Source organism: Catenulispora sp. GAS73 (assembly GCF_041262085.1).
Classification (GTDB): domain Bacteria; phylum Actinomycetota; class Actinomycetes; order Streptomycetales; family Catenulisporaceae; genus Catenulispora.
This window is the reverse complement of sequence record NZ_JBGCCM010000008.1, coordinates 57534-115204: the sequence shown is the minus strand read 5'-3', so window position 1 is coordinate 115204 and position 57671 is coordinate 57534. Positions and strand designations below refer to the sequence as shown.

45 protein-coding genes and 2 tRNA genes (2 of these 47 cut by a window edge) are annotated in these 57671 nt (G+C 70.2%); 10 read left to right on the top strand and 37 right to left on the bottom strand.

Going from position 1 to position 57671, the window contains the following annotated elements; genetic code table 11:
• The 3 genes from ABH935_RS14075 to eccB all read right to left on the bottom strand — a co-directional run.
• A protein-coding gene (locus tag ABH935_RS14075; RefSeq protein ID WP_370378312.1) for a hypothetical protein crosses the window boundary here: on the bottom strand, positions 1-892 show its 5' portion. Its footprint begins 158 nt before the window's first position; 892 of the gene's 1050 nt are visible here — the first part of the coding sequence; its start codon is at positions 890-892; the stop codon falls past the left edge of the window.
• The gene (locus tag ABH935_RS14070) at positions 889-1245 is read right to left on the bottom strand and encodes a PadR family transcriptional regulator (RefSeq protein WP_370378311.1); all 357 of its coding nucleotides are present in this window, start codon (positions 1243-1245) and stop codon (positions 889-891) included. The genes ABH935_RS14075 and ABH935_RS14070 overlap by 4 nt, the downstream gene beginning before the upstream one ends.
• A gap of 81 nt (positions 1246-1326) precedes the next feature.
• On the bottom strand, positions 1327-2724 hold the full coding sequence (gene eccB / locus ABH935_RS14065) for a type VII secretion protein EccB (protein ID WP_370378310.1): 1398 nt from the start codon (positions 2722-2724) through the stop codon (positions 1327-1329).
• Positions 2725-2744: 20 nt separating this feature from the next.
• On the opposite strand from eccB, the gene ABH935_RS14060 reads away from it, so the two are divergent.
• Positions 2745-4163: a hypothetical protein gene (locus ABH935_RS14060; RefSeq protein WP_370378309.1), complete on the top strand. Its 1419-nt coding sequence runs from the start codon at positions 2745-2747 to the stop codon at positions 4161-4163.
• Between the two features lie 55 nt (positions 4164-4218).
• On the top strand, positions 4219-5553 hold the full coding sequence (locus ABH935_RS14055) for a M20/M25/M40 family metallo-hydrolase (RefSeq protein WP_370378308.1): 1335 nt from the start codon (positions 4219-4221) through the stop codon (positions 5551-5553).
• Between the two features lie 91 nt (positions 5554-5644).
• Here the strand turns inward: ABH935_RS14055 and ABH935_RS14050 are convergent, their stop codons facing one another.
• Positions 5645-7210, bottom strand: a complete 1566-nt coding sequence (locus tag ABH935_RS14050; RefSeq protein WP_370378307.1) for a hypothetical protein — start codon at positions 7208-7210, stop codon at positions 5645-5647.
• A gap of 134 nt (positions 7211-7344) precedes the next feature.
• Positions 7345-8106: an SOS response-associated peptidase gene (locus ABH935_RS14045; protein WP_370378306.1), complete on the bottom strand. Its 762-nt coding sequence runs from the start codon at positions 8104-8106 to the stop codon at positions 7345-7347.
• 138 nt (positions 8107-8244) lie between these two features.
• Here ABH935_RS14045 and aroA point away from each other — a divergent pair, with 138 nt between their 5' ends.
• From aroA to ABH935_RS14025, 4 genes are all read left to right on the top strand, one after another.
• Positions 8245-9603, top strand: coding sequence for a 3-phosphoshikimate 1-carboxyvinyltransferase (gene aroA / locus ABH935_RS14040; RefSeq protein ID WP_370378305.1), 1359 nt, complete (start codon positions 8245-8247; stop codon positions 9601-9603).
• Complete coding sequence (rsgA, locus tag ABH935_RS14035) at positions 9603-10670, top strand: ribosome small subunit-dependent GTPase A (RefSeq protein ID WP_370378304.1); 1068 nt, start codon at positions 9603-9605, stop codon at positions 10668-10670. The genes aroA and rsgA overlap by 1 nt, the downstream gene beginning before the upstream one ends.
• Before the next feature lie 255 nt (positions 10671-10925).
• Positions 10926-12350, top strand: a complete 1425-nt coding sequence (locus ABH935_RS14030; RefSeq protein WP_370378303.1) for a hypothetical protein — start codon at positions 10926-10928, stop codon at positions 12348-12350.
• A complete protein-coding gene (locus ABH935_RS14025) occupies positions 12340-13488 on the top strand; it encodes a hypothetical protein (RefSeq protein ID WP_370378302.1) in 1149 nt (382 codons plus the stop codon). Before ABH935_RS14030 ends, ABH935_RS14025 begins: the two co-directional genes overlap by 11 nt.
• Before the next feature lie 491 nt (positions 13489-13979).
• On the opposite strand, the gene ABH935_RS14020 is transcribed toward ABH935_RS14025, so the two are convergent.
• The 4 genes from ABH935_RS14020 to ABH935_RS14005 form a co-directional block, all read right to left on the bottom strand.
• Positions 13980-18950 (bottom strand): NAD-glutamate dehydrogenase, encoded by a 4971-nt coding sequence (locus ABH935_RS14020; protein ID WP_370378301.1) that lies wholly within the window; start codon positions 18948-18950, stop codon positions 13980-13982.
• A 155-nt stretch (positions 18951-19105) separates the two neighbouring features.
• Entirely contained in the window at positions 19106-19966 is an 861-nt protein-coding gene (locus ABH935_RS14015; RefSeq protein ID WP_370378300.1) for a tryptophan 2,3-dioxygenase, read from the bottom strand.
• Positions 19967-20333: 367 nt separating this feature from the next.
• The gene (locus ABH935_RS14010) at positions 20334-22907 is read right to left on the bottom strand and encodes an ABC transporter permease (RefSeq protein WP_370378299.1); all 2574 of its coding nucleotides are present in this window, start codon (positions 22905-22907) and stop codon (positions 20334-20336) included.
• A gap of 22 nt (positions 22908-22929) precedes the next feature.
• A complete protein-coding gene (locus ABH935_RS14005; RefSeq protein WP_370378298.1) occupies positions 22930-23763 on the bottom strand; it encodes an ABC transporter ATP-binding protein in 834 nt (277 codons plus the stop codon).
• Between the two features lie 298 nt (positions 23764-24061).
• Here ABH935_RS14005 and ABH935_RS14000 point away from each other — a divergent pair, with 298 nt between their 5' ends.
• Entirely contained in the window at positions 24062-25147 is a 1086-nt protein-coding gene (locus tag ABH935_RS14000) for an NAD(P)/FAD-dependent oxidoreductase (RefSeq protein WP_370378297.1), read from the top strand.
• A gap of 62 nt (positions 25148-25209) precedes the next feature.
• Here the strand turns inward: ABH935_RS14000 and ABH935_RS13995 are convergent, their stop codons facing one another.
• Complete coding sequence (locus tag ABH935_RS13995; RefSeq protein WP_370378296.1) at positions 25210-25674, bottom strand: MarR family winged helix-turn-helix transcriptional regulator; 465 nt, start codon at positions 25672-25674, stop codon at positions 25210-25212.
• A gap of 78 nt (positions 25675-25752) precedes the next feature.
• A tRNA-Met gene (locus tag ABH935_RS13990) sits at positions 25753-25829 on the bottom strand.
• Between the two features lie 190 nt (positions 25830-26019).
• On the opposite strand from ABH935_RS13990, the gene ABH935_RS13985 reads away from it, so the two are divergent.
• A complete protein-coding gene (locus ABH935_RS13985) occupies positions 26020-26856 on the top strand; it encodes an alpha/beta fold hydrolase (RefSeq protein ID WP_370378295.1) in 837 nt (278 codons plus the stop codon).
• A gap of 66 nt (positions 26857-26922) precedes the next feature.
• Here ABH935_RS13985 and ABH935_RS13980 read toward each other — a convergent pair whose 3' ends face one another.
• The 4 genes from ABH935_RS13980 to ABH935_RS13965 are packed head-to-tail and all read right to left on the bottom strand — an operon-like array spanning position 26923 to position 31188.
• The gene (locus ABH935_RS13980) at positions 26923-28095 is read right to left on the bottom strand and encodes a Gfo/Idh/MocA family protein (RefSeq protein WP_370378294.1); all 1173 of its coding nucleotides are present in this window, start codon (positions 28093-28095) and stop codon (positions 26923-26925) included.
• A gap of 26 nt (positions 28096-28121) precedes the next feature.
• Positions 28122-28940 carry a carbohydrate ABC transporter permease gene (locus tag ABH935_RS13975; protein ID WP_370378293.1) on the bottom strand — a complete coding sequence of 273 codons (819 nt, stop codon included), beginning with the start codon at positions 28938-28940 and terminating at the stop codon, positions 28122-28124.
• Positions 28933-29922, bottom strand: coding sequence for a carbohydrate ABC transporter permease (locus ABH935_RS13970; protein ID WP_370378292.1), 990 nt, complete (start codon positions 29920-29922; stop codon positions 28933-28935). The genes ABH935_RS13975 and ABH935_RS13970 overlap by 8 nt, the downstream gene beginning before the upstream one ends.
• 3 nt (positions 29923-29925) lie before the next feature.
• Entirely contained in the window at positions 29926-31188 is a 1263-nt protein-coding gene (locus ABH935_RS13965; protein WP_370378291.1) for a sugar ABC transporter substrate-binding protein, read from the bottom strand.
• A 282-nt stretch (positions 31189-31470) separates the two neighbouring features.
• Here ABH935_RS13965 and ABH935_RS13960 point away from each other — a divergent pair, with 282 nt between their 5' ends.
• Positions 31471-32640 (top strand): ROK family protein, encoded by a 1170-nt coding sequence (locus tag ABH935_RS13960; protein ID WP_370378290.1) that lies wholly within the window; start codon positions 31471-31473, stop codon positions 32638-32640.
• Here ABH935_RS13960 and ABH935_RS13955 read toward each other — a convergent pair.
• The 21 genes from ABH935_RS13955 to ABH935_RS13855 form a co-directional block, all read right to left on the bottom strand.
• Positions 32521-33654 carry a branched-chain amino acid ABC transporter permease gene (locus tag ABH935_RS13955; protein WP_370378289.1) on the bottom strand — a complete coding sequence of 378 codons (1134 nt, stop codon included), beginning with the start codon at positions 33652-33654 and terminating at the stop codon, positions 32521-32523. The two genes, ABH935_RS13960 and ABH935_RS13955, sit on opposite strands and share 120 nt — an antisense overlap.
• Entirely contained in the window at positions 33651-34526 is an 876-nt protein-coding gene (locus ABH935_RS13950) for a branched-chain amino acid ABC transporter permease (protein ID WP_370378288.1), read from the bottom strand. The genes ABH935_RS13955 and ABH935_RS13950 overlap by 4 nt, the downstream gene beginning before the upstream one ends.
• A complete protein-coding gene (locus ABH935_RS13945; RefSeq protein WP_370378287.1) occupies positions 34523-35221 on the bottom strand; it encodes an ABC transporter ATP-binding protein in 699 nt (232 codons plus the stop codon). The genes ABH935_RS13950 and ABH935_RS13945 overlap by 4 nt, the downstream gene beginning before the upstream one ends.
• On the bottom strand, positions 35218-35985 hold the full coding sequence (locus tag ABH935_RS13940; RefSeq protein WP_370378286.1) for an ABC transporter ATP-binding protein: 768 nt from the start codon (positions 35983-35985) through the stop codon (positions 35218-35220). Before ABH935_RS13940 ends, ABH935_RS13945 begins: the two co-directional genes overlap by 4 nt.
• Before the next feature lie 2 nt (positions 35986-35987).
• The gene (locus ABH935_RS13935) at positions 35988-37226 is read right to left on the bottom strand and encodes a substrate-binding domain-containing protein (RefSeq protein ID WP_370378285.1); all 1239 of its coding nucleotides are present in this window, start codon (positions 37224-37226) and stop codon (positions 35988-35990) included.
• Between the two features lie 10 nt (positions 37227-37236).
• Positions 37237-37902: a CoA transferase subunit B gene (locus ABH935_RS13930; RefSeq protein WP_370378284.1), complete on the bottom strand. Its 666-nt coding sequence runs from the start codon at positions 37900-37902 to the stop codon at positions 37237-37239.
• Position 37903: 1 nt separating this feature from the next.
• Positions 37904-38626 (bottom strand): CoA transferase subunit A, encoded by a 723-nt coding sequence (locus ABH935_RS13925; protein WP_370378283.1) that lies wholly within the window; start codon positions 38624-38626, stop codon positions 37904-37906.
• 74 nt (positions 38627-38700) lie between these two features.
• Positions 38701-40707: a helix-turn-helix domain-containing protein gene (locus ABH935_RS13920; protein ID WP_370378282.1), complete on the bottom strand. Its 2007-nt coding sequence runs from the start codon at positions 40705-40707 to the stop codon at positions 38701-38703.
• 22 nt (positions 40708-40729) lie between these two features.
• Positions 40730-41539 (bottom strand): 3-hydroxybutyrate dehydrogenase, encoded by an 810-nt coding sequence (locus tag ABH935_RS13915; protein ID WP_370378281.1) that lies wholly within the window; start codon positions 41537-41539, stop codon positions 40730-40732.
• Between the two features lie 79 nt (positions 41540-41618).
• On the bottom strand, positions 41619-41981 hold the full coding sequence (locus tag ABH935_RS13910; RefSeq protein WP_370378280.1) for a nuclear transport factor 2 family protein: 363 nt from the start codon (positions 41979-41981) through the stop codon (positions 41619-41621).
• A 92-nt stretch (positions 41982-42073) separates the two neighbouring features.
• Positions 42074-43681: an RICIN domain-containing protein gene (locus tag ABH935_RS13905; RefSeq protein WP_370378279.1), complete on the bottom strand. Its 1608-nt coding sequence runs from the start codon at positions 43679-43681 to the stop codon at positions 42074-42076.
• 9 nt (positions 43682-43690) lie between these two features.
• On the bottom strand, positions 43691-44494 hold the full coding sequence (locus tag ABH935_RS13900) for a DeoR/GlpR family DNA-binding transcription regulator (protein WP_370378278.1): 804 nt from the start codon (positions 44492-44494) through the stop codon (positions 43691-43693).
• A gap of 67 nt (positions 44495-44561) precedes the next feature.
• Complete coding sequence (locus ABH935_RS13895) at positions 44562-45476, bottom strand: carbohydrate ABC transporter permease (protein WP_370378277.1); 915 nt, start codon at positions 45474-45476, stop codon at positions 44562-44564.
• Positions 45473-46477, bottom strand: coding sequence for a carbohydrate ABC transporter permease (locus tag ABH935_RS13890; RefSeq protein WP_370378276.1), 1005 nt, complete (start codon positions 46475-46477; stop codon positions 45473-45475). Before ABH935_RS13890 ends, ABH935_RS13895 begins: the two co-directional genes overlap by 4 nt.
• A complete protein-coding gene (locus ABH935_RS13885) occupies positions 46474-47817 on the bottom strand; it encodes an ABC transporter substrate-binding protein (protein WP_370378275.1) in 1344 nt (447 codons plus the stop codon). The genes ABH935_RS13890 and ABH935_RS13885 overlap by 4 nt, the downstream gene beginning before the upstream one ends.
• 411 nt (positions 47818-48228) lie before the next feature.
• A complete protein-coding gene (locus tag ABH935_RS13880) occupies positions 48229-49035 on the bottom strand; it encodes a sensor domain-containing protein (RefSeq protein WP_370378274.1) in 807 nt (268 codons plus the stop codon).
• Between the two features lie 85 nt (positions 49036-49120).
• Positions 49121-51511, bottom strand: coding sequence for an FtsX-like permease family protein (locus ABH935_RS13875; RefSeq protein ID WP_370378273.1), 2391 nt, complete (start codon positions 51509-51511; stop codon positions 49121-49123).
• 11 nt (positions 51512-51522) lie between these two features.
• Positions 51523-52209, bottom strand: a complete 687-nt coding sequence (locus tag ABH935_RS13870; RefSeq protein WP_370378272.1) for an ABC transporter ATP-binding protein — start codon at positions 52207-52209, stop codon at positions 51523-51525.
• Positions 52206-52769: a PadR family transcriptional regulator gene (locus ABH935_RS13865; RefSeq protein WP_370378271.1), complete on the bottom strand. Its 564-nt coding sequence runs from the start codon at positions 52767-52769 to the stop codon at positions 52206-52208. The genes ABH935_RS13870 and ABH935_RS13865 overlap by 4 nt, the downstream gene beginning before the upstream one ends.
• A gap of 202 nt (positions 52770-52971) precedes the next feature.
• Positions 52972-53045 (bottom strand) — tRNA-Met (locus ABH935_RS13860).
• Positions 53046-53130: 85 nt separating this feature from the next.
• The gene (locus tag ABH935_RS13855) at positions 53131-56106 is read right to left on the bottom strand and encodes a UPF0182 family protein (RefSeq protein ID WP_370378270.1); all 2976 of its coding nucleotides are present in this window, start codon (positions 56104-56106) and stop codon (positions 53131-53133) included.
• A 179-nt stretch (positions 56107-56285) separates the two neighbouring features.
• Here ABH935_RS13855 and ABH935_RS13850 point away from each other — a divergent pair, with 179 nt between their 5' ends.
• Positions 56286-56834 (top strand): PPA1309 family protein, encoded by a 549-nt coding sequence (locus ABH935_RS13850; protein WP_370378269.1) that lies wholly within the window; start codon positions 56286-56288, stop codon positions 56832-56834.
• 171 nt (positions 56835-57005) lie between these two features.
• Here ABH935_RS13850 and ABH935_RS13845 read toward each other — a convergent pair whose 3' ends face one another.
• Positions 57006-57671: the 3' portion of a PDZ domain-containing protein gene (locus ABH935_RS13845; RefSeq protein ID WP_370378268.1), read on the bottom strand. Its footprint extends 405 nt past the window's final position; 666 of the gene's 1071 nt are visible here — the last part of the coding sequence; its start codon lies beyond the right edge, outside the window — the gene reads right to left on this strand; it ends in the stop codon at positions 57006-57008.

Genomic DNA, 57671 nt, shown 5'->3' with positions numbered 1-57671 from the left:
CCAGCAGGCCGGCGGCACCGACGCCGGCGATGATGGCCAGGGATGCGCGGGATGCCGAGGGTCCGGGGCGCAGGCGTGCGCGGTTGACTAGGTACACGCTGGTCGCGGCCGGAGCGGCGAGGATGAGGGCGACGGTGGTCGCGGTCAGCCAGCCGGGCGGGTCCCAGCCGGTGTGGCTGGTGACGCAGTGGCCCAGGCCGTCGCAGTTGGTGTAGGCACTGGAGTGCGCGGCGGCGAAGGTGAGGAGGCCGCCGGCGATGCCGCCGGGGAGGATGAGGGTGCCGATCAGCTTCTCAAGGCGGGACCAGCGCGGGGAGGTCCAGAGAAGGACGGCGCCGATGAACCAGCCGATGCCTGCGAGGAAGCCGCCAAGTAGGAGGAGGGCGACTGCGCAGACGTCGAGGGTGCCGAGGGGATAGGGCGGGCCTTGGAGCGCTGGTTGCGCCGCGAGAGCGGGGAGCGCGGGCGCCTGCGATGGGTAGTCCGCGAGGGCTGCGGCGACGATTTCGCTGGGGTCGCCGAGCGCGGCGAGGATCGCGCGGACTTGGGTGAGCTCGTCGGCGGGCGCAGCAGCGCCGCTGGGAGCCACAACATCGCTGGCAGAACCTGCTTCGCCAGCGGAACCGCTGACGTCCAGACCAGCATCGCCAGCGCTCAAACCAGCCGCGCCGCCGTCGGGACCAACGCTGTCCGCCCCGTAACCCGCACCAACCCCCTCGCTCCCCCGAGCTTCGCCGCCGCGCGCCTCCTCCCGTAGCTCGGCGAGTGCGACCTCGATGTGGCTGCGCACGTCCTCCAGGAGTTCGGTGCGGGCGTGCCAGGGGAGGCGGGCCGCCTCGCGTTCGAGGTCGGTCAGGTAGGCGGTGATCAGTTCGTCTGTGGCCGTGCTCATTCCCCCACGCTCCCGTCTTGGGAAAGGAAGTACTCGACGCCGTCGCGGAAGCGGCTCCACTCGGCGGTGAACTCGTTCAGGGCCTTCACGCCGTCCGGGGTCAGGCGGTAGTAGCGGCGGGGTGGGCCGGTGGGTGATTCCTGCCAGGCGGTTTCGACCAGGTGGTCTTTGCGGAGGCGGGACAGCAGGGGGTAGATCGTGCCTTCGCTGGTGACCAGGGCGTCGACTTCGCCGAGTTCGCGCAGGAGTTCCACGCCGTAGCGTTCGCCGTCGCGGAGGAGGGCCATGACGCAGAATTCGAGGACGCCCCGCCGCATCTGGCTCACCGCCTTCGCTGCACTGCCAGGTTCCATGCGTCACAAGGTACTCGGTGTCGCAGGGGTCGACAACCCGTTCGGGGACGAGTGAAGAGCAGAGGGAGGCGACAGGGGAGGTCAGGGTGCGGGTTCGGCGGGCTGACCGGCCTTGACCGGGTCCAGCGGCGGCCCCAGAGGCACCAGCCGCAGCCACTCCGGCGGCACCTCCGACGAGGCGATCCCGTCGTACCCCAGCCGCTGCGCCGCCGCACCGACCAGCTCGTACCGCAGGCCGCTGTCCGTCACCAGGTAGTCGGGCGCCGTCGCGGGATCGCTGCCGGACTCGCGCACGATCGTCCCGTGCCCGGACCGCACCACCACCATCTCCCCGCCCGCGCCCAGGGACTGCGGCAGCGAAGACCGCACCGCCACCGCCATGTGCGCACGTCCCTGCTGGTCGAAGACCCCGGAGAAGGTCGCGCACACGACCGCGGCCGCGCCGACGGCACTCTGCGAAACCACCGAGAAGTGCGGCGGCACGGCCGGCCACGACAGTGTCTGCGAGGCCGCCGTCGTCACCATCATGTCCGGCGTCACCTTGTCCGACGTCAGCGTCGTCTCGGTGAACTTGTACTCCGCCAGCCGCGGGTCGCGCCGGTAGAGGTCGTACATCGTCGGCGTCACCGCCGCGATGCCGTCGCCGGTCACCAGGTAGTACGCCGACACCGCGCCGCCGGGGCCGAGAATCCGGCCGAACATGCCGATCCGGTTGAAGTTCGGGGGTGCGGGGCGCGGGTCGGGGCCGCCGTAGCGGCCGGAGATGGTCGGGATGCCCAGGACGTCGCCCGCCGACAGGCCACCCAGCCAGGCCGACGGGACCCGCCGCGGCTTCACCGAGGAGGTGCCGAAGGCCGCCGCGACCGACGCCCGGTCGCCGACCCGGTACTTCAGACCGTCCTCGATCACCCACTGCTCGCCGGACTCGTCCTGGACCAGTAGTGCCTCAGGGTCCGCCATCACGCCCGGCGCGGTCGGGCCGCCGACCGGGAAGCCGATCTCGACCGCCGTCTTGCCGGCCGGCGTCACGCAGGCCGTCCAGTCCTTCAGGTCCAGGTCGCCGACGGCCGGCACGGAGCTCGGCGCCTTCGGCAGCCCGACCGCCGGTCCGACGTGCTGCAGGTAGGGCGCCAACTGCGACGGCTTCGGCTGCGAGACCTTCGGCTGCGGGCCCAGCACCAGCTGCGCCGAGGTGGAGTTCAGCACCGGATGCAGCCGGCCGTTGAGCATCACGTACTGCGTGCCGGTCCCGTCGGCGATCAGGTCCTTCTGCCACGCGACCTTCGCCCGGGGATGCAGATACCCGACGACGCCGGCCGTCCCCAGCGCGACCACGACCACGATCGCCGCGACGAACAGCGTCCGGAACGGCCGCGGCACCCCCTCGCCGACCCCGCCCGCGCTCGGCCGCAACAGCGCCCCGACAACCCGGCGCCGCGAGAACTCGGCGGCGGTCAGCTGCTCCTTTCGCGTCGCCATTCCCCGTACGATACGTCCTCATGCGGACCTTCGCAGGCATGGGTCTGGTGCTGGCGGCCGAAGTCGCGGCGGCGGGCGGCCTGGCCGCCGCCCGGCGCCTGCGGACCCGCCGTAAGCAGCCGGTTGCCGCGGCCGCCGACACCACCGCGGTGGCGTTGAGACTCGGCCGCGCGAGCGTCGCAGAGCAAGAAGATCAAGACCCGGATAAAGGGCGGGACACGGGCTCCAAGACGCCCATCCCCGATCACGTCAGCGCGGTCCTGGAGATCGAGCCGCTGGACGCCGTCCTGCCCTCGGCCGACCCGCCGAGCCCGATCCCGTCGCACATCCTGACCGGCCTGCGCGCCGACCCGCTGCTCGGACTGGCCGACGTCCGCCTGGTCCAGCACGTCCAGCCGACCGGCGCCGGACTCCCGGAGCGCTCGCAGGCCGGCGCGTCGTACCAGAACCTCAACCAGGACATCGCCCGCCGCCTGGGCATCGACCCGATCCCGGCCGCGTGCCTGACCTGGCTGGCCTTCCGCCTGGAGCTGCCCGGCAGCCGCCGCCACACGCTCGCCGCACGCGCCGCGGGTCCCATCCTGGCGCGCGGCGGCGGCATCATCGGAGCGCAGCGGACGCTCGACAAGGCGGCCCGCGCCGCGTCGGCGAAGCTGGCCCTCGCCGGCTACCGCACCATCACGCTCGCGGACGACGACTACCAGCCCGGCTTCCGCAGCGACCTGGCCGAGACACACGAACACGAGACACCCGAAAAGGTGAACGAGGACACCGACCGAGACGCCAAGAACGCTAAGAACACCAAGAAGGCCACAGCGACCCCCGGCGGCGTTCTGATCGGCGTCGACCCGGCGCACCGCCCGGTGACCCTAGGCCTCTTCCGCCGCACGACCCTGAGCGCCGCAGTCGTCGGCAGCCTGCACCTGGCCCAGATACTGGCTCTCCGCTGTGCCGCGGTCGGTGCCCGGGTGATCGTCGAAACCGCCCGCCAGGACGAGTGGGACCCGGTCCTCCTCCATTCCGGGCTCGACGCGGCGCGCCTGACCGTGCGACCGGTGGGTCGCCCGGTCGGCAATCCCGGATGGCCCGCGCCGAGCATGGCCAACCCGCTGCTCGTCCTGCGCGACTGCGGCGCCCGGCCGCCCTACGCGACGGTGCCGCGCGGGCCGTGGACCGCGATCGTCACCCTGCTCCCCTACTTCGATCCGCGCACCGCCGGCTATCTGCGTGACGCCGATCTGGTGGGCCTGCAACGGATGCCCCGCGAGGAGGCGGCGATAGCGCGGCACCTGTTGGCCCTGCCCGACAAGGACACCGCCGCGCTGCCGGACCTGCCCGATCCGATGGTCCTGTGGCGTTCCCGGAAGCGGACCGTGCGCTTCTGCGAGCTGGCCTCGACGGCGTGGGAGGAAGCTTTCCTCGGCGAGCCGGTGCGCTGAAAGCAGCCCTCTCCGGCCCGGCCCCAGCGAAGATCCGGCAGCGTAGGGTTGGAGCATGACGAGCACCGCGGACCCCGAAGAAGTCCCCTACGGCGAGGTCGTCGGCTTCCTGCGCGACCTCATCCGGATCGACACGTCGAACCCGGTCAAGCCCGAGCGCCCGGCGGCCGAATACGTGGCCGAGAAGCTCGCCGAGGCCGGCCTGGAACCCCAGATCTTCGAGTCCGAGCCGGGCCGGGCCAGTGTGGTGGCCCGGATCGAGGGCTCCGACCCGAGCGCCGACGCGCTGCTGCTGCACGGGCACCTGGACGTGGTGCCCGCCGACCCCGCCGACTGGACCTTCGACCCGTTCGCCGCCGAGGTGCGCGACGGCATGGTGTGGGGCCGTGGCGCGGTCGACATGAAGGACATGGACGCGATGATGCTCGCCGTCACGCGCCGCATGCTCCGCGAGGGCCGCAAGCCGCGCCGCGACGTCGTGCTGGCCTTCCTGGCCGACGAGGAGGCCGGCGGCAACTACGGCGCCAAGTTCCTGGCCAAGGAACACCCCGACCTGTTCGACGGCGTCTCCGAGGCGGTCAGCGAGGTCGGCGGCTACTCCTACGAGGTCTCCCCGGAGCTGCGCTTCTACCTCATCGAGACCGCGCAGAAGGGCCTGGCGTGGATGCGCCTGCAGGCCCGCGGGCAGGCCGGCCACGGCTCGATGATCAACGACGACAACGCGGTCACCGCGCTGGCCGAGGCCGTGGCCCGGATCGGCCGCCACGACTGGCCGGTGACCCTGACCCCGACCGTCACCACCTTCCTCACCGAGGTCACCGAGGCGCTCGGCGTCGACTTCGACCCGAAGGACCCGGCCTCGGCACGGGCCGCGGTGGCGAAGATCGGCCCGCTGGCCCGGTTCATCGGCGCCACCCTCCAGCACACCGCGAACCCGACCAAGCTGGAGGCCGGGTACAAGGTGAACGTGATCCCGGAGCGGGCCTTCGCCGAGATCGACGGCCGGTTCCTGCCGGGGCTGGAGCAGGAGTACTTCGCCGAGATCGACAAGCTGCTCGGCCCGGACGTCACCCGCGAGTTCTCGCACTACGACATCGCGCTGGAGGCACCGTTCGAAGTGCCGCTGGTGGAAAAGATGATGGCCTCGCTGCAGGCCGAGGACCCGGCGGCACGGATCGTCCCCTACTGCCTGTCGGCCGGCACCGACAACAAGACGTTCGGCGTGATGGACATGGGCCGGGGCGTGATCCGCGGCTACGGGTTCGTGCCGCTGAAGCTGGACCCGAGCCTGGACTTCGCGGCCATGTTTCACGGCGTGGACGAGCGGGTGCCGCTGGACGCCCTGGAGTTCGGCAGCAAAGTGCTCGACCGGTTCCTGACAGTAGCCTGATTCCCGTGAAACATTGACCGATGACCGACCGAAGGCCCGGCCCCGTAACGCGATTCGGGGCCGGGCCTTCGCTGTGGTCTGAAGCGCGGTCTCAGTCGTGATCGTGCTCGGGGGAGAACAATCCGTCGGTCTTCTGCGACCGGCGACGCACCGGCTCGTCGGGTTCGGGATCGGTCAGCGCCAGATAACCGCTGCCCGGCTGGAACGAGCTGAGCAACTGGGTCCGCATGTTCGGATCAGCGACCAGGGACGGCACCTGGACCGTGCGCCGGTGCTCCTCGTCCAGCGCCTTCGGGTCGATGCCCGACTCGCCCAGCGCACGGCGGCTGGCCTTCTCGTAGAGGTTCACATAGCCGCAGCGGACCGTCAGGCACTTGGCGAGCCGGCCGGTGATGCTCTCGAAGAAGTCCTTGCGGTAGGCCTCGTCGGTGACCGCCGAGACCGCGAAGAAGAACGCGGAGAAGGTGGTCAGCAGGATCGCGGTCCGCAGCAGCGGCTCGGAGAAGTAGAGGTTGGTGCCCGGGATCCGCGCATAGAAGCCGAAGAGCTTGCCGGGACCGATGATGTTATGCCAGGCCGTCGCCTGCTCCTCGGTGAAGTGGCACATCGCTTGGATGTTTTTCAGGGTGTGATCGCCGTGAAGGTCGGCCTTGCACTCCGGCGTCTTCAGCCAGTCCGCGACCTGCCCGTTGGTCACCGCGAGCTTGCCCAGGGTCACGAAGTAGATGAACACGACCACCGACAGCAGCAGGATCTGGATCACCTGCGTGAAGGCCAGCACGAACAGCATGTTGACCCGCTGCCGCCGGTCGGTCCGCAGCTGCGGCAGCTCGTCGTCGAGCTCGCCGACGTGCTCGTGCAGCGGCGTGTCGGCCGACGCCGCGACCACGGCCTCCAGGTAGTAGTCGCCCTGCAGGTTCTTGACCTCGCCGGGCAGCCGCACCATCAGGAACAGGAACGTGATCGCGGCGAAGAACAGCGTCGTGAACCAGAGCTGGCTGCGCTGCTCGAAGGAGGAGGCGATGTGCCACATGTCCACGTTCAGGAACAGGAACGTCCCGAACAGCGCGAGCATCGGCAGCGCCTTGCTCGCCAGGTTGCCCAGGTTCCCGAGTTCCTCGAACGAGTGCCGCAGCGCCCACTTGAGCACCGGCAGGATCGCGTACGCGACCAGCAGGTACGCCAGGCCCAGCACCGCGATGCCGCCGACGAAGTCGGCGACCACCGCGCCCCAGCTCGCCCCGGACAGCTTCCCGTCCACCGGTCCGAGCAGCACCAGCAGCGCGATCTCCACCGCCCCGATCTTGCGCGGCCAGCGGTACCAGCGCCGGGGCTGCCGGATCAGGTTGGCGACCAGCAGGATGACCATCACCACCCCGAGGCCGATGGCCCCGCCGATCAGCCGGTCCTTCCAGGTCACCGTCTTGCTGGTGAGCTCCAGCCCCATCTGGAGGACGACCAGGACGACGAACAGCGGCAGCGCGCGGGTGAAGACGTCGTCGGTGGCCTTGTAGTTCTCGATGAAGTGCGGCAGGCCGCGTTTGATGAACCATTTCTCGACGTCGTCGAGGTGCAGGTGCGCGTCGGCCAGCGCGCGGCGTTCGTCGCGCTTGGCCGCCATGGCACGCGCGCCACGGGACATGGTGGGCGTACTCACGGTCCCCCCGGAGAGTGAGGCTGTTGAGACGGGTGCTGAATGAAGACTCGCCGATCCTAGAGCACGCCAACCCCCTGTCACACCGACGCAGACCCCTGCCTCAACGTTCCAGGACGCACACCGCTCGGCCTCTGTTACTCGGCCTCCAGCGGTACCACCAGTTCAGGGCCGTTGTTCCGCACGGAGTTCACCGCCGAGGAGACCGGATAGGTGTCCAGGTGCGGATCGCGGCCGGCGTCCAACAGGCCGAGCAGGGCGTCGGTGTCGCCCTCGCCGGAGCCGTAGTCGGGGTCCAACCACGCGTCGAAGTGCGCTCGCGGAACGATCACCGGCATCCGGTCGTGAATGCGGTGCAGTCCGCCGACCGAGGCGGTGGTGAGGATCGTCGCCGACCAGAGCCAGGCCGCCGGGTCCTCCTTGTCCTCGATCTCCGGATCGCGCCAGAGCTCGTACAGACCGGCGAAGGCCAGGGCGTCGCCGGACGCGTCGTGGATGAAGAACGGCTGTTTGACCGGCTTCTCACCGGCCGGTTTGTACCACTCGTAGTAGCCGTCGGCCGGGATGATGCAGCGGCGCTTCATGAAGGCGCGCTTGAACGACGCCTTCTCGGTGATGGTCTCGATGCGCGCGTTGAACATCTTCTGGCCGATCTTGCGGTCCTTGGCCCAGGACGGCACCAGGCCCCAGCGGACCTCCTTGAGCTTGCGCACGGCTTCGGCACCGGGCTCGGCGTCCCGCGGGCGCCGCTCGATCGCGGCCACGACCGGATCGGTCGGGGCCACGTTGTAGTTCGGCTCGAAGCTCTCCTCGACCTGCTCGAACATCTCCGGCTGCCCGATGCCGAGCTGGTCGGCCAGCTGCGAGGGATCGGTCTTCAGCACGTAGCGTCCACACATGTACCGAGCTAATCACGGGATGCCCACAGGAACCTCCTCCTCCGGCTCGGAACCGGCGGCGAAAATGCCCGCCCCGCGCGGGGCAACCGGCATCCGACACCGCCAGCGGTGATCCGGCGCACCGACTAGCCTTGACCCATGACCTCCGCCGAGAAGCCCCTGTGGTCCGCGCCGTCCGCCAGCCGTCCCGTGACGGCGAACGTCCGGGTCCCGGGGTCGAAGTCGGCGACCAACCGGGCGCTGGTGCTGGCCGCCCTGGCCGACTCGCCCTCGACGATCACCGGCGGGCTGCGGGCCCGGGACTCGGTGCTGATGGTCGGCGGGTTGCGCGCGCTCGGCGTCGAGGTCGACGCCGGCGAGAACCTCGACGCCCCGGTGTGGCGGATCACCCCGCCGAAGCAGCTGCGCGGCGGGGACGTCGGCGACGTGGCCCGGGTGGACGTCGGCCTGGCCGGCACCGTCATGCGCTTCCTGCCCCCGGTCGCGGCCCTGGCTGACGGCCCGATCTACTTCGACGGCGACCTCTACGCGCGCTCCCGTCCGATGGGCACGCTACTGCAGTCGCTGCGCGACCTCGGCGTGCGGATCGACGACGGCGACCGCGGCACCTTCCCGTTCCTGGTCGAGGGCACCGGCACGGTGCCCGGCGGGCTCGTGGAGCTGGACGCGACCGCCTCCTCGCAGTTCATCTCAGCGCTGCTGCTGGCCGGCTCCCGGTACGAACACGGGGTCGAGGTGCGCCACGTCGGCGGCCCGATCCCGTCGCAGCCGCACATCGACATGTCGGTGGAGTTCGTCCGCGCGGCCGGCGGCACCGTGGACGCCTCCGAGCCGGGGCGCTGGGTCGTCACCCCTTCGGTCCTGCGGGGCCGCGAGTGGAGCATCGAGCCGGACCTGTCCAACTCCGCTCCGTTCCTGGCCGCGGCCCTGGTGACCGGCGGAACGGTGACCGTCGCCGACTGGCCGGCCGCGACCACCCAGGCCGGGGACGCTTTGCGGCACCTGTTGCGGGAGATGGGTGCCCGTGTGGAACTCACGACGGCGGGGCTGACCGTCTCCGGCGGGGCCGGCGTGCACGGCCTGGAGGCCGACCTGCGCGACGTCGGCGAACTGACGCCGACCCTGGCCGCGATCGCGGCGCTGGCCGACTCGCCGTCCCGGTTCACCGGCATCGGCCACCTGCGCGGCCACGAGACCGACCGGCTGGCCGCGCTGGCCCGGGAGATCAACGGCCTCGGCGGCGACGTCGTGGAGGAGCCGGACGGGCTGCTGGTCCGCCCCGCGAAGCTGCACGCCGGTGTGTTCGCCACCTACGACGACCACCGGATGGCCACCTCCGGCGCGGTGCTGGGCCTGGCGGTGCCCGGTGTGGAGGTCGAGGACATCGCCACCACCGGCAAGACGCTGCCGGACTTCCCCGCGATGTGGGCCGCCATGCTGGACGCCGACGGCGACAGCGCCCGGGAAACGCCGGCCCCGACGGGAGCCCACAGCTGATGGCCGGCGGCGGCCGGAAGCTCGACAGCTACGACGAGAGCGACGTTCGGGTTCGGGCGAACCCGAAGGGCAGCCGGCCGAGGACCAAGAGCCGCCCGGCACACGAGGACGCGGCGACCGGCATGGTGGTCACCGTCGACCGCGGCCGCTACACCTGTCTGGTGCCGGACAAGAAGAAGAACCGCGCCGTGACCGCGATGACGGCGCGCGAGCTGGGCCGGCAGCGGATAGTGGTCGGGGACCGGGTGGGCCTGGTCGGGGACCTGTCCGGCTCGCCTGACGCGCTGGCCCGCATCGTGCGGGTCGAGGAGCGCCGGACCGTGCTGCGCCGGACGGCCGACGACACCGACCCGGTGGAGCGCGTGCTGGTGGCCAACGCCGACCAGCTGGTGATCGTCACCTCCTTCGCCGACCCGGAGCCGCAGCCCCGGATGATCGACCGCTGCCTGGTCGCCGCCTACGACGCCGGAATGCAGCCGCTGCTCTGCCTGACGAAGGCGGACCTGGTCATAGCGTGGGAAGAGGACGCGGTCCTGGACATGTACCGGCCGCTGGACATCCCGATAGTGGTGTCGGCGAACGCCTCGGGGGCCAAGGATCTCGCGGCGCGGCTGGCCGGCCGGACCTCGGTGCTGGTCGGCTCCTCGGGCGTGGGGAAGTCGACGATCTTCAACAAGCTGGTACCGACCGCGTTCCGGGCCACCGGCCGGGTGAACGCGGTGACCGGGCGCGGCCGGCACACCTCGTCCTCGGCGCTGGCGCTGGAGCTGCCCGGCAAGGCCGGCGGCTGGGTGATCGACACGCCCGGCGTGCGCTCCTTCGGGCTGGCGCACGTGGACGTCAACCGCCTGATCGACCACTTCCCGGACCTGGCCGAGGGTACGGAGAACTGCCCGCGCGGCTGCCAGCACGACTCGCTGGCGCCGGAGTGCGCGCTGGACGCGTGGGTCGCCGAGGGGCACGCCGACCCGGCGCGGCTGAACTCGCTGCGGCGGCTGCTGGACGCGCGGCTCGGCGGGGAGGCGTGGGGTGCGTCGACCGGGTTGTCCGAGTCGGCCGAGAGCTGAGAGCGGTAGCTGGTCGCCAGTCGCCAGTCGCCAGTCGCCATCGAGGGCTGAGGCAGCCGCGATCGCGAGCTGATCGCGGCAGGGCGCAGTAACGGGCGCGGAGAAAATACCGACGCGCTCCGCACTCCCGTTCACGTATCGTGAACCGCGCCGGTCGCGGGACTTGTGACGCGACTTCCGGAACCTGCCTTTGGAGCAACGATTCGCAGCTCGCGCCTTCCTTCCCCGACCGGCATCAAGGCGTATGGGCGCGATGTGGTGGCGGCGGAGGACGTGCTGCTCTTCGTCAACGCGGCGACCGCGTCGACCGGGCAGCGGGAGTTCTCCGAGAACGCAGAGCAGCAGTCGATATCCCTGTCGTTCCTGCACGAGTACATGCGCGTCAACTACCGCGAGCTGTACGCGGCGACACTCGCGCTTGGTATCAACGACCACAATGCGATGCTCGCCGTCCGGGGTCTCCTGGGGAACGCACGCGATGTCTCTGCGGAGCAGAAGGCTATAGAGGGGCGCCTTATAGCGGCGACTCTTATGCGGCTGTCTCCGCCGCGTGTGTTCCGGCTCTTTAAGGCGCTCCAGCGTGACGGCGTCAACAACCGGCGGACGCGCGCCATCATCCGCGACTGGATGACAGCTCTCGACAATCCTGCGTACCACGCGGTCAAGTACCGCAGCGGGTTCAAGGCCGGGCTGAAGCACGCGCACGTCGACTTCGGCGACGGAGAACTCCGCGACTTCCTGTTCGGGCCACTTCAGCGCAAGCCGTATACGACGCCGATCCTGGAGACGTGGCGGCAGGCGCACTACGACCGGAACGTCCTCTACAAACTTCCCTATACGGTCGCCGAGGGCTTCGCGGCTAAGCACGGCGTCAAGCGTGAGGTCTTCATAGAGCGCATCGGCACGCAGATGACGCCGCTGGAGAAGCTGCGGACCGACAGGGAGCCAGTCGATCCGCTCGCGGTACTGGAAGGCAGCGCCAAGTACTGCGGACCGCAGCAGATACCGTGGCTGACCCGGCTCGCCGTCCGCATCCTCGCTCTGCCGTTGGACGAGCGGGCCGCGCGGCGTGCCGAGCTCACCGACGGAATGCGCCGCTTCGCCCGAAGCGAGGCCGGGGACCTGGCCGGGACCTGGGGCCGCGTCACGGCCGTGCTCGACGACAGCTTCTCGTCCTTCGGGTCGCCGGTGAAGCGTCGGCGGCCGCTGGCGGTGGCGCTGGCGACGCACTTCCTGCTGGAGGCGCTGGCCGCGCCGGGGCAGTACACGCCGCTGTGGATGTCCGGGCGCGACGATCCGCTGCTGTCGTACCCGAGCGGCGCGACGCCCCTGGGAACCCGCCTGCTGGACGCGTTGGAGACCGCCCCGACCCGGATCGTCGTGGTCTCCGACGGCTGGGACAACAGCCCGCCGGGACTGGCCGGGGAGGTGCTGCGGGTGTGGCGGACGCGGCTGGATCCGGCGCGGCGGGTGGACATCGTGCACGTCAACCCGGTGTTCAACGCGGAGGGACTGGATGTGCGGGCGCTGAGCCCGCTGGTGCCCTCGGTCGGCATCCGCGACGCCGAGGACCTGGTGCTGCTGGTCGAGCTGGCGCAGTTCGCGCAGGGCCGGGTCGGGCTGCCGGAGCTGCTGGCGTATCTCGACGACCGGGTGCGGAGGTTCCTCGGTGCGGATTGATCTCGACGGGCTGCGGACCGGGCCCGCGCAGACCTGGGGTGCGATCCGGCTGGTGCCGCTGCTGCGGGACCGGCCGGTCGAGGGCCTGCGGCTGCACCGGATCGCGTACTCCGAGGAGCCGCGCTGGAGCGCGGTGCGGCTGAGCTCGAAGCTCTCGTACTACTCGTACGTCCCGCACGGGTTCGTCGCCGACTGGGACCGGGACGGCGGCGACCGCGGTGAGTCCGCGGCGTTCGGGACGCAGATCCTGGACGAGACCAAGGACAAGCGCGGCAGCGTGCTCGGCATGCCGATGCAGGTCCATCGGCGGATGACGCAGAAGCTGGGCAAGCGGCGGGCGCGGTTCCTGCCGCTGCACTTCGCGATCGAGGGCTACCTCGCGCTGCACTTCGGCGGGCCGGACATCGCCTGGCGCGAGTGGTCGGACCGGGTGCTGCGGCACGGGCTGTCGCCGCGCATGGAGGCGTCGTACCGCGGCACGGCGGTGGCGGACCTGCAGGACGCGTTGAAGGTGTTCGAGATCCACGAGGGACAGTGCGGCGTGCTGCTGTACGCGGCCGACGCGCTGGCGGCGGCGTTCGTCGTGCCGCATCCGGACGACTACCGCGAGCTGCATCCGACGCTGATGTTGGACCACTACGGCGAGCTGATCTACCAGTACGCGCTCATGATGCCGCCGGTAAAGGAGTTCCGGGCGGGCATCACAGAGGACGTGGACACCCTCGCGGAGCTGCGGGCCGCCGCCGAGGAGCAGGGCGCGCAGTGGGCCGAGTTCCACGACCGCGTGATGGCGAACGCGCTGCTGGACCGCGACTACACCGCAGAGCTCGGCTACGTGATGGGCGACTTCGAGCTGGTGCGGTTCCGGCCGGCGTTCAAGCCGGGCGAGGAGAACCACATCGGGGAGGCGATCACCGACCGGGAAGGCGCGATCGCGTACCTGAAGACCTACCGGCTCTCCGAGGCGCAGGTCCGACGCGGGTACCTGCTGGAGACGTTGGCGACGAACGGCTGGCGCCTGTCGGCAGCGGCGAAGGCGATCGGGACGACGGCCGAGGACCTGCGGGGGCGTATCCGGGCTGCCGGGTTCGAGATGATCTTGCGGCAGAAGGAGACGGCGGCGGGGAGCACGAAATGAGGCGGTGAGACGCGACTGCTCATGCCCCCGACAACAGCAGCCTGACAGCACGACGAGCACCAGCCACTACAGCACGAGCACCGCCGCGCTGGCCTGGCAGACTTAGCTTGGCCGCTCAGCCACCGCCAGCGCCACAGCACCAGCACCAGCACCAGCACCAGCACCAGCCTGGCAATCCCAGCCCACTCGCCCGCCCGCGGCACAGCAGCAGCCTGCCAGTCCCAGCTTGGCCGCTGGGCTCCGCCGCCAGCGCCACAGCACCAGCCAGACACGCTCGCCTTCGCAGCTCGCCCGCCGCCAGCGGCCAGGACCGGCCCGGCAGTTCCAGCCGGGCAGCTCGGCCACCCGCTCGACACCCGCCCGCCGCCAGCACCGCAGCGCCGGCCGGACTCGGCCACCGGCCCGCCGCCAGCGCTCCGCCGCCGGCACCGCAGCACAACAGCCGGGACACGCCACCGCGCATCCCGGCCGCCGGCTGCGGAAAGCCGCCGCTACATCGACGTCGCGCGCAGTATGGCGCTGATCGTCCGCATCGCGACCGACAGCGTCGCGAGGTCGTACGTCTCCGTCGCCATGATCTCCTCCAGTACCGTGCGCGAGCGCTCGACGGCGGCGCGGTCCTTGTCGAGCCAGGCCTCGTAGCGCTGCTCCGGGGTGTCGTCCTCGGCGCCGGAGGCCAGGAGGGCCGCGGTGAGGCCGGCGTGGGAGGCGTAGAGCTCGTCGCGCAGGGCGGCTCGGGCCATGGTCTGCCAGCGGTCGCGGCGGGGGAGGTCGACGATCTTCTGCTGGATGGTCGCGATGCCCATGCGGTCGGCCAGGTCGAAGTAGACGTCGGCGACGTCCAGGACCGGCTTGTCGGTGGCGCGCGCCGTCTCCACGATGTCCAGGGCGCCGAAGATGGACGACATGCCGGCCACCGCCGAGGCCAGCTCGCCCGGGACGCCGGCGATGATGAGGTCCTCGCGGTGCTCGGAGTAGCGGCTCAGGTGCGGGCCCTTGAGCAGCTTCGGCAGGTGCGCGGCGATGTCGCGGACGCCTTCGCGCAGCTGCTCGATCTGCGCCGGGATGTCCAGCGGGTGCCGGCGGTTCTGCAGGAACCAGCGGGACGCGCGCTGCGTGAGCCGGCGCACCTCCATCCGCATCGCCGTCTGCACCGCGGCCGAGACCTTGTTGTCCAGGTCTTCGATGGCGGTCAGGTAGCCGCCCATGTCGAAGACCTCGTTCGCGGCGCTGTAGGCGCGGGCGATCTGGTCGGCCGCGGCCCCCGACTCCTCCCGCATGCGGAAGGCGAAGCTGATGCCGGCGGCGTTCACCAGGTCGTTCACCACCTGGGTGGTGATGATCTCGCGGCGCAGCGGGTGCGAGTCCATCAGGCCCCGATAGGTCTCGCGTAGCGGGGTCGGGAAGTAGTTCGCCAGGCGCGTGACGTAGTACGGGTCGTCCGGGAGCGAGGAGGCGAACAGCTCGTCGGCCAGGACGATCTTCACGTACGCCAGCAGCACCGACAGCTCCGGCTGGGTCAGGCCCCGGCCGGCGGCACGGCGCTCGGCCAGCTGCTTGTCGTTCGGCAGGAACTCCAGCTCGCGGTCCAGCAGGCCGTCCTTGACCAGCCGGCGCATCAGCCGACCGTGCGCCTCGATCAGCTCCGGGGCCTGCCACTGGGCGTTGGCCAGGGCGATGTTCTGGTCGATGTTGTCCCGCAGGACCAGGCGCGCGACCTCGTCGGTCTGCTCGGCCAGGACCTTGTTGCGCTGCTTGACCGTCAGGTCGCCGGCGTGGACCGCCTGGTCCAGCAGGATCTTGATGTTCACCTCGTGGTCGGAGGTGTCCACGCCCGCGGAGTTGTCGATGGCGTCGGTGTTGATCTTGCCGCCGGAGTTGCCGGGCCCGCCGGACACCGCGTACTCGATGCGGCCCAGCTGGGTGAAGCCCAGGTTGCCGCCCTCGCCGACGACCCGGGCGCGCAGCTCGGAGCCGTTGATCCGGATCGCGTCGTTGGCCTTGTCGCCGACCTCGGCGTGGCTCTGCGAGGAGGCCTTGACGTAGGTCCCGATGCCGCCGTTCCAGAACAGGTCGACCGGCGCCTTCAGGATCGCGTTCAGCAGGTCGTTCGGCGCCATCCGCAGCACCGAGGACTCCAGCCCCAGCGCCTGGCGCACCTGCGGGGAGACCGGGATCGACTTCGCGCTGCGCGGGTACACGCCGCCGCCGGCGCTGATCTTGCCGGTGTCGTAGTCGGCCCAGGACGAGCGCGGCAGGTTGAACATCCGCTGCCGCTCGGCGAACGAGGCCGCCGCGTCGGGCTCCGGGTCCAGGAAGATGTGCCGGTGGTCGAAGGCCGCGACCAGCCGGATGTGCTCGGACAGCAGCATGCCGTTGCCGAACACGTCGCCGGACATGTCGCCGACGCCGACCGCGGTGAACTCCTCGCTCTGGGAGTCCACGCCGAGTTCGCGGAAGTGCCGCTTCACCGACTCCCACGCGCCGCGCGCGGTGATGCCCATGCCCTTGTGGTCGTAGCCGACCGAGCCGCCGGAGGCGAAGGCGTCGCCGAGCCAGAACCCGTAGTCGATGGCCAGGCCGTTGGCGATGTCGGAGAACGTCGCCGTGCCCTTGTCCGCGGCCACCACCAGGTAGGTGTCGTCGCCGTCGTGGCGCACCACGCCGGCCGGCGGCACGACCTCGCCGGAGACCAGGTTGTCGGTGATGTCCAGCAGACCGCTGATGAAGGTCTTGTAGCTGGACACGCCCTCGGCCAGCCACGCGTCGCGGTCCACCGACGGGTCCGGCAGGTTCTTGGCGTAGAACCCGCCCTTGGAGCCGACCGGCACGATCACCGAGTTCTTCACCATCTGCGCCTTGACCAGGCCCAGGATCTCGGTGCGGAAGTCCTCGCGGCGGTCGGACCAGCGCAGGCCGCCGCGCGCCACCTTGCCGAAGCGCAGGTGCACGCCCTCGACCTGCGGGGAGTAGACCCAGATCTCGAACTTGGGCAGCGGGGCCGGCAGGTCCGGGACCGCGTGCGGGTCCAGCTTGAAGGACACGTACGGCTTGGGCTCGCCGTCGGCGCCGGTCTGGAAGTAGTTCGTGCGCAGCGTGGCCTGGATGACCTTGAGCAGCGAGCGCAGGATGCGGTCCTCGTCCAGGGACTGCACGTTGTCCAGCGCGCCCTCGATCTCCTCGACGATGCTCTCCCACAGCTCCGGCGTCTCGTGCGAGTACGCCGGGGAGAACTTCGCCTCGAACAGCTTCACCAGCAGGCGGGCCACCCGGCGGTTGTTCGCGACCACGGTCTCCACCAGCTCCTGGCTGGAGGTCATGCCGCCCTGGCGCAGGTACTTCACGTAGGCGCGCAGGATCACCACCTGCCGCCAGGTCAGACCGGCCAGCGGGACCAGGGTGTTGAAGCGGTCGTTCTCGGCCCGGCCGGTCCAGATCGCGGTGAACGCCTCCTGGAAGCGCGTGCGCGCGGCCTCGTCCATGCCGTACTCGGCGATCGAGCCCGGGTCGCAGCGCAGCCCGAAGTCGTAGATGCGCGAGTCCGGCTGGTTCGCGGTGTCGATCTCCAGGTCGTACGGGAACTCGTCGACGACCTCGACGCCCATGCGCTGGAACACCGGCAGCACCTCGGCCAGCGACACCGAGGACCCGACGCGGTAGATGCGGAAGCGGCGGTCACCCGGAGCCGAGTCGACCTCCTCGTACAGCCGCACCGCGCTGCTCTCGCCGGAAGCCTTGAGCCCTTCCAGGACCTTGACGTCGGCGACGGCCATCTCGGGCCGCTCCTCGGCCTTGTACGACTCCGGCAGCGCCGCGCCGTAGGCCTCGCGCAGCTCCCGCGCCTGCGCCTCGCCGAAGTCGCCGAGCAGGGCGTCGGCGAAGTCGTCGTCCCAGGTGCGGGTGGCGGCGGACAGCTTGGCCTCGATGGCGTCGGCGTCCGCGTCGACCAGCGTGGTGCCGGGGGCGACGCGCACCACGAAGTGCAGACGGGTCAGCACCGACTCGGTGTTGCGCACCGTGTAGTCGATGACCGCGCCGTTCAGCTCGCGCATCAGGATTTCCTGCATGTGCAGGCGGGTCGAGGTGTCGTAGCGGTCGCGCGGCAGGTAGACCAGCGCCGAGTAGAACCGGCCGTAGGCCTCCTTGCGCAGGAACAGCCGCAGCCGGCGGCGCTCCTGCAGCTGCGAGACCGCGATCGAGATCTCGGCCAGCTCCGGGGTCGGGATCTGGAACAGCTCGTCGCGCGGGTAGGTCTCCAGGATCTGGAGCAGTTCCTTGCCGGAGAAGGAGTTCTGGTCGAACCCGGACTCGGCGATCACGGCGCGCACCTTGCGCTGCACGACCGGGATGCGCAGAACCGACTCGGTGTAGGCGGGGGCCGCGAACAGGCCGAGGAAGCGGCGCTCGCCGACCACGTTGCCGTCGGCGTCGAACTTCTTCACGCCGACGTAGTCCAGGTAGGCCGGGCGGTGCACGGTGGAGCGGGTGTTGGCCTTGGTCAGCACCAGCAGCCGGGGCTCGCGGGCCTTGGCGCGGGCGTCCGGGCCGAGCTTGGAGAAGCTCTGCGACATCGGCTGGTCGGCGCGCAGGATGCCCAGGCCCGTGCCGGGCACGGCGCGCAGAGTCTCCTCGCCGCTGTCGTCGGTCGTGAGGTCGTACTCGCGGTAGCCCAGGAAGGCGAAGTGGTCCTCGGCCAGCCAGCGCAGCAGGTCCGAAGCGTCGGAGAGCTCCTCGGTGCGCACCGGCGGCTTCTGCTGGTCCGAGGCGGGGTGCAGGTCCTCGGCCAGGGACAGCGCGGTGGCCCGCATCTTCGGCCAGTCCTCGACCGCCTCGCGCACGTCGCGCAGCACCCGCTGCAGATCGGCCTCGATCTCGGTGTACCGCGTGCCGTCGGCGTCCTCGCGCGGGGACAGCCGGTCGATCTCGATGTGGATCCAGGACTCCACGGTCACGTCCGGACCGGACTTGTCCTGGTCCGGGGCCATGATCTCCAGCAGGTCGCCACTCAGGTCGCGGCGGACGTACATGACCGGGTGGATGATCACGTGGATCCCGCGGTCCTGCCGGGAGAGCTCGGAGGTCACCGAGTCCACCAGGAACGGCATGTCGTCGGTGATGATCTCGACCACGGTGTGCCCGCTGGACCAGCCGGTGGTCTCCACGGTCGGGGTGTGCGCCCGCACCTTCGCCGTGCCCTGCGGCCGGGACGCGGCCAGCGCGGCGTGCGACAGCGCCGCCGAGCGGATGTCCTTGGCCGCGGTGCCGATCAGATCCTCGGGGGCCGCGTGGCGGTAGTACTCGTCGAGGTACGCCTCCATGGCGCCGTCGCCGCGAGCCGGCATCAGGACCGCCGCGGACGCGCCGCCCCCGGCGTCGGTGGCGGGTTTGGCCGCCTGGCTCAGCAGGTCGGCTTTCGCCTGATCGAGCTTGCCCAGTTTCGCACCCGTATACGTGCTCTGCATGGCCGTGTGAACTCTATTCTGTCGCGCGCCTTTGCGTGACTAAGTGGCTTCCGAGGGGACTCGCGGTACTACGTGTGAAGTTGTCGGGCTGAACCGGCGTGCGAGTGGTCACACACTGAGTGACGACAGCCACGCCGAAAAGTCACCGTCGCCGTCTAAAGGAAACTTCTGAGCTCCCACAGGAGCGGGAAGTAGTGCAGGCCCAGACGGGAGCGGAGGTAGGGGGCGCCGGTCGAGCCGCCGGTGCCGGACTTGGTGCCGATCTGGCGCTCGACCATGGTCACGTGCCGAGCCCGCCACAGCGCGGCGGCCTCGTCGTGGTCCAGCAGCGCCTCGGACAGCTCCCACAGCTCGCCGTAACCGTCGCGGTCGCGGGCCACCTTGACCAGCGAGTCGCGCAGTTCGTCCTCCGAGGAGGCAGGCAGGCCCGTGGCGGCGACGGCGTGCACGAAGCCGTCCCACAGGCTCGGCGCCTCCAGCCGGGCGGCCAGCCGCTTCTGCTCGGCCTCGGTCAGGCCGCGGAAGCGCTTGAGATAGGTCGGGTCCTTGGCCCCGGAGGCGAACTCCAGCTCGCGGAACTGCGCGGACTGGAAGCCGGAGGCCGGGGACAGCAGCTCGCGGAAGACCAGGAAGTCCTGCGGAGTCATGGTCTCCAGGACCGCGATCTGCTGGATCAGCACACCCTCGATGGTCGCGACGCGCTTCAGGAGATGTTTGGCCCACCACAGCCGCCCCGCCATCATCGCCTCGGTGGCGGCGTCGACTTCGTGCAGGAGCTGTTTGAACCACAGCTCGTACACCTGGTGGATGGTGATGAACAAGAGTTCGTCGTGTGCCGGCGGATCGGACTCCAGGACTTGGGCGGACAGCAGCTGCTCCAGCCGGAGGTACGAGCCGTAGGTCAGCTTCGCCCCCTCCTCGCCGAAGTGATGGCTGGTGACCGTCTCGTCACCGAAATCGGAGGATGCGCCCACAGGACAGCCGACGACGCTGTCGGCTGACGGTTCTTTCGTCACGCCTGCCAGGCTACCGCCGCTCGGGCGGGGCTCACGGCCGGTTTGAGATGACAGAAAGGCAGCTGTTCGGCAATCTGCTGTACACCTTGGCCAGACCTGCCGGGTCTCCACACCAAAGCGGCGGGACTTGCCACGCGGCGGTGGTTCGGCCCGATGGTGTCAAGTCCGGGGAAGTCCGGACGGCCGGGAGAATCCGGACGGCGCGGAGGTCCGGACGGCGGCGCACGGCGACGCACGCGACGACACACCGCGGCGCGGCCCCGCCGAAGCGAAGCCGCGCCACCCCCCGATCCCCGTGCTCCCCCGATCCCCTCCCGATCCCCCGGTCCCCGTGCCCCCCGGCTGCGAGCGCCGTGACCGTCAGCCGTCAGCCGTCGGCCGCGATCGCCCGCAACACGTTCATCCGCGAGGCGCGGAAGGCCGGAGCCAGGGCCGCCAGCAGACCGACCACCGCGGCTCCCAGGAACACCGCGACAATGGTGCCGACCGGGATCGCCAGGGTGCTGATTCCGATCCCGGACAGCACCTGCTGGGCGGCCACACCCCAGGCCAGTCCCAGGCCGACGCCCAGGGCCGCGCCGAACAGCGCTATCACCACCGACTCCAGCCGGATCATGCGGCGGGTCTTGCGCCGGCCCATGCCGATCGCCCGGATCAGGCCGATCTCGCGGGTGCGCTCCACCACCGACAGCGCCAGGGTGTTGACCACACCGAGGATCGCGACCACGATCGCCAGGCCGAGCAGCCCGTAGACCATGTTCAGCACGCCGCCGACCTGGTCGTGGATCAGCTGCTTGTAGTCGGTCTGGCTCTTCACCGTCACCTGCGGGAAGGGCGCCAGGTCGGCCTTGAGCGCCGCGTAGGCCTGGTCCTGCCGGCCCTTGTCGGCCTTGGCGAACAGCAGCTCGGAGGCCGGCTGCGCGGACGCAGGCAGCGACTTGCCCAGCGTGTCCAGGGAGACGTAGCCGTCGCCGTGGTTGAACACCGTCTTGTCGCTCATGATGGCCAGGACGGGCAGCTTGAGCGGTGTTCCGCCGTGGAAGGTGACGTTCAGGACCGAGCCGACGGTCGCGTTCCGGGTCTTGGCCTCGGCCGCCGGGATCGCGATTCCCTCCTTGGTGAACACGTCGGACAGCGAGCCGGCGGTGGTGGCCGCGTCGAAGTCCTGGGTCAGGGTCGGCGAGGAGGCCGAGATCACGATCGTGCCGCCGGCCTTGCCGCCGCCGGAGGCGTCCGACACCGCGGCGTTCACGAACTTGTTCTCGGTGACGTGCGCCAGGCCCGGTGTCGCCTGGGCCTTGGCCAGCACCTCGGGGGTGATCTCCAGGCCGCCGTTGGTGGTGATGATGTAGTCCGCGCCGACGCTCTTGTCCATCTCCGAGGTCGCCGAGGTGACCAGCGAGGAGCCGACCACGGCCATCCCGGACACCAGCGACAGCCCGATCATCAGGGCCGCGGCGGTGGCGCCGGTCCGGCGCGGGTTCCGCAGGGCGTTGCGCTGCGCCATGGTGCCGACCGAGCCGTAGGCCGCCGGCATCCAGACCCCGAGCACCCGGATCACCACGCCGGCCAGCAGCGGGCCGAGCAGGATCGCGCCGATCAGGGTGACCAGCACACCCAGGCCCAGCAGCAGTCCGCCGGTCGCGGTGGCGCCGTTGACCGCGCCGCCGATCAGGGCCGCCGCGCCGCCGCCGGCGATCGCCAGGCCGATGCCGTTGCGCAGCCACGAGGCCCGGCGATCGCCCGGGGTTCCGGCCTCGCGCAGCGCCGCCATCGGCGTGACGCGGGCCGCGCGGCGGGCCGGGACCCAGGCCGCGAGCAGGGTGACCAGCACGCCGACCGCGTAGCCGGCGATCACCGAGGAGGCCGTCACCGACATGTCCGAGGCCTGCAGGTTCATGCCGACGCCGTTCATGATGGCGATCAGGCCGTAGGCCAGGCCGGCGCCGGCGGCGATGCCGACGGTGGCGCCGATGACGCCGAGCATCAGCGCCTCGAAGCGGACCGAGCGGTTGATCTGCCGGCGGCTGGCGCCGAGGGCCCGCAGCAGGCCCAACTCCCGGGTGCGCTGTGCGACGAGCATCTGGAAGGTGTTGATGATCAGGAAGGCGCCGACCATCAGCGAGATCCCGGCGAAGCCGAGCATCACGTACTTCATGAAGCCGATGAAGCCCACGCTGTTGCGGCCGTCGGCCTCCTGTTCGGCCCGGGTCTTCACGTCGTAGCCGGCGCCGAGCTTGGCGGACACCTCGGCCTTGAGCACGTCGTCGGAGGTGCCGGGCTTGGCGTCCAGGTCCACTCCGGTGAACGCGCCGGTCTTGCCCAGGAGCTTGGTCTGCGCGGTGTTCGTGTCGAAGTAGAACAGCGTCTCGCCGGGGTTGGTGGTACGGAAGGTCGCGATGCCGCTGACCGTGACCTGGAAGGTGCCGGCGCCGGTGCCGGTCACGATGCGCAGCGGCGAGCCGAGCGCCAGGTGCTTCTTGGCCGCGGTGTCGGCGTCGACGACCACGTCGGTGGGACCGGCCGGCGGACGGCCGGAGGTCAGGTTCACCGCCGGGTGCGGCGTGACGTACCAGTTGGCCCCGATGGTCGGACCGCCGGAGGAGTTGGAGATGGCCTTGTTGTCCGCGCCGACCACGGCCAGCCGTTCGGTGGTGATGTCACCGTAGACGGCCTGCACTCCGGGCAGCGCCTTCACGGTGTCGAGCACCGAAGTGGACACGGTCTGCTCCGGAGCGCCGGGCAGCGCGTCCTTGTCCGCCTTGGCCGAGACCGCGACGTCGGAGGCGGTGGTCGCGAACAGCCGGTCGAAGGTGGTGGTGATGGTCGAGGTGAACATCAGGGTGCCGGTGACGAACGCCACGCTCAGCACGACGGCGATCAAGGACAGCGAGAGCCGGCCCTTGTGCGCGAAGAAGTTGCGGCGGGATGCCTTCCACATGATCGATACCCCCCGGCCCGGCTCAGCGCTGACCGGCGGCGTCGCCGCGTTGGTTCTGGTCGTGCACAGCGTGGCCGTGGCTGTCGAACTGCCGCATCCGGTCCAGGACCTTGTCGGCGGTCGGCGCGGCCATGTCGTCGACGATCCGGCCGTCGGCCAGGAACAGCACCCGGTCGGCGTAGGCGGCGGCGGACGGGTCGTGGGTGACCATCACGAAGGTCTGGCCCAGCTCGTCGACCGAGCGGCGCAGGAAGCCGAGGACCTCGGCGCCGCTGCGGGAGTCCAGGTTGCCGGTCGGCTCGTCGCCGAAGATGATCTCCGGCTGGCCGGCCAGGGCGCGGGCCACGGCCACGCGCTGCTGCTGGCCGCCGGACAGCTCGCTGGGGCGGTGCTTGAGCCGGTCGGCGAGCCCGACGGTGCCGATCACCCGGTCCAGCCAGGCCTTGTTCGGCTTGCGGCCGGCGATGTCCATCGGCAGCGTGATGTTCTCCGCCGCGTTCAGCGTGGGCAGCAGGTTGAACGACTGGAAGATGAACCCGATCCGGTCCCGGCGCAGGTTCGTCAGCTCCTTGTCCTTCATCGCGGTGAGCTCGCTGGCCACGCCGTCCCGGCCGTAGATCCAGATCTTGCCCGAGCTGACCGCGTCCAGGCCGGCCAGGCAGTGCATGAGCGTGGACTTGCCGGAGCCGGAGGGCCCCATGATCGCGGTGAACCGGCCCCGCTCGATGTCGACGTCGACCTGGTCCAGGGCGGTGACCGCGGTCTCCCCTTGGCCGTAGCGCTTGGACACGGCCTGGGCTCGGGCGGCGGTGCCGACGGTGCGGTGGGTGACCGCGGCCTGTGCTGCCGTTGTCATGATCTTCCCCTCAGGTGGCTTTCAGCGGAGCTGGGTCGGTGTCGATCGACGTCACTAAGGCTGCCAGCCGCCCCCGTGGCCTCGCCACGGAGCCAACAGGTGTCCGGCGGTAGGGCTAACCCCACCGCTGCGCTACCGGCCTGCTCTTAGGGTACGGAAGCCCACGCTGGCCAGGCACTTGGTTCGCATTGCGAACAACATGGTGGACGAGCTATGGTTCGTGACGCGAACGATTCTGTTCGCATCACGAACAACTGTGTGCGGCGGCCCGGCCTGCCGCCGCGAGGGGACGGCTCCCATGCGTAAGAAGGTTGCGATAGTCGGCGGCGGCTACGGCGGAGTGAAGGCCGCCAAAGCCCTGGACGCCGACCTCGACGTGGTGCTCATCGACCCGAAGGACACCTTCGTGCACAGCGCGGCGGCTCTGCGCGCACTGGTCCGCCCGGACTGGGCCGAGAACATCTTCTTCCCGTACGACACGCTGATGGAGAACGGCACCGTGGTCCGCGATCGCGCGGTGGGAGTGGACTCGCGAGGTGTGACCCTGGCTTCCGGCGGCCGCGTGGACGCCGACTATGTGGTGCTGGCCTCAGGCTCGACCTACGCGTTCCCGGCGAAGATGCACACCGATGTCGCCGACGACGCCCTGGCCGCGTTGCGCCGCGCGCACAAGGAACTGGCCAACGCCGACCGAGTACTGATCCTCGGCGCCGGGCCGGTCGGCCTGGAGCTGGCCGGGGAGATCGCGACGACCTGGCCCGACAAGCGGGTGACGATCGTCGACCCCGCCCCCGAACTGCTGCCCGGCTTCCTTCCAGAGCTGGTCGCCGACCTGCGGCAGCAGCTCGACGAACTGGGGATCGAGCTGCGGCTGGGCTCCGGCCTCGCAGCCGGACCGGCGGTCGCGCCGGGCGTCGCCACGGAGTTCACCGTCACCGATCGCGCCGGCGAGCGCATCACCGCGGACATCTGGTTCCGCGCCCACGGCTCCCGCATCCACACCGAGTTCCTGGCCGGCGCCGTGCCCCGCAACGAGGCGGGCCAGGTGAAGGTCACGGAGCGGCTGACCGTCGAGGGCCACGACACGATCTACGCCCTCGGCGACATCACCGACCTGCCCGAGACCAAGATGGCCGGCTGGGCCATGCAGCACGCCGAGGTCGTCGCGGCGAACATCGTCGCGCACGCCAAGGACGCGGAGCCGGCCGCCGTCTACAAGACGCTGCCGGTCAAGGTGGGGCTGATCCCGCTGGGCCCGGCCGGCGGCGTCGGGCAGTTCCCGAACGAGCAGGGGGCGGCGTTCCAGGTGCCGAGGGAGACCGTGGTGCAGATGAAGGGCGCGGAGATGATGCTCGGACACTTCCGAGAGCTGTTCAACCTCTGAGAGGGATCTCAGAGGGAGTGGAACAGGCCCGGTCGGCACCAGCCGGCCGGGCCTACTCGCGCCTACTCGTGTTCGGGCTTCTCGCAGCTGAAGTCGTCCCCGAACACGACCGGCACCTGGTTCGCCAGCACCAGCCGGCCCAACAGCCCCGCGAGCTGCGCCTGTTCCTCCTCGGACAGCATGACGGGGAGCTCGGCGACGCGTTGCACGGTCTCGTTGTAGAACTCTTCGGCGAGCTTGTCGCCTTCTTCGGTGAGGAACACGCGGACCGCGCGGCCGTCGGTGCTGTCCGCCTCGCGCCGGACCAGGCCGCGGCGCAGCGAGCGGTCCACCAGACCGGTGAGGCTGGACTTGGCCAGCCCCAGGGTCCGGACCAGTTCGCCCATGCCGAAGCCTTCTTCGGGCTTGCCCATCAGGACGCAGAGCAACTGGCCCTGCTGGGAGGTGAGCTGGTGTTTACGAGCCACGTTCTCATAGGTGGCATCAACCAAGAACGCTGACCGGACGAGAGCAGTGACCACGCTCATATCGGGTTCTGGTTCGCGACCCATATAAAGGCTCCCGCATAAAGAACGCGAGGCCCCTCAGAATCTGAGGGGCCTCGTTGGTAGCGGGGACAGGATTTGAACCTGCGACCTCTGGGTTATGAGCCCAGCGAGCTACCGAGCTGCTCCACCCCGCGCCGTTTTCCTTCTCCGTAACTATAACACCTCTTCGCTACCACCAGTCGCCGTTATTTGCTGCGGCGCCCCATACCCGCCGGAACGAATATGGTGCCGCGCCCCATTGCCGACCCGATCGGCAGCCGAGAGCCTGGCGGGATGCGACAGAGCGCGGAGATCGATTTTCCCTCGGGTGCGGGTTCGTACGCTGTGACTCGCTGGTCAGGACCTGTAGTAGCCGAGTCGGCACCGACGGTGATCGCCGCGCACGGCATCACCGCCAACGGGCTGGCCTGGGCCCCGGTGGTCGAGGCGCTTCCGGAGGTCGACTTCATCGCCCCGGACTTGCGCGGCCGTGGGCGCTCGCGCGACGTCGGCGGTCCCTACTCGATCGGCGCGCACGCGGACGACCTGATCCGCACCCTCGATCACCTCGGGGTGGAGCGCGCGACGCTGATGGGCCATTCGATGGGCGGCTGGGTCGCCGCGGTGGCGGCGGCGCGGTACCCGGAGCGGTTCGGCGGCGTGGTGCTGGTCGACGGCGGTCTGGGGTTCCCGCTACCGGAAGACACCGACCTGGACCAGCTGCTCGACGGACTGCTCGGACCGGCGATGGCCAAGCTGCGCACCGTCTTCGCCAGCCGGGAGGAGTTCCTCAAGCCATGGCGCACGCATCCGTCGTTCCAGGGCGGCGGATACACGGCCGAGGTCGAGGCCTACCAGCTGCGCGACATCATCGGCACCGAGCCTGAGCTGCGTTCGTCGTGCGTTCTGGACGCGGTCCGGGGCGACGCGGCCGACCAGCTGCAAAACCCTGAGGTCGTCGGCTCGATCCACCGGCTGCCGATACCCGCAGCGTTCCTGTACGCCGAGCGCGGCCTGCTGAACGAGCCCGTCGGGCTCTACTCCCCCGAGGTCGTGGCCGCGGCGAAGCTCGCCGACGCTGGGGTGGACGTGCGCTTCGTCCCCGGCACCAACCACTACTCGATCCTGCTCGGCGACCGCGGGATCGCCGCGGTCGCCGAGGCGGTCAGGGCTCTGCTGTAGCGCAGTGCCCCGCTCCCGATCGGAAGGCCGGGTGCGGGTTCGAACCCGCACCCGGTGCGGACGCCCTCAGCGCACCTGCCCCCGATCGAAGTACTCGGCCAGCTCCGGATCCAGCGGCGGGACCTGGAACGGCGTGCCGCCGTCGCGCAGCGAGAGCGTGGCCATGTAGCCGGCGGCCACGCTCATCCGCGCCGCGACCGGCGAGGTGTCGGTGGCGCCGCCGTCGCGGACGAAGCGCGCGAACTCGGCCATGATCGCGCCGTCCGCGCCGCCGTGGCTGCCGGAGGCGTCCGGCACCCGGTAGGCGATGTCGGCGTCGCCGCGGTAGCCGGTCGGGCCGGTGTTCCAGACCTTCACCAGGTCGCCGGGCGAGTCGCCGAAGTTCTCCAGCCGACCCTCGGTGCCGATCACCGTGTAGTTGCGGAAGTAGTCCGGCGCGAAGTGGCACTGCTGGTAGGCGGCGATGACGCCGTTGTCCAGCGTCATGTTCATCACCGAGACGTCCTCGACCTCGATCTTGTGGTTGAGGTCGCGGCGCGCCGTCGGCGGCCAGTCGAACTCCTTGAGCCAGCCGGCCGGCCGTGGCGTCCCCTCCGCGCGCCGCGGCAGGTCGCCGTAGACCATCAGGTCGCCGAAGGCGCTGACCCGCTGGGTGAAGCCGCCAGCCAGCCAGTGCACGACGTCCAGGTCGTGCGCCGCCTTCTGGAGCAGCAGGCCGGTGGTGCGGTCCCGCTCGGCGTGCCAGTCCTTGAAGTAGTAGTCGCCGCCGTAGGACACGAAGTGCCGGACCCAGACCGTCTTCGGCTCGCCGATGTCGCCGCGCGCGATGATGTCGCGCATCGTGCGGACCACGCCCATGTGCCGCATGTTGTGACCGACGTAGAGCCGGGTCCCGGTCTCGTGGGCGGCGCGCAGGATCGCGTCGGAGCTCTCGATGGTGATGGCCATCGGCTTCTCCAGGTAGACGGCCTTGCCCGCGCGCAGGCAGTCGACGGCGATCTCCTCGTGGGTGTCGTCCGGCGTCATGATGATGACGGCGTCGATGTCGGGGCGGGTCAGCAGCTTGCGGTAGTCGTCAAGAGTGTCGGTGACCCCGACGCGCTCAACGGCTCTGGCGAGCGCGGCCGAATCGGTGTCGCACAGCGCGCCGACCTCGAAACCGCGGTCCGGCTGATGCGCGGCGACGGCGAGAGAGGTGCGCAGGCCCAGGCCGATCACACCGAAGCGCAGGTTGCTCACAGGAGAGGGTGCCTTTCTGAAAAGTCTTACTTGGTGCCGGTGAGGGCGATGCCCTCGGTGATGCGGCGCTGCGCGGCCAGGAACAGCAGGATCATCGGCAGGCTGGCCAACAGCGAGCCGGCCATCAGCAGCGGGTACTCGGTGAGGTGCTCGCCCTGCAGCATGGACAGGCCCACGGTGAGCGGCATCTTGGAGTCGTCGTTCACCACGACCAGCGGCCACAGCAGGTCGTTCCACGACCACAGCACCGTGAGCACGCCCATCGAGATCAGTCCGGGCTTGGCCAGCGGCAGCATCACGGACCAGAAGATCCGGAAGGTGCCGGCGCCGTCGAGCCGCGCGGCCTCCTCGACCTCGTTCGGCAGCGACATGAAGAACTGCCGCAGCATGAACGTGCCGAAGGCGCTGAACAGTCCGGGCAGGACCACGCCGGCCAGGGTGTTGAGCAGGCCCATGTTCTGCACCAGCTGGTACTGCGGCAGCAGGTACACCTGGCTGGGCACCATCAGGACCGCGAGCATGAGCAGGAACAGGGCGTTGCGCCCCGGGAACCGCAGCCGCGCGAAGGCGTAGGCGGCCATCGAGCAGAACAGCACCTGCGCCAGGACCCTGACGGCGGTCTGCAGCACCGAGTTCAGGAACTGCTGGGCGAACTTGGTGTCGTGGAAGACCTGGCTGTAGTTCGACCACTGCCACGAGGGCAGGAAGTGCGGCGGGACGCTGGTGGTCTCGCCGGTGGTCTGCAGCGAGGTGATGAGCTGCCACAGGAACGGGGCCACCATCGCCGCCGCGCCGATCGCCAGGATCACGTGGACCGGCCACAACCGCTGCCTGCCGCTACCCATAGTGGACCCACCTCTTCTGCAGCCGGAACTGGAGCGCGGTCAGCACCAGCAGCACCAGCGTGAGCACCACCGCGATCGCCGCGGCCAGCCCCTGGTTGCCGGTGACGAAGGCGTCCTCGTAAAAGAGGTACGCGATCGTCTTGCTGCCGGCCAGCGCCGGATTGGTCTTGCCGAGCATCATCAGGACCATGTCGAACATCTGCAGGCCGCCGATCACCGACAGCACCGAGACGAAGAAGATGCTGGGGCTCAACAGGGGCAGCGTGATCGAGAAGAACTGCCGGATCCGTCCCGCGCCGTCCAGCGAGGAGGCCTCGTAGTACTGGCGCGGGATGTTCTTCAGGCCGGCGGCGAAGATGATCATGTTGTAGCCCAGCGAGCTCCAGATGCCCACCAGGCCCATGGCCCAGACCGTGTACCGGTCGTCGGACACCCAGTGCGGGCCGTGGATCCCGACCAGCGACAGCAGATAGTTGATCAGGCCGTAGTCGCCGTTGTAGAGCCAGCGCCAGATCATCGCGACCGCGGCCGGCATGGTGACCACGGGAATGAAGTACAGGACCCGGTAAAGGCTCGCGTACTTGCCGCTGACCTGGTTCATCAGCGCGGCGAAGACGATCGACAGCGGGATGCCGGCCAGGATGATCAGCGAGTACTTGACGGTGTTCCAGGCCGCGCGCGGCAGCTGCGGATCCGACATGAACGAGCTGTAGTTCTGGAAGCCGACCCACTGCTGGCCGCCGAAGACGCCCCACGAGGTGAAGCTGAAGTAGGCGGACTGGACGATCGGCCACAGGTAGAAGATCACCAGGCCGGCGAACAGGGGCGCGATCATCGCATAGCCCCAGGCCCATTCCTTCAGGTGCGCCTTCGAGAAGCGGGGTCGGCGGTCGGCGACCGGCCGGGGCGCCGGCCCGCGCTTCGGGCCGGCCCCCGCCGCCGCCTTTCCGGCGGCGACGGAGGGGGATTCGATGGCTGACACCCGCTACTCCTTGGCCAGTTCGGCGTTCATCTGGTCCGCGATCTGCTTGACGCCGGTCTGCAGGTCGAGCTTTCCGCCCCAGATCTGGTCCAGCGTGGTCTGCATGGGCGTGGTCCAGGCCGCCGTGTTCTTCGACACCGGATACGGCACGGCGTCGTTGAGCTGGTCGATGAAGGACTGCAGGTGGTACTGCGGGGTCGAGGCCACCCAGGTCGCCGACAGGCCGTTGTACGCCGGGATCACCGTCCCGGTCTTGGCCTGGACCTCGTTGGCCTCCTTGGACCCCAGGTACTGCACGAACTCCCAGGCCGCCTGCGCGTGCTTGGTCTTGGCGTAGATGACGTTCGCCAGGCCGTTGATGACCGTCGCCTTCTTGCCGTCCGGGCCGGCCGGCAGCGGCGCGACGTCCGCTTCCAGGCCGGTGGCCGCCTTGTACTCGGGCATGTCGTAGTCGCCGTCGGCGAACATCGCCACCTTGCCGGAGGCGAACAGCTGGTCCGGCTGGGTGTCGGTCATCTGCTGCGCGGTCGGCGAGACGTGGTACTTGGTGATGAAGTCCAGTGCGTACTGCAGGCCGGCGATGCTCTTGGGGTCGTCGAACCCGGACTTCTTGTGGTCCGGGGTGATGGCCTGGCCGCCGGCCTGGAGCATGGTGTTGTACAGGTTCTCCTGCGTCCAGTCCGGGGAGGCGATGCCCCAGACGCCCTTGCCGGGGTCGTTCAGCTTCTGGGCCGCGTCGATCACGTCCTGCCAGGTCCACGTGGCCGTCGGGTATTTCACCCCGGCCGCGTCGAAAAGCTTCTTGTTGTACCAGAGCCCGACGGTGTCGAAGTCCTTCGGCATGCCGTACTGCTTGCCGTCGAGGGTGTAGACGTCGTTCAGCGACTTCGGGAACGGGCTGTTGTCGAAGCCGGGCTTGTCCGACAGGGACAGCAGCTGCTTCTGGCCGGCGTACAGGCCGATGCGGGTGGTGCTCATCCAGAACACGTCGGGGGCGGTACCGGAGGCGGCCGCGGTCTGCAGCTTGGTCCAGTAGTCGGCGTTCGGCGTCAGCTGGATGTTGATGGTGATGTTCGGATGGGACGCGTGGAAGGCGTCGGCGATCTCCTGCATCGCCGGCTTCTGCTTGGTGTCCCAGATGCCGTAGGTCAGGGTGACCGGGCCGGATTCGGCCTGCCCGGAAGACGCGGACTTCGAGGAGGAACAGCCGGTCGCGGCCAGGGCCAGGGCCCCGGCTCCGGCCAGCACCAACGCCTTTCGGAACATCCGCGTCTCCCAACGTTTTCGTAAGCCGTCGACGGCATCGCTGCCTGTCAGAGGCCTGATGAGGGTGAGGGGCGGGAGGCGGGGCCTCCCGTGACCCGGGACACTAGCCGCCGTTTTTGCTTGAGACCAGTGTTAATCGAGCAGGGTCACGCACGAGACGCGAAAAAGTACTCGTTCCGAGACCGGGCCGTGATCCGGGATCGGGACGAGTCGGACATCTTTACGCCAGTGATCGTCATAAATGCCGGGCGTACCGCGCCCGCCCGGCCTAAGATGGCCGCCATGCGACGGACCAGCGGCGACGGCAGCTTTCTGCGGAGCCTGAACGAGGTGGCGGTGTTGCGCGCACTGCGCGAGACCGGGACGCCGACCCTGGCCGAGGTCGCCCGAGCCGCACAGCTGTCCCGGGCCACGACCGAGGTCATCATGGACTCGCTGCAGCGCAACGGCTGGGTGGTGGAGGCCGAGGCGGTGGCCGACGGCCAGCGCGGCCGGCCGGCCCGGCGCTACGCCTTCCGCGCGGCCGCGGCGCACGTCGCGGGGGTGGCGATCGGCGGATCCGGGGTCACCGCGATGGTCGCCGACCTGGACGGGACGGTCGCGGGGAGGGCGGTGGAGCACCTGAGCCCGGAGCTGTCGGCGCCCGAGCGGCTGGACGCCGTACAGCGGGTATTGGAGCGCGCGGCCGGGGCGGCCGATGTGCCCCTGAGCCGGCTGGCCTCGGTCGGCGTCGGCACCACCGGCGTCATCGACAACGAGGGCCGGGTACTCAAAAGCGTCGCGCTGGCCGACTGGTCGGGGGTGAACCTGCAGACGGAGCTGGCCGCGCGGCTGCCGGTCCCGGTCGTGATCGAGAACGACATGCGGCTGGCGGTGCTGGCCGAGCACTGGCGCGGGGCGGCGTCCGAGCACGACAACGTGCTGTATCTGCACACCGGCCGGCGGATTGGGCTGGGGCTGCTGTTCGACGGGGTGCCGTACCGCGGTTCGCACGCCGCCGCCGGCGAGCTCGGCGGGCACCCGAACAGCCGGTGGGCGGCGTTCCAGCACGTCATGGACTACGCGATGGCCGCCGATCCCGGTGAGCTGCGGGCGCCGTCGCAGGCCGCGCTGTTCGCGATGGAGCGGGCGGCCGGCGGGGACGAGAAGGCGGCGGCGGCGTTCCAGGCCTTCGCCCGGGCGCTGGCCGAAGGGCTGGTCAGCCTGGTGACGCCGCTGGACCCGGACCTGGTGGTGATCGGCGGCAGCCTGGCGCAGACCGGCGAGCACCTCACCGAGCCGATCAGGGCCCTGCTCGGTGAGGTGTGCCTGTATCCGCCGGACGTGAAGGTGTCAGAGCTCGGAGGCGACGCGGTCGGGATGGGGGCGGTTCGGCTCGCCCTCGACCACGCCGAGCCTGTGTTGTTCGCTTCGCTGTCGTCGGCGGGGGCCGGCTCCTCCTCCGCGGCGTAGCCGGTTCGGCAGCGCGGCCAGTCCACCGGGGACGGCGTAGACCACGAGCACGAACAGCACGCCGAGCAGCACCAGCGGCTGGGACAGCGGGATCCGCAGGACGGCGGGCAGGCTCGCGACCGAGTCGGAGGTGGCGACCGCGCCGAGCCGGTGGTCCAGGAGCGTGTAGAGCACGCCGCCGAGCACCGGGCCCCAGCGCGTGCCGGACCCGCCGAGCACCACCATCACCAGCAGCGCGAGGGTGAAGTCGGTGGTCGTGGTCTCGGGCGTGGCCCCAGCGGTGACCAGCAGGTGCACCACGCCGCCGGCCGCGCCGAGAGTCCCGGCCAGCACGAAGGCGCCGAGCTGGTAGCGGAACGGGTTCAGGCCGAGGACTTCGGCGCGCCGCTCGTTGTCGCGGATCGCCTGCCAGACCCGGCCGATCCGGCGCCCGGTCAGCCACCAGACGACGCCGCAGACCACGACGAGGTAGGCGAGGGCGAGCCAGTACAGGTTGACGGTGTTGACCACGCCGACGAACGCCGCGGGCACCTTCTCCGTGCTCAGCGGCAGCCCCTCCTCGCCGCCGGTGGTCTTCGGATCGCGGCCGACCAGGATGGACCCGGCCTGCGCGAACGCCAGGGTGACCATGGCGAAGCCGACGGTCCCCAGCTTTCCGACACCTTTCAGGGAAACTGCCCCGAGCAGGGTGCTGACCGCCGCGCCGATGACGATCGCGAGCACCGCGGCGGTCGCCAGCGGCAGGTGCATGTCCTTCATGGCGAGCTCGGCGCTGTACGCGCCGATCGCGACGTAGAGCGCGTGCCCGAAGGACATCAGGCCGAGGCGGCCGAACAGCAGGTCGTAGCCCACGGCCAGGCCGGCGAAGAGCAGGCAGAGCGCGAGGAGTTGGAGCGAGCCGGGGGTGTTGACGGCGCCGTCGAAGACGCCGGGAATGCTGAGCGTCGAGTAGGGCAGGCTGAGCAGGACCGCGAGGACCGCGATGGGGATCAGGTTCTTGACGTGGCGCTTCACGCGGCCCTCCGGATGAGCCTCTGGATGCCGTCCCGGTTGCCGCGGGTGAGCAGCACGACGGCGAGGATCGCGACCGCGGCGAAGTCGCCGAGGCCCGAGGCGGCGTAGTAGTTGGTGAACTGCTGGATCAGCCCGACAGCGGCCGCGGCGAGCGCGACCCCGTCGGTCCGCCCCATCCCGCCGATCACCACGACGACGAACCCGAACACCAGCAACGACGTGCCCTGGCCCGGCGAGACACTGCCGAAGTACACGCCGCCGAGCGCACCGGCCAGCCCCGCGAGCGCGCCGCCGATCGCGAAGACGAGGGTGAAGGCCTTGCGCACGTCGATGCCGAGGGCGGTGACCATGGCGCGGTCCTCGACGCCGGCGCGGACGACGAGGCCGTAGCGGGTCCGGCTGAGGAACAGCTTGAGCGCGGCGAGGACCACCAGCGCGGCAGCGATGAGGAGGAAGCGGTCGGTCGGGACCTTCGCGCCGAGGAGGCTGACGGTCCCGGCGAGCTGCCTGGGCGGCTGGAGCTGGCGAGCGTCGGCGCCCCAGATGCCCTGCACGAGAGCGGGCAGCGCGAGGCCGAGGCCGACGGTGACGAGGATCTGGTCCTTGGGACGCGAGTAGAGGGGCCTGATGAGGACGGTCTCGATGAGCGCGGCCAGTCCTGCTCCAGTCACGATCGCGACCGCTACGGCGAGCGCGAACGGGAGGTGGCCGGTCAGACGCCAGGCCGCGTAGGCGCCGGCGGTGACGAGGGCGCCGTGGGCGAAGTTGAGGACGTCCATCAGGCCGAAGATGAAGGACAGGCCGCTGGCGATGAGGAAGTAGAGGGCGCCGAGACCCAGGCCGGTGAGGGTGAGGAGAACGAGAGTGCTCATGCCGCCTTCCCCACTCCCAGGAGTTCCCGCGTCAGCGCGGCGTCCCCCAACAAGTCGCGCACCGGCCCCCGGTGCACCACCTGCCCCGCCGCCAGCACCACGGCGTCGCCGGCCAGCCGCCGCACCAGCGCCAGGTTCTGCTCGACGAGCAGCATCGGCACGCGCTCGGCGGCGCGTTCCAGCACCTCCGCCACTTCGGTCACCACCTTCGGGGCCAGGCCCTTCGTCGGTTCGTCGACCACGAGCAGGCGGTTGTCGTTGAGGAGGGTGCGTGCGATCGCGACCATCTGCTGCTGGCCGCCGGACAGGGTGCCGACGGCCTGTGCGCCGCGCGCCTTCAGTTCCGGGAAGAGTTCGTAGACCAGGTCGTAGGCGTGGTCGGCCCCTCGGCGCTCAGCGAGGGTCAGGTTCTCCGCGACCGTCAGCTTCGCGAAGACGCAGCGGTCCTCCGGTGCGTAGCCGATGCCCTGGCGCACGATCTCGTGGGTGCGCAGTCGCTGGACCGGGGTGCCGGCGAAGGCGATGCGGCCGGTGCGGGAGACCAGGCCGAGGATGGCCTTGACCGTCGTCGTCTTGCCGACGCCGTTGCGCCCCAGCAGGGCCGTCACGCCGGTCGGCGCCACGGTGAACGACACGCCTTGCAGGATCTGCGAGCCGCCGAGGGTGACGCGGACGTCGTCGAGTTCGAGGATCACAACGCGTCCCCCACGTAAGCCTCCTGCACGCGGGCGTCGGCCATGATGCGCTCCGGCGTGTCGATCGCGAGCAGTGCGCCGTGGTGCATCACCGCGACGCGGTCGGCGAGGCCGAGGAGCACCTCCATGTGGTGCTCGACCATCAGGACCGTGCGCCCCTCGTCGCGGTGCAGGGCCCTGATGACGTCGACCAGTTCGGGGACGTCGCCGGACGCGACGCCGGCCATCGGTTCGTCGAGCAGGAGCAGGCGTTCGGCGCCGGAGGCCAGGAGCATGGCGAGTTCGAGCTTGCGCTTGTCGCCGTGGGAGAGGTCGGCGGCGAGGGCGCTTGATTTCTCAGTCAGGCGGACGCGTTCCAAGGGGTCGGAGGCGAGCCCGCGCCGCTTCGCCGCGACCTGCTGCGCGAGTGCCACGTGCTCGGCGACGGTCATGGTCGGGAACACGCTGGAGGACTGGAAGGTCCGGCCGATGCCGCGCCGGGCCCGCTTGTGCGGTGGCTCGGTGGTGATGTCCGTGCCGTCGAGAGCGATCCGGCCCCGATGCACACCAGTGGCTCGGTTCAGGCCGCTGATCAGGTTGAACAGCGACGTCTTGCCGGCGCCGTTGGGTCCGATCACCGCGACGAACTCGCCCTCGCCGACCGCGAGGTCCACGCCGGACAGGATCGCCGAGCCGCCGACCGTCCAGGAGAGGCCCGCCAGAGTGAGCACGTCGGGCGCGGGGCCGCCGGGCGCCGCGGTGCCGGAGGTGAGTTCGTCACTCATCGTCAGCTCGCCGGGAAGCTCTTGGCCGGCGGCGCGACCTCGTTCGGGTCCAGCGTCTTCACCACGGTCGGCGTCGTGCCGGTCAGCTTGGCCTGGAACATCGGCTGCAACAGCGCGTGGTCCGAGGCACGGATCGTGTCGGCGCCCTTGACCCCGTCGAAGCTCCAGCCCTCCAGGTTCTTCACCATCGCGTCCACGTCGGTGTCGCCGTTCTCCGCGGCGTGCACGACCATCTGCGCGGCGCTGAAGCCGTCGGGGCTGAACAGGTCGGACTGCTCGCCGTGCGCCGCGAGGTAGGCGTCCATCGCCTTGGCCGCGTCGTTGCTTGTGCCGTCGGGGACGTAGTGCGCGAGGAAGGACACCTTGCCGCCGGTCGAGGCGAACACCGGGTAGGAGGCGCGCACGTCCAGGCCGGTGACGGTGGTCGTGGCGTCCAGGACGCCCTGCTGCGACAGCGCGGTCCACAGCGCCGAGGCCGTGGTACCGGCCCAGGCCACGAACAGCAGGTCCGGCTTGGCGTTCTTGGCCTGGGTGGCGAACGGGGTCAGGTCGGTGGCGCTCGGCGGGGCCAGGACCGAGTCCACCTTCGCGCCCTTGGCACCCAGCACCGCCTTCACCGCCGCGACGTTCGCCTGGCCGAAGGCGCTGTCCTGGGCCAGGACGGTGACGTGCTTGTTCGTCAGGTCGCCGAGGAAGGACGCGGCGGTGGCGATGTCCTGATACGTCTCGCGGCCGGAGCGGAACGTGTACTTGTTCAGGCCGGTGACCCCGTCGGTGGCGGCCGGGCCGGAGATGAACAGCACCTTGTTCTGCGCGGCCAGCGGCGCCACCTGAAGCGCCACACCGGAGGCGGTGGAGCCGGCCAGGATGCGGTAGCCCTGGCCGATCAGGTCCTTGGCGGCGCCGACCGCCTTGGTCGGGTCGCCCGCATCGTCGCGCTGCGTCACCTCGATCTTGTGGCCGTTCACGGCGTCGGTGCCGTGGGTGGCGTAGTCGAGGCCGGCCAGGAAGCCCTGGTAGTAGTCCTTGCCGTACTCGGCGAGCGGCCCGGTCTTGGAGTAGACGAGCCCGACCTTGATCGGCGCGCCGGACCCGCCGGAGGACGCCCCGCCCCCGCCCGGCGACCCGCTGGCCGCCTTGCTCGGGCTCCCGCACGCGGCCAGCGTCGCGATCGACGCGGCGGCCATGGCTGCTGCTACATACCGGGCGCTGTATCTGCGCAGGATGCTGGTGGAATGCATGGCCGGAACGTTAAGTCCGCGTTACGGGCCCCGAAATGTGGGCCGCCGCCACATCGAGGGGCGCTCCGGTGTTGGTCACCACCTCCTCGACGGTGACCCCCGGCGCCAGCTCGACCAGCCGGAAGCCGGCCGGCGTGACGTCGAGCACCGCCAGGTCGGTGATGACGCGGTCGACGACGCCGTTGCCGGTCAAGGGAAGCGTGCACTCCTGGAGCAGTTTCGGGGAGCCATCCTTCGCTGTGTGCTCCATGACCACCAGCACCCGGCGCGCGCCGTGCACCAGGTCCATCGCGCCGCCCATGCCCTTGACCAGCTTGCCGGGCACGGTCCAGTTCGCCAGGTCGCCGGCGGCCGAGACCTGCATCGCGCCGAGCACCGCAGTGTCGATGTGGCCGCCGCGGATCATGCCGAAAGAGGTGGCGGAGTCGAAGAAGCTTGAGCCGGGGCGGACGGTGACGGTCTCCTTGCCCGCGTTGACGAGGTCGGGGTCGACGTCGTCGGGAGCCGGGTAGGGGCCGAGGCCGAGGATGCCGTTCTCCGACTGCAGGACCACTTCGACGCCGGGCGGCAGGTGGCCGGGGATCAGGGTCGGCAGGCCGATGCCGAGGTTGACGTAGGAGCCGTCGCGGAGTTCGCGCGCGGCGCGGGCCGCCAGCTGGTCGCGGGTCAGGGGCATGTCAGACTGCTCCGTTCTCGGAGGTGGACACCGTCACGGTCCGCTTCTCGATGCGCTTCTCCCGCTGGTCCGCCGGAACCGCGACCACGCGCTGCACGAACACGCCCGGCAGGTGGATCTCGTCCGGGTCCAGCTCGCCGGGCTCGACCAGCTCTTCGACCTCTGCGACGGTCACCCGGCCGGCCATCGCCACGACCGGGTTGAAGTTGCGGGCCGAGGCGTGGAAGACGAGGTTGCCGTGGCGGTCCCCCTTCGCGGCGCGGACCAGCGCGAAGTCGGCGGTGATGGCGTGCTCCAGCAGGTATTCGCGGCCGTCGATGACGCGCGTCTCCTTGCCCTCCGCGACGCTCGTGCCGACGCCGGCCGGCGTGTAGTACGCGGGGATGCCCAGGCCGCCGGCGCGCAGGCTCTCGGCGAGCGTGCCCTGCGGGAGGAGTTCGACCTCAAGCTCGCCGGCCAGGTACTGGCGCGCGAACTCCTTGTTCTCGCCGACGTAGGAGCTGGTCATCTTGGCGATGCGGCCGGCGTTCAGCAGCAGGCCCAGGCCCCAGTCGTCGACGCCGCAGTTGTTGGAGACGACGGAGAGCCCGGTCGCGCCCTGGTCGAGCAGGGCCGCTATCAGGGTGCTCGGGATGCCGCAGAGGCCGAAGCCGCCCACGGCGAGCGTGGCGGCCGAGGGGATGTCCGCCACCGCGTGGGACGGGGTCGGGGCTGTCTTGTCCATGGGGATGGACGGTATGAGCGGCCTGCGTCTTTTGATATGTCTTCGAGCGCTACAAGATCGCGTACGGCTATGCCTCAGAGCCCCATCACGCGCCGGACCTGGAGCGCCAGCTGGATCTCCAGGCTGCGGCCGGGCTCCTGCCAGTCGGGGCCGAGCAGGCGCGCGGTGCGGTCCAAGCGCTGGGTCACGGTGTTGACGTGGATGTGCAGCGCCTCGCCGGTCCGGCCGAGGCTGCGGCCGCAGGCGAAGTACTGCTCGACGGTGCCGAGCAGGTCGGTGCCGCGTTTGGCGTCGTAGTCGACGAGCGGGCCGAGGGCCTTGCGCACCACGGCGCCGGGGTCGCCGCCGCCCAGGACGAGCGCCAGGAACCCGAGGTCGGAGGGGGCGGCGGCACAGCCGGCGCGGCCGAGGGCGTGCAGGGCGCCGAGGCAGCGGACGGCTTCGGCGTGCGCGTCGGCGTACGCGGCGACGTCGGACTTCGGGCCGCCGGCGCCGACGGTGACGGGATGCGCGAGGCCGCTGCGGAGCGCCGCCAGGACGCGCTGCGCCGCGGGGGCGGGGTCGTCGCCGGGCAGCAGGAGGACGATGCGGCCTTCGTGGGAACCGGCCAAGCCGCCTTCGGACTTGGCCAGGCGCCCGGCGGCGAAGTGCGCGCGGGGACGGTCGGCGGGTGCCGCGTCGGCGGCCACGACGATGTGCGGGCGGTCGAGGTCCACACCGACGCGGCGGGCACGCTCGGCGAGGGTCGAGGTGTGGCGGACCGGGACGGCGAGGAGGTCGTCGAGGAGGTCGCCGCCCAACCGCTCGGCGGCCTCGGCTTCGGAGCGGCGCATCAGGAGATGGAGGGCGACGACGAGCGCCGCGCGTTCGAGGATGCGCTGGTCGACGTCGCTGAAGGATTCGGGGGCGCGGAGGATCAGGGCACCGAGGGGTTCGGCGGCTGCGGCCACCGCCGCGACGACCAGGTCCCCGGAGCGGGCCGCGTGGCCAGTCGCCGCGGAGGTGGCGATCAGGCCGGTCGCCGACGCGGCAGTGCTCAGCGGCCCGGACCGCACCACGCCGGCGATGACATCGATGGCGGATTCGGCATCGCCACCGGCACCGGCACCGGCTCGGCCTCCAGCACCAGATCCTGCTCGCCCGCCGGCCCCAGCGTCGTCAAAGCCCGAAGTCTCCCCGGCGACCGCCGTCACCACCCCATCCGCGTCGACCACCACCAACCCCCCGCCGACAGCCTCCGCCACGGCCGCCGCGATCCCCTCCACATCCCCGCCGCGCAGCACCAGGTCCGCCAGCTTGTCGTGCACCGCGGCGGCGCGCTCCACCGATTCGCTGTGCGCGCGCACGAGTTCGTTCGCCGAGCGCAGCTCGCTGAGGGCGTCGCGGGTGGCCTGCAGCAGGCGGGCGTTGTCGATGGCGACCGCGGCGTGCGCGGCCAGGGAGCTCAGCAGGGTGATCTCGTGGCGGGCGAAGGGCCGCGCCGAGCGGTTCGCCGCGAACAGGACGCCGATCACCCGGCTGCCCAGGACCAGCGGGACGCCGAGGATGGCGGTCAGGCCCTCCTCGCCGACGCCTTCGTCGATCTCGTTCGTGTGGCGGAAGCGGCTGTCGCGCGGGTAGTCGGAGGTGACGTACGGCTTCGCCGTCTGGGCCACCAGGCCGCCGAGGCCGGCGCCCATCGGCAGGCGCAGGGACTGGAAGCGGGCCGACACCGAGCCGTGGGTCACGCGCATGTAGGTGTCGCCGCGGTCCGGGTCGTCGAGGGTCAGGTAGGTGACGTCCGCGCCGATCAGCGTGTGCGCGCGGGTGACGATCGCCTTCAGGACCGCGTCGAGGTCGCGCAGCGCGGCCAGGTCGCCGGCGGTCTCGAACAGCGCGACCAGCTCCGCCTCGCGGCGGCGTGAGCGCGCCAGCGTGGCGCGGACTTCCAACGCCACCCGTTTGGCCGCCTCCAGCGCCGCCAGCTCCTCGGCGCCCGCGCCGGCCACGCGGGCGGCGACCACCGGGCCGTCGTACTCGATGGCGGCGGCGTCGCGGGCCAGCAGGTCGAGGAACACCGAAGGGGTGGCGAGCGCGGACATGGCGCCCAGCATCACGCGCGCCTCACCGAGCTGTCCATCCGCCGTCCATGGCCAACGAGGCGCCGGAGACCGAGGCGGCGGCCGGTGAGCACAGGTAGGCCACGAGCTCGGCCACCTCGGAGGGCTCGATCAGACGTTTGACGGCCGAGCGCTCCAACATGATCTTGGAGACCACCTCGTCCTCGGGGATGCCGTGCGCGGCGGCCTGGTCGGCGATCTGGTTCTCGACCAGCGGCGTGCGGACATAGGCCGGGTTCACGCAGTTCGAGGTGACGCCGTACGGTGCGCCCTCCAGCGCCGCGACCTTCGACAGCCCCTCCAGACCGTGCTTGGCCGTGACGTAGGCGGCTTTGAACTCCGAGGCCCGCAGGCCGTGTGCCGAGGAGATGTTCACGACCCGGCCCCAGCCGCGCTCGTACATGTGCGGCAGCGACTCGCGGATCAGGCGGAACGGCGCCTCCAGCATCAGCCGCAGGATCAGCGAGAACCGCTCGACCGGGAACTCGTGAAGCGGCGCCACGTGCTGCAGCCCGGCGTTGTTCACCAGCACGTCCACGCCGCCGACCCGGTGCGGCAGCGCCGAGGCCTGGTCCAGGTCGCTCAGGTCGGCGACCAGCGCCAGCCCGCCGATCCGCTCGGCGGCGGCGTGCGCGCCGTCGGCGCTGATGTCGGCCACCACCACCTTGGCCCCGGCCGCGGCCAGCCGCTCGGCGCAGGCCAGGCCGATGCCGCCGGCCGCGCCGGTGACCAGCGCGGTGCGGCCGGACAGGTCCAGGGCGGCCGGTGAAGCCGGGAAGGCCACGGAAGCGGCAGAGGTGGCGGCAGCGTCCATAGAAGGCGTCATACCCGATCACGCTAGAGAGCGGTCTTCACGCTTCCCATGTCGGCCGCCGCCACATACCCCGCACGCGTCATGGCTGCCCCAGCCATGACGCCGGATCGTACGGCGGCTCTCCCGCCTGACCAGTGTCGAAGTGCGCGACCTTGCCGTCCACGACCTCGAAGTGCCAGCGGGTGTTCATCCCGCCCCACTGCTCGTTGGTGTACTCCGCGATCAGGTCGCGGCCGTCCGGGGATTGCACGATCACGTCCATCCGGCCGTGCGTGTCGTACACCTCGCGCTGGAGCCAGTCCCCCAGCAGGCGCGGCGTGCCGTCGTCGGTCATCGTCGCGTTCCCGGTCATGGCGGCCTGCACGGCCGCCGGGTCGTTGGCGTTGAGCGCGTCGACGAACGTGCGCACCGCCGGGTCCACCAGCTCCGAGGTCGGGATCATGAGGCGATGATCGGACGCCCCGACGCCGTTCGCAACCGGGTGGGCCCGGCGTTGGGAACGCCCGGGCGCTCACGCGCCGCGCGCTACCCCGACTACCCCAGCTTCCACTGCTGGTTGGCTCCCCCGTTGCAGTCCCAGATCTCGACCGGGGTGCCGTTGACGTTCCCGGAGGCCACGTTCCCGCCGGTCACGTCCAGACACAGGCCGGACTGCACGCCGGTGATCGTCCCGTCCGGGTTCGGGGTCCACTGTTGGTTGGTCTGGCCGTTGCAGGTCCAGATGATGACCTTGGTTCCGGCGGTCGTCCCCTGGCCGCTCGCGTCCAGGCAGAGGCTGCCGTTGTAGATCCGCAGCTCGCCGGCGGCGGTCAGCGTGTACTGCTGGTTCGAGCCGGTGTTGCAGTCCCAGATGTCCAGCTGCGTGCCGGTGGTGGTGCTGTTGTTGGGCACGTCCAGGCACCGGCCGGACGAGGCGCCGACCAGCGGATGCGTGGTCCCGATACTGCTCCCGTTCCCCGGCGACACGCGGTACATCACCGATCCGTGAGCGGGCACCGTGGCACTGATCGCACCGGTCGTCGAGCTGAGCTCCTTCGACCAGAGGTTGTCCAGCGTGTACGAGGACGCCGACGCGATCCCGATCGCCGAGGTGGACGTCGAGATCGTCTGCGCCGAGGAGTTCTCGTTGAACAGCACGACCGCGACATCGCCGTTGGACAGCGGCTTGGCCAGCACGTCGTTCCCGCCGGACGAGGCGATCTCGGTCCCGGCCCTGCCCAGCGAGTCCTGGTCGACGGCGACGACGTCCTTGTTCGTGTACAGCGACAAGGTCGCCGACGTCGCATTGCGCAGATCGGTCCCGGAGATCAGCGGTGCGGCCATCGCCGCCCACAGCGACATCTCCGAGCGGTCCTCGGTGAACGACATCCCGTTGCCCACTTCGAGCATGTCCGGGTCGTTCCAGCCACCCGGCCCGGCGTAGGACGCCAGCCCGACCGTGTTGTGGAAGTTGGACAGCATGCTGCCGAAGCTGGCGTTGATGTCGCCGGTGGTGCGCCAGAGGTTGCCGACGCCGGCACCCCACGTCCACACCGACTCCTGGCCCCAGTTACACAGGCTGAACACGATCTGCCGGCCGGTGTTTGCCAGCGCGTCGTGCATCGCCGTGTACCGGGTCTGGGCCGGGATCCCCTGGTTGTTGCAGTTGTCGTACTTGAGGTAGTCCACACCCCAGGACGCGAAAGAGTTCGCGTCGGCCTGCTCGTGGTTCAGGCTGCCGGGATAGCCGGCGCAGGTCGCGGTGCCGGCGCTCTCGTAGATCCCGAGCTTGAGGCCCTTGCCGTGCACGTACGCGGCGGTCCCCGAGATGCCGTCGGGGAACTTGGCGGGGTCCGGGACGAGGTTGCCGTTCGCGTCCCGGCTCGACGACATCCAGCAGTCGTCGATGTTCACATACTGGTAGCCGGCGTCCTTCATCCCGGACGAGACGATGAGGTCGGCGGTCTGCTCGACCAGGCTCTCCGAGACGTTGCACCCGAAGGAGTTCCAGTCGTTCCACCCCATCGGCGGGGTCAGCGCCAGGCCGTTGCCGAGGGCGTGCGCGGGTGCCGATACCGCGACACCGAACATCGTCCCGGCGATGAGGGCGAACGCTGCGAAGGCTGCGCGCAACTGTCGACTGCGCGGGGCCCGATAACGCATGGTGCCTCCTTAGTCTTCCTCCTCGTTCGCCCCCGCCCCTTCGACGGGGACGACGATCAACTCCCCCACGGACTCGCGCAGCACCTGCCGCGCGCCCGAGCGCAGGCCGTCGTCGCTGACCAGCACCGAGGCGTCGTGCAGGGCGGCGATCTCGGACAGCCCGACCACGCCCCACTTCGTGTGGTCGGCCAGCACGACCAGCCGCCGCGCCGTGGAGACCAGCATCCGGTTGGTCTCGGCCTCCATCAGGTTCGGGCTGGTGAACCCGGCTTCGGCGTCGATGCCGTGCACACCGATGAACACGCAGTCCAGGTGCAGGCGGCGGATCGCCTGGATCGCCACCGGCCCGACCAGCGCGTCGGAGATCGTGCGCACGCCGCCGGTGAGGATCACCGTCTGCGGCGGGCCGGGCAGCGCGTGGAGCAGGTCGGCCACCGGCGGCGAGTTGGTGACCACGGTCAGGTCCGGGACCCGGGCCAGTTGTTGCGCGAAGGCGTAGGTGGTGGAACCCGCGGACACGCCGATCGCGGTGCCCGGGCGCACCAGATCCGCGGCGGCCCGAGCGATCGCCTCCTTGGCCCGCCGCTGCCGGGCCGCCTTCACGCTGAACGCCGGCTCGTCGGTGGAGCTGCCGCCGCGCGCGGTGGCGCCGCCGTGCACCTTGGTGACCAGGCCCTGCTCGGCCAGCGAGTCCAGGTCGCGGCGCACCGTCATGTCGGACACGCGCAACGCCGCGACCAGCTCCGTGACCCGCACAGCACCGCGCTGCCGGATCTCCTGGAGGATCCACGCCTGCCGCTGCGCTGCCAGCATCCGCCGTCCCGCCCCTCGTGTCGCCCGCCCGATGCGGGTGTGTCGCGATGTCGATCCCCGGACGAACTCAGCCCTTGCTGCTCCCCAGCGCCAGTCCGGCGATGAACTGCTTCTGCAACAGCACGTACACGACCAGCGTCGGAATCGCCGCGATCATGGCGGCCGCGGCGATCAGGTTCTGGTTGCTCACGAACTGGCCCTGCAGGTTGGCAAGCGCGGAGGTGACGGGCCGCTTGTCGCCCGACGACATCAAGGTGATGGCCCAGAAGAAGTCGTTGTAGATCCAGGTCGTCAGCAGCGTCGCGAGGGCCGCCAGCGCCGGGCGGCACAGCGGGACCGTCAGCTTCCTGAACCGGGTCCACAGCCCCGCTCCGTCGACCAGTGCGGCCTCGTACATCTCGTCGGGGATCGACTTCATGTAGTTGCTCAGCACGAAGGTGCAGAAGCCGAGCTGGAACGCGACGTTGATGACGATCAGGCCGGTGATCGAGTTGTACAGCAGCCCGCTGCCGGCCAGGAACGTCGGCAGGTGGATCTGCAGGAAGAGCCGGTACAGCGGGGTGATGATGACCTGCTGGGGCAGCAGGTTCCCGGCCGTGAACACGATCAGCAGGGCCACGTTGATCTTGACGTTCACCCGGGTGAGGACGAACGCGAGACCGGAGGCGAGCGCCAGGACGACGATCACCGAGGGCACGGTGATCAGCACCGAGTTCCAGAAGTAGTGCAGCATGTCCGACTGGCTCCACGCGTCGCTGAAGTTCTTCAGCGTCAGGTGGTGCGGCATCGACACGTAGCCGTACTTCTGCGTCTCCGAATACGGGCGGAGCGACACGTACAGCGCGAAGGCGATCGGCAGCAGCCACAGCACGCACGCGCTGATCAGGAACGCCTGAGACGCGAGCTGTCCCCAGCGCGGCGCCTTCCGGCGGCCGCCGGCCGAGGCACGCGGCGTCGTCCTGTGAATGGTCTGTGCAGTCATCGGGCGCCCTTGGGTTGGCTCTCGCGGCGGAACGTGAGGTACAGGAACGTACAGATCGGCACGAGGGAGATGACCAGCAGAACCACGCCGAGCGCCGACCCGAAGCCGACCCGCTGTGTCTCCCCGACGATGTTGGAGGTGACCAGGACCGACAACAGTTCCAGACCGTTGATGCCCTTGTTGGTGATGTAGACCAGGTCGAAGGCACGCAGCGACTCGATGACGGTCACCACCATGACGACGATGTTGATGGGCCGCATCACCGGGAAGACCACTTTCCAGAAGGTCTGCCAGGCGTTGGTGCCGTCCATGACCGCCGCCTCGCGCAGCTGCGGGTCCACGGCTTTGAGACCGGCCAGGTAGAGCACCATCACGTACCCGGCCTGACGCCAGCTGGCCTCGACGAGCACCGACCACAGGTTCAGCTTCGGATTGCCGAGCCAGTCGATGGCGTTGCCGTTGTGGTTGTGCCCGATGACGGTGTTGATCAGGCCGTAGTTCTGGGAGTACATGAACTCCCAGATGATGCCGACCAGCGCCAGCGACAGCATCACCGGCAGGAACAGGATGCTCTGGTACATCCGGCTGCCCTTGATGCCGCGGTCGATGAGGACGGCGAAGAGCATGCCGAGCGGGGTCGCGAAGAACACGAACACCGCCAGCCAGATCAGGTTGTGCCGGACCGCCGGCCAGAACTCGGGATAGATCGTGGCGGCCTGGTGGTAGTTCTGGATGCCGTACAGGCATCCGTTGTTCAGGATCGAGGGGACGTTCGGCTGGCAGGTCTTCGTGGACAGACCGCCCACGCCGTTCCATTTGGTGAACGACAGACCGACCGTGGCCAGTGCCGGGCCCCAGATGAACGCAAGGTCGATGAGGATGGGCAGGCCCAGCAGCACGGCCACCACGGCCTTGTCCCGGCCGCTGAGCCTCCCCACCCGGCGGCGGCGGGGCGCGCGGGGCGCCCCGGCCGCCACCGGGTCGAGTTCGTGATCGGTCATGACGTGTAGATCGCCTTCGCCTGCTGCTCGGCGCTGTTCTGCAGACTGGTGATGTTGCCGGTGCTCGGGTCGTCGATGAACTTCTGGATGATCGAGATCATCGCGGTGGCCATCGCCGGGTCGGCGTCCCGGTCCATGAACTGCGCCACAGCCTTGCAGCCGGAGATCGCCGTGACCGACTTCTTCTGGATGGCGTCGTAGGACGGCGCCTGCAGCCCGGTCGCGACACCCACGTCCCACTGGTCGGTCTTCAGGAACGTCGACTCTGCGGCGGCGGTGCCTATGTACTCCAGGATCGCCTTGGCGCCGGCCGGGTTCTTCGCCTTCTTGCTGATCATGAAGCCGTCGGTCGGGGCGTCCATGTAGTCCTGGCCGTACGTCGGGTTGATCGCCGGGTACGGGAAGAAGTCCAGGTCGTCCAGGTTCGCGTTGTCGGTGACGTACTGCGCGGCGACCTGGTTGGTGCCCTGGAACATCATGCCGGCCTGCTTCTGCTCCAGGGCCTTGGCCGCGTCCTGCCAGATGCGGCCGTTGGCGCCGGTCTGCATGTACGGCATCAGCTCGGCCCACTTGTCGAAGACCGCGGTGACGCCCGGGTCGGTCCACGACACCTGGTGCTTCATCAGCTTCTGGTGGTAGTCGTACCCGTTGATCCGCATGTTGAGGATGTCGAAGGTCCCCAGCGCGGGCCAGCCGTCCTTGTCGGCGAAGGCGAGCGGGACGATGCCGTCGGACTTCATCTTCTTGCACAGCGCGATGAAGTCGTCCCAGGTGGTCGGGACGGTGTAGCCCTTCGCGGCGAAGTGGCTCTTGTTGTAGAAGACCACCCACGGGTAGTTGTAGATCGGCACGAAGTACTGGTGGCCGTCCAGGCCCGTGCACAGCGTCTTCACCGAGGCGCTGAAGTTGCCGCCGATCTTCGCCCAGACGTCGTCGAGCGGCAGGGCCAGGCCCTGCGCCGCGAAGTACTGCATGCGGTAGCCGGCGAACCAGGTGAACAGGTCGTCCGGGGTGCCCTGCAGGTAGCTGGTGATGTTCGTCTGGAACGTGTTGTGGTCGACCGTGTTGACGGTCACCTTCGGGCCGCCGGCCGCCGTGGCCGCCGCGCACAGCGCTGCGAACGCCGCCTTCGGGCTGGCGTCGGAATAGTTGGACCCGAACGTCACCGGGGAGGTGACCGAGCCGGCGTTGCCGCCCGAGGAGCCCGAGCTCTTACTTGAGGAACAGGCAGCCAGCGCGCCCGGCACCGTCGCGAACGCCGCAGCCGCGCCCATCCCCTTGAGCAGGCCTCGACGTGCGAGGGGCCGTTCGAAGTTTTGGGGAATCCGAGGGGAAGTCATGTGGAGGGTCTCCCTGCCGAGTGAGAATGCCACCAGGATCGAACATGAACGAACAGGTGTCGCACATCACACTCGGCTGAACGGGTACTGTCAAGATCCCGTAACACTCCGGAAGCCATCCGTTACCCAGTTGCAACCGGGCCCGTGCGGGTCTTTGGGCCAGGTTCGTGGCCGAACATGTCCGGAAGTGTTGGGTTCTCGCGCATCGCGGCTGGTCACCGGCCACCGGGTCGCTGAGCAGCCCGCCGAAGGCCCTCTGCCGCAGCTCGTGAGGGTTCGCGGCCGGGCCGCTCCGAGTCCCCGAGGCTCCTTGACACCCTTGGCAGAAGGTATAGCCACAGCTTGTTGGAAGCTGTTAACAACTTTGATTTCTGTTGAGGTTGGGCGACAAACTCCGCGTCATCGCCGGTGTCAGCTCAGGCCCTGCGCGGTCTTCAGCCGCCCGACCTGGACGTCGGACAGATGCGAGAGCTGCTTGCCGCCCATCTGCTGAAGCAGTGCCGGATCGTTGCTCATCGGGCCGATGAAGGCGACCACGGAGACCGCCGTGCCGACGTGGACCAGGTCGGCCGCCATCAGTTCGGTCTTGCCGCCGGCGCTCATGTAGTTGATGTAACCGGCCTGGCCGTCTTTGGTCAGTTCCGGGATCGCGCTGGGGGTCATGACGACCGAGACGGTGCCGGACTGGGTGATGGCCAGGTTCTTGCAGCTCTTGAGGCCGGTGGCCAGGTCGCTGATCATCGCCGCGGCCTTGTCGGCGGAGGGGAAGGCGATCACCGAGGACTCGATCCCGATGGCGACGTTCGGCTTGGTGAGCTGGCGGTCGACCTCGGCGGTGGTGCCGTACTTCGTGGACAGGGCTTCCTCGGCGTCCACGAAGGCCTGGCAGGCCGCGCCTCCGGTCGTCACGATGTCCTGGGTGGTCGTGACCGCGGTGCCGTCCTGGGAGGCGTTGAAGGTGTAGCCGGCGTCGTCCTTGTCGGTCAGCAGGAGCTTGCTGATCTGGGCCGTCGTCAGGCTGCCGCCGGGAGCACCGGCCGGGGCGCCGTTGGAGGTCGCGGCCGAGGTGGCCGGTGCCGACGCAGCCGATGTGGCCGACCCGGTGCTGGAGGTCGCAGGCGGCGCGGCAGACTTCTTCGCCGACCCTCCGCAAGCCGCCGTGGCCAGCACTGCTGCGGTGAGCACGGCTATGGAAACGCCTTTGGTCCCGGTCGGCATGGCGGTCAACATAGCAGCACACAGAGACGGCCGGGCAGACACGAAGTGTCCGGTCCCGGCCGTCTCCCCCCGATGGTGCGCCCAGCTACTCGAACCGCGCGTACTCCGAGCGCGTCATCCGGCTCAGCAGCGTCATCGAGCCGAGGATCACGCCGAGGGCGGCGACGATCACGACGGACACACTGATCGAATACGTCGCCAGCGGGAAGGACATCGACACGCCCTTCGCCATGGTGCGTACGGTGATCAGCGCCATGGCGTACGCGGTCAGGCCGGCCAGGACCGAGACCGCGACCAGGGGCAGCGCCGACTCCAGGAACACCACCCGGCGCAGCACCGCGAGCGGGGCGCCGGACAGCCGGAGCAGGGTGAACGGCCGCTTGCGCTCGACCAGGCTGCCGGCGGTGGCCACGGCGATGCCGCAGCCGGCGACAAACAGGGTCAGGCCGACCACGAACATGATCATCTGCTGCGCCGCGCGGTACTGTTCCTCGCGGACCGAGGCGACCTCGCCGAAGGTCATGGGACCCGCGGCGTTGGTGGACCACTGGTCCGGGCTGCCCATGCCGATCAGGACCGGGGCGTGGACGTCCAGATAGGTGCGGGCCCGTTCCAGCGTCGCCGGGTTGGCCGCGGCCACCATCAGGGTCGTGACGTTCAGCTTGGTCAGGTCCAGGCCGGACGGGACGGACGCCGCCGTGCCGTTGCCGGACACGCGGTCGACGTCGCTGTACCCCATCACGGGGAGGTGCAGCATCAGCGGATTGTCGATGAACAGCTCGTCGCCGGCGATGACCGAGACGGTCTGGCCCGGAGCGCAGCTGCCCAACGTCGGAACGGCCTTCGCGTCCGCGCAGCTCACGTACTGCATCGGCGGCTGCCAGCCGAGCGGCGCGGGAGTGCCGCTGTCCGGCTTCCAGCCCGACGTGTCGGCGCCGAGGTAGATCGGGATGGCCGACACGCCCGGCATGGCACGCAGGTCGCTCAGGGTGGTCGCGGCCTGGGCGGGGGTGAGACCGTCCTGCTGGCCCGGTCCGCCCATGTCGTAGCGCAGGCGCAACACGTCCGTCAGCGGGGCCCGCTGGCCGGAGGTCTCGGCCGCGACGGCGGTCGGGAGCACCCCGGCCACGGCTGTTCCGACGAAGACCGCCACGGTCACGCCGGCGACCGTGCGGAACGTCGCCTTCGGGTCGTCGGCCAGGCGTCGGGCGGCGAGCGTCGTGGCCGCGCCGCCGCCGATGCGGGCCAACAGGCGGGAGGCCCACATGGTGACCCACGGCCCGGCGAAGACGACGCCCCACATCGTGAGGATCAGCGAGGGGTAGACCACGCCGTCGGTGTTGGACGTGGCCGGCATGTCGACGGCGACCACGAACAGCGCCACGCCGAGCACCAACGGGATCAGGCGCTTGACGGTCGGCGGCTTCGGCGTGGCCTTGCGCGTGACGGCCAGCGGGTCGTACCGCACGCGGCGCAGCGAGCGCACGGCGGCGAAGGCGGCGACCACCGGGACCAGGATCAGGGTCCCGAGATACCCCAGCAGCCCCGGGGACACCTCGGAGGGGAAGAACAGCGTGCCGGTGACGTTGACCTTCGCGACCTGCGAGCTCACCGCGAGATAGACGAGCGTTCCGAGAACCGCGCCCAGGGCCGCGCCGACGAAGGACTCGACCGAGGCCACGGTCGCGACCTGCCGAGGCGTGGCACCGACCAGGCGCATCGCGGCGTATCGCTCCTCACGGCGGGCGGCCGACAGCCGGGTGGCGGTGCCGACCATGATGATGATCGGGAGCAGCAGCGCGACGGTGCCGAAGGCGAAGGCGAACCGGTAGATGGTGGTGGTGCCCTTCACCTCCTCGGCCGTCGACATGGCGGTGATCGACTCGGTGGCCGGGCGGTTCGCGAGGTCGGCCGGGGTGTGGCCGATGACGATGGCCAGCTCCTGCGGGCTGTAGAGCGCGGTCTGCGGGATGAGGCCGATCTGGTGGCCGGGGAACCGGTCGCCGAGTTCGGCGGACGGCACGGTGGCGAGCAGGTGCGACAGGGCCGGGGAGACGTAGTACTCGCCGGCGGCGGGCACCGCGGTCATGCCGGGCAGGGTCGGGGCGTCGGCGGTGAGCGCCGCGACGTCCAGGCGGCGCAGCTCCGTGCCCTGGTAGAAGTCCTGGGAGAAGTTCCACAGTTCCTTGGCGCCGGCCTGCTTGGCAGCCGCCACGTCGATCGTGCCGTCAGCGTTTCTGTCGGCGTTCGCCGCGCCGTTCGCCCCAGCACCACGATGCGGCCCCCGGGCGGCGTTCGAGGTCCCCAGTCCCGTCGGCGAGCACTCCCAGCACTGCCGGGTGGTGGTGCTCTGGTAGGCGTTGAACAGGCTGAAGACGCCGAGCATGACGGCGACCCCGACGGCCACCGCGAGCGACATCACGACCAGGCGGACCACGGCCTCGCGGCCGCCGCGCAGCGTCAGGCGCATCCCCATGCGGATCATGGTCAGGCCACCGCCGAGCTCGGGGTGGTGAGCGCGCGGCCGTCGCGCACCACGATCTCGCGATCGGCATAGGCGGCCACCCGGGCGTCGTGGGTGACGAGCACGACCGTGGTCTCCTCTTCGCGGACCGTGTTGACCAACAGGTTCATCACGGTCTCGCCGGTCAGGGTGTCCAGCGCGCCGGTGGGCTCGTCGGCGAACAGCACGCGCGGCTTGTGCACCAGCGCGCGGGCCAGCGCGACGCGCTGCGCCTGGCCGCCGGACAGCTCGCCGCTGCGGTGGTCGCCGTGCTCCTGCAGGCCCAGGCGTTCCAGCCACGGCGCGGCCTGCGCATACGCCTGCCGGCGCGGCTTCTTGGCCAGCAGCAGCGGCAGCGCGATGTTGTCCAGGGCGGTCAGCTCGGGCACCAGCTGGCCGAACTGGAACACGAACCCGAAGGCGTCGCGCCGCAGTTCGGTGCGCTTGGTCTCGTTCAGCGTGTCGACCCGTGCGCCGTCGAACCACACCTCGCCCTCGTTCGGCGTGTAGATGCCGGCCAGGCAGTGCAGCAGCGTCGACTTCCCGGAGCCGGACGGCCCCATGATCGCCAGCAGCTCGCCACGCTGCACGGCGACACTCGCCCCGCGCAACGCCTGCGTCTGGCCGAAAGCGCGGTGCACGTCCCGCGCTTCGAGGATGTACTCGCTCATTGCGTTTCCCCCTGTTGCTTGTCGTGCTTCTGGTCGTCGGTCACGACGCGGGCCAGGGCGGTCAGCCTGGCGGAGGTCAGCTCGATCCAGCGCAGATCGGCTTCGAGGTGGAACAGTCCGTAGTCGGCCAGCAGCGCGTCGACCGTCGGGCCGGTCCGCTTGAGCTCGGTGAGCTCGCGCATGCGCTTGAGGTGCGCGGCACGCTGGGCGTCGAGGTAGCCCTCGGCGTCCTCGCCGAGCATGAGCGCCAGCACGACCTTGGAGAACAGCACCGTCTGCAGATGCGGCTCCGGCTCCACGGTCTGCGACAGCCAGTCCATGACCTCGCCGCGCCCCAGATCGGTGATCGCGTAGCGCTTGCGATCCGGCCCGTCCCCCGGCTCGGCCTCGCCGCCGACGACCTTCCCGTCCCGCGCCAGCCGGCCGAGGGTCGAGTAGACCTGGCCGTAGGGCAGCGGCTTGCCGTTGGCGAAGTGGCTGTCGTAGTCGCGCTTGAGGTCATAGCCGTGGGTCGGCTGGCCTCGGGCCAGCAGGCCCAGCAGAGTCAGGGGGACGCTCACAGGAAGGACTATACACCGGAGGTATAACCCGAGTGAATAGTCTGTCGCGAGGGAACGATTCGGCAGGTCGGATGGATTTCGGTGGGCGGGGCGGCCGAACGCGACCGCGACGAAGCCGGCTGCGGCGGCGGTGGCGAGCGCTCCGGCAAACACCCGGGAAAAGCAAAGAGCCCGGTTCGGTGAGAACCGGGCCCTTCCCTAGTAGCGGGGACAGGATTTGAACCTGCGACCTCTGGGTTATGAGCCCAGCGAGCTACCGAGCTGCTCCACCCCGCGTCGGTGAATCAAAGGTAACCCGCGGGAGGCGGTCAGAGCAAATCGAACAAGCGCCGCATCATCCGGCCCCCGCGTCACACGCGTGTCACTTCGGCGGCGGCTGGCCGTTCTCGATCGCCTGAGCTCGGGCGAGGGCCTGCTGGACGGCTTGTTCGGCCTCGCCGAAGGTCTTCCAGTCCGGTGGCGACTTCGCCAGGGCCGCGGCGGCCGTGTTCTGGGCGGCGACGGCGTCCGCGAGGGCCTTCTTCAGCGCGTCGGCCGTGGGGCCGCCCGGGAGCGGGGACGCCGTCGAGCCCGGGGGTGCGGGGTTCTCGCCGGTGGTGGCGCCGGAGCTGCCGCCGAAGATCTCGTCGAGGCCCTGTTGCAGCGTGGGGTCGAAGGCCATCTTGCCGCCGAAGGCGACCAGGACGCCCTTCAGCAGCGGGGCGGTCGTCGGGCCGGCGAGGGGTGGCGCGTAGACCGGCTCGACGGACAGCAGGCCGCCGCCGACCGGGAGCGTCAGCAGATTGCCCTCGATCGTCTTCGGGGCGCTCAACTGGCTCGCGTAGGTGCTGCGGAAGGTGCTCTGGAGCTGTCCGGGGCCGGGCGCCGTGGTGCCGGGCGACAGTTCCAGCACTCTGATCTTGCCGTAGTCCGGGCCGGGCTCGGAGTCCACCGCCATGAACGCCGCCAGGGTGCCGTGGTCGGCCGAGGCCAGGGTCGAGGTGAGGGAGAACGTCGGCGCGGTCTGGCCGGGCATCTGGAGCGTCAGATAGGACGGCGACTGCGGGGGCGGGCCGTCGGCGCCGTCCTTCGTCGGATCGGCCGGGACGTTCCAGAAGGAGGTGCCGGCAAAGAACTCCGAGGCCGTGAGCACGTGGTAGCGGCCGAGGAGGTCGCGCTGGGTGGTGAACAGATCCTGCGGGTAGCGCAGGTGCGGCAGCAGGTCGGGGCTGATCTCCGAACGCGGCTTCACCGTGCCGGGGAAGGCCTTCATCCAGGTCTTCAGGATCGGGTCGCTCTCGTCCCAGGCGTACAGCGTGACGGTGCCGTCGTAGGCGTCGACCGTGGCTTTCACCGCGTCGCGGACGTAGTTGACCTTGCCGCCGAGCTGCGTCGTCGTCGAGTACGGATACGCCGCCGTGCTCGTGTAGCCGTCCACGACCCACAGGAGGCGGCCGCCCTCGACCACCGGGTACGGGGTGCCGTCGACGGTCAGCCACGGCGCCACGGCCCGCACGCGCTGCCCGGGGTCGCGGTCGTACATGATCCGCGAGTCCCGGTTCACCTCGTTGGACAGCAGGATCTTCGGCTCCCGGAACTTCACCGCGTACAGCAGCTTCTTCATGAGCGAGCCGACTTTTACGCCGCCATCGCCGCTGTATGTGGTGCTCTGCTGCGACGTGGGCGAGGCGTTGTCGGGATAGTCGACCTCGACCGGCGCGGCCTTCGGCAGGCCGCCGACGATCGAATAGTCCGGCAGCCCCGGACCGAAGTAGACGCGCTCCTCGTAGCCGCCGAGGGAACCGGTCGCCGGGAGGCTCTGCTCGATGTAGTCCGGTGAGCCGTCGGCCAGTACCGCGTTGTTCTTGGCGGCCACGACGCCGTAGCCGTGGGTGTACTTCAGGTGGTCGTCGATCCACGTGTGCTGGGAGCCCGGCACCCCGGAGGGCTTGAGACCGCGCACACCGATGACGGTGTCCTGCGTCTTGCTCCCGACTTGATAGCGGTCCACGGTCAGGTTGTCGGGGAAGCTGTAGAAACCCTGGCCCTGCTGCTGGTCGAAGGCCTGCGACACCACCGAGGGATCCACGACCGGGATCTGCGCGACCGTCCTGGCGTCGCCGGACAGCTGGTTCTTCCTGACACCGGTGGTCGCCGGGTACGGGATCGTCTGGACGCCGTCCAGCCCGTAGGCGGCCCGCGTGGCGTCGATGTTCCGCTGGATGTACGGCGCCTCCTTCGACCCCTGGCTCGGGTTCACCTGGAGCTGCTGCACCGCCAGCGGGTAGACCCCGCCTATCACCACCGCGGCCAGCACCATCAGCGATACCCCGAGCGCCGGCAGGGCCCAGGCGTGGCCGCCGCGGTCGATGTCCGGCGTCTGGGCCCGGACCAGCAGACGCACGGCGTTGCCGAAGAACAGCAGCGCGCACAGCACCGCGATCACCAGCAGGATCTCCTTGGCCGGGATGACCGCGTGCACGTCCTTGTAGGTCGGACCGGCCCAGCCGCTGGTGATGGTGGAGGTGGCGACGGACAGCGAGTACCTGTCCAGCCAGTAGGCGTACGCCTTCACCAGGACCAGACAGCCGAGCAGGACCGAGATGTGCACCTGCGCGGCCCGGGTCGCGCGGGAGCCCAGGAACCGGCCCGCGGTGCGGGTGCCGGTGGGCGGGGTCAGGGCGACGCCGGCGAAGAGGTAGTGCGTGAAAAGCGCGACCAGCAGGCTGAGCAGCACGGCGGCGACCAGGAAGCCCTGGATGTGGCGCAGCCAGGGCAGCGTGAAGACGTAGAAGCCGACGTCCTTGTGGAACTGCGGGTCCTCGGTGCCGAACGGGACGGCGTTGGCCCACATCATGTAGATGCGCCACGACCCGGCGGAGGACGCTCCGGAGGCGATGCCGAAGAGGACCGACACCCCGACCAGGATCCATGCCAGGAACGGCGCCAGGCCCATGCGGTAGCGGTCCAGCGCCTGCTGCTCCAAGGAGACCCCGGTCAGCGGCGGCCGGAAACGGTAGGCGAGCCAGACGTTGGCGCCGACGGCGGCCGCCATCAGCGCGCCGAAGACCAGGAACAACACGATCTGCGTGATCGTCCGGGTCCGGTAGACCGGCCCCGCGCCGACCGAGTGGTACCACAAATACGAGGTGTAGACGCCGTCGAAGAGCAGGAAGAGCGCGACCAGCACCGCCATGATCACGATGGTGATGGCCAGCACTCGGGTCCGGCGCGGCGGGACCCCGAAAGCCACCCGATGGCCGCCCGCGGGACCGAACCTCCCGGATGATCCGGCCGGGTGCCCGTTCCCGTCGCCCCCGGCGTCCCTGTCTTCCCCGCCGAAGTTCTCGAACGCCACGGCCTCAGCGTACGCCGAGGCAGGGGCTGGACGGCGGGCGCCGCATGTGTGTTCGTCATATGGAAAGGCCGGAGCAGCTTGGACGTCGCGAGCGGGCTCCGTGGGCTCCGCGCGGAACTCGGCCGGCCTCTCGCCGGCGCCCGGTCGGCGGCAGCGGCGAGCCGAGGGACAATGGCGCCATGAGTTCTGTCGCCAGCGTGGCCCTGATGCAGTCCGTGGTCGAGATCGAGCAGCACGTCGCCGCCGACGGCTGGAACCAGCGCCCGCGCATGTTCGCCCTGGTGCCGACGGCCGAACTGCTGATCACCCAGCCCCGCATGGCCGCGGCCCTGGGCCTCACCGACGAGGCCGCGGAGTCCGGCGGCATCCCCACCCTGACCTCGATCGAGCAGGACGGCCTGGCTCTGGACCAGCCCCTGGACGAGATGCTGGCCAAGATGGTCTGGCCGGCCGCGGTCGAGGGCTGCGCCCTGGTCATCGAGTCGCAGATGCTGCCGCCGAGCGCCGAGACGCAGATCCCGCAGGAGCTGGAGGGCGCGGCGCTGGAGCGCTGGGTGGCGAAGCACCCGGAGCGGCAGGACGTGCGGATGGCGGTCGCCGTGCTGCGCGACGGGACGCGGCAGGCCGCGATCCGGCTGCGGTCGAAGGACTCGGACATGGAGGTGCTTTCCGGTCCCGACTTGGTGCCGAACCTGGCGACGGCGCTGCTGGGGACGTTCGAGGAGTGAGTGGGCTCCGGAAAGCGAGCGAGCATCGGAGAGTCTGCGGGATCCGGAGAACCTGCGGGATCCGGAGAACCTGCGGGATTCGAGGAATGAGCGAGTAAGGGCGGCAGGCCGTATCGGCCCACCGCCCGCTCTCCGAGGCCCCGCGGTCGTAGCCGCGGCGGCCGGGCTACCTCAGCTGCAGCCCTGGGGTGTCCCGCCGGCCCGCAGCGTGTTCAGGGCGTTCAGCGCGTCCTGCAGCGTGTTCACCTTCACCAGGCGCAGGCCGCTCGGGGCGTTCTTGGCGGCGTCCGCGCAGTTGTCGGCCGGGGTCAGGAAGACGGTCGCGCCGTCCCGCTTGGCGGCCAGCGTCTTCATCTGCACGCCGCCGATCGGGCCGACCTTGCCGGTGGCGTCGATAGTGCCGGTCCCGGCGATCTTCAGGCCGCCGGTCAGGTCCTGCTGCGAGAGCTCGTCGATGATGCCGAGCGCGAACATCATGCCGGCGCTGGGTCCGCCGACGTTGTCCAGCTGGATCTTCACGCTGAACGGGAAGACGTTCTGGGTGCCGGGCAGGAAGCCCACCAGCGCACGGGAGGGCCCGCTGTCGTGCGACTGCGTCGTGACGACCGAGACCTGCTGCTGCTTGCCGTTCCGGGTCACGGTGAACGCCACCGTGTCGCCCGGCTTGTGCTTCTGGATCAGGGTGTGGACGTCGTCGGGGTTGACCAGCGCGGTGCCGTCCACCGCGTCGATCACGTCCTGCGGCTGCAGCTTGCCGTCGGCCGGGCTGCCGGGCGTCACCGAGTCCACGATCACCTCGGTCTTCACCGGCTTGATCCCCTTGGCGGCCAGCGCCGC

Coding starts and splice junctions, on each gene's coding strand:
- ABH935_RS14070 (WP_370378311.1), bottom strand. CDS start 1,245: ATGGAACCTGGCAGTGCAGCGAAGGCGGTGAGCCAGATGCGGCGGGGC.
- eccB (WP_370378310.1), bottom strand. CDS start 2,724: ATGGCGACGCGAAAGGAGCAGCTGACCGCCGCCGAGTTCTCGCGGCGC.
- ABH935_RS14060 (WP_370378309.1), top strand. CDS start 2,745: ATGCGGACCTTCGCAGGCATGGGTCTGGTGCTGGCGGCCGAAGTCGCG.
- ABH935_RS14055 (WP_370378308.1), top strand. CDS start 4,219: ATGACGAGCACCGCGGACCCCGAAGAAGTCCCCTACGGCGAGGTCGTC.
- ABH935_RS14045 (WP_370378306.1), bottom strand. CDS start 8,106: ATGTGTGGACGCTACGTGCTGAAGACCGATCCCTCGCAGCTGGCCGAC.
- aroA (WP_370378305.1), top strand. CDS start 8,245: ATGACCTCCGCCGAGAAGCCCCTGTGGTCCGCGCCGTCCGCCAGCCGT.
- rsgA (WP_370378304.1), top strand. CDS start 9,603: ATGGCCGGCGGCGGCCGGAAGCTCGACAGCTACGACGAGAGCGACGTT.
- ABH935_RS14020 (WP_370378301.1), bottom strand. CDS start 18,950: ATGCAGAGCACGTATACGGGTGCGAAACTGGGCAAGCTCGATCAGGCG.
- ABH935_RS14010 (WP_370378299.1), bottom strand. CDS start 22,907: ATGTGGAAGGCATCCCGCCGCAACTTCTTCGCGCACAAGGGCCGGCTC.
- ABH935_RS14005 (WP_370378298.1), bottom strand. CDS start 23,763: ATGACAACGGCAGCACAGGCCGCGGTCACCCACCGCACCGTCGGCACC.
- ABH935_RS14000 (WP_370378297.1), top strand. CDS start 24,062: ATGCGTAAGAAGGTTGCGATAGTCGGCGGCGGCTACGGCGGAGTGAAG.
- ABH935_RS13995 (WP_370378296.1), bottom strand. CDS start 25,674: ATGAGCGTGGTCACTGCTCTCGTCCGGTCAGCGTTCTTGGTTGATGCC.
- ABH935_RS13975 (WP_370378293.1), bottom strand. CDS start 28,940: ATGGGTAGCGGCAGGCAGCGGTTGTGGCCGGTCCACGTGATCCTGGCG.
- ABH935_RS13965 (WP_370378291.1), bottom strand. CDS start 31,188: ATGTTCCGAAAGGCGTTGGTGCTGGCCGGAGCCGGGGCCCTGGCCCTG.
- ABH935_RS13960 (WP_370378290.1), top strand. CDS start 31,471: ATGCGACGGACCAGCGGCGACGGCAGCTTTCTGCGGAGCCTGAACGAG.
- ABH935_RS13950 (WP_370378288.1), bottom strand. CDS start 34,526: ATGAGCACTCTCGTTCTCCTCACCCTCACCGGCCTGGGTCTCGGCGCC.
- ABH935_RS13940 (WP_370378286.1), bottom strand. CDS start 35,985: ATGAGTGACGAACTCACCTCCGGCACCGCGGCGCCCGGCGGCCCCGCG.
- ABH935_RS13935 (WP_370378285.1), bottom strand. CDS start 37,226: ATGCATTCCACCAGCATCCTGCGCAGATACAGCGCCCGGTATGTAGCA.
- ABH935_RS13930 (WP_370378284.1), bottom strand. CDS start 37,902: ATGCCCCTGACCCGCGACCAGCTGGCGGCCCGCGCCGCGCGCGAACTC.
- ABH935_RS13925 (WP_370378283.1), bottom strand. CDS start 38,626: ATGGACAAGACAGCCCCGACCCCGTCCCACGCGGTGGCGGACATCCCC.
- ABH935_RS13920 (WP_370378282.1), bottom strand. CDS start 40,707: ATGTCCGCGCTCGCCACCCCTTCGGTGTTCCTCGACCTGCTGGCCCGC.
- ABH935_RS13915 (WP_370378281.1), bottom strand. CDS start 41,539: ATGGACGCTGCCGCCACCTCTGCCGCTTCCGTGGCCTTCCCGGCTTCA.
- ABH935_RS13910 (WP_370378280.1), bottom strand. CDS start 41,981: ATGATCCCGACCTCGGAGCTGGTGGACCCGGCGGTGCGCACGTTCGTC.
- ABH935_RS13905 (WP_370378279.1), bottom strand. CDS start 43,681: ATGCGTTATCGGGCCCCGCGCAGTCGACAGTTGCGCGCAGCCTTCGCA.
- ABH935_RS13900 (WP_370378278.1), bottom strand. CDS start 44,494: ATGCTGGCAGCGCAGCGGCAGGCGTGGATCCTCCAGGAGATCCGGCAG.
- ABH935_RS13895 (WP_370378277.1), bottom strand. CDS start 45,476: ATGACTGCACAGACCATTCACAGGACGACGCCGCGTGCCTCGGCCGGC.
- ABH935_RS13890 (WP_370378276.1), bottom strand. CDS start 46,477: ATGACCGATCACGAACTCGACCCGGTGGCGGCCGGGGCGCCCCGCGCG.
- ABH935_RS13885 (WP_370378275.1), bottom strand. CDS start 47,817: ATGACTTCCCCTCGGATTCCCCAAAACTTCGAACGGCCCCTCGCACGT.
- ABH935_RS13880 (WP_370378274.1), bottom strand. CDS start 49,035: ATGCCGACCGGGACCAAAGGCGTTTCCATAGCCGTGCTCACCGCAGCA.
- ABH935_RS13875 (WP_370378273.1), bottom strand. CDS start 51,511: ATGGGGATGCGCCTGACGCTGCGCGGCGGCCGCGAGGCCGTGGTCCGC.
- ABH935_RS13870 (WP_370378272.1), bottom strand. CDS start 52,209: ATGAGCGAGTACATCCTCGAAGCGCGGGACGTGCACCGCGCTTTCGGC.
- ABH935_RS13850 (WP_370378269.1), top strand. CDS start 56,286: ATGAGTTCTGTCGCCAGCGTGGCCCTGATGCAGTCCGTGGTCGAGATC.